The 55,497-nt window shown below is 62.4% G+C and carries 56 protein-coding genes and 1 tRNA gene (1 of these 57 cut by a window edge); 28 read left to right on the top strand and 29 right to left on the bottom strand.

The window, feature by feature from the left end; genetic code table 11:
* Positions 1-139: 139 nt before the first annotated feature.
* The 8 genes from H0W47_RS00590 to kynB form a co-directional block, all read right to left on the bottom strand.
* A tRNA-Thr gene (locus H0W47_RS00590) sits at positions 140-215 on the bottom strand.
* 25 nt (positions 216-240) lie between these two features.
* A complete protein-coding gene (locus H0W47_RS00585; protein ID WP_296919373.1) occupies positions 241-1,260 on the bottom strand; it encodes a class 1 fructose-bisphosphatase in 1,020 nt (339 codons plus the stop codon).
* Between the two features lie 15 nt (positions 1,261-1,275).
* Entirely contained in the window at positions 1,276-3,990 is a 2,715-nt protein-coding gene (gene pepN, locus H0W47_RS00580) for an aminopeptidase N (protein WP_296919372.1), read from the bottom strand.
* Between the two features lie 116 nt (positions 3,991-4,106).
* Positions 4,107-5,211, bottom strand: a protein-coding gene (prfB, locus tag H0W47_RS00575) for a peptide chain release factor 2 (protein WP_296919371.1) whose coding sequence is annotated in 2 segments (ribosomal slippage) — positions 4,107-5,129 and positions 5,131-5,211 — 1,104 coding nt in all. Because the reading frame shifts where the segments join, the coding sequence is not laid out codon by codon here.
* A 56-nt stretch (positions 5,212-5,267) separates the two neighbouring features.
* Positions 5,268-6,212: a glycerophosphodiester phosphodiesterase gene (locus H0W47_RS00570; RefSeq protein WP_296919369.1), complete on the bottom strand. Its 945-nt coding sequence runs from the start codon at positions 6,210-6,212 to the stop codon at positions 5,268-5,270.
* A gap of 343 nt (positions 6,213-6,555) precedes the next feature.
* Positions 6,556-7,395 carry a tryptophan 2,3-dioxygenase gene (gene kynA, locus H0W47_RS00565; RefSeq protein ID WP_296919367.1) on the bottom strand — a complete coding sequence of 280 codons (840 nt, stop codon included), beginning with the start codon at positions 7,393-7,395 and terminating at the stop codon, positions 6,556-6,558.
* Positions 7,396-7,397: 2 nt separating this feature from the next.
* Entirely contained in the window at positions 7,398-8,675 is a 1,278-nt protein-coding gene (kynU, locus tag H0W47_RS00560; RefSeq protein WP_296919366.1) for a kynureninase, read from the bottom strand.
* Complete coding sequence (gene kynB, locus H0W47_RS00555) at positions 8,672-9,304, bottom strand: arylformamidase (protein ID WP_296919364.1); 633 nt, start codon at positions 9,302-9,304, stop codon at positions 8,672-8,674. The genes kynU and kynB overlap by 4 nt, the downstream gene beginning before the upstream one ends.
* Positions 9,305-9,464: 160 nt before the next feature.
* On the opposite strand from kynB, the gene H0W47_RS00550 reads away from it, so the two are divergent.
* Complete coding sequence (locus H0W47_RS00550) at positions 9,465-10,226, top strand: SDR family oxidoreductase (RefSeq protein ID WP_296919363.1); 762 nt, start codon at positions 9,465-9,467, stop codon at positions 10,224-10,226.
* A gap of 831 nt (positions 10,227-11,057) precedes the next feature.
* On the opposite strand, the gene argF is transcribed toward H0W47_RS00550, so the two are convergent.
* Both argF and H0W47_RS00540 read right to left on the bottom strand, forming a co-directional pair.
* Entirely contained in the window at positions 11,058-11,969 is a 912-nt protein-coding gene (gene argF, locus H0W47_RS00545; protein ID WP_296919386.1) for an ornithine carbamoyltransferase, read from the bottom strand.
* 20 nt (positions 11,970-11,989) lie between these two features.
* Entirely contained in the window at positions 11,990-13,213 is a 1,224-nt protein-coding gene (locus H0W47_RS00540; protein WP_296919361.1) for an aspartate aminotransferase family protein, read from the bottom strand.
* A 226-nt stretch (positions 13,214-13,439) separates the two neighbouring features.
* Between H0W47_RS00540 and H0W47_RS00535 the strand changes: the two genes are divergently transcribed.
* The gene (locus tag H0W47_RS00535) at positions 13,440-13,757 is read left to right on the top strand and encodes a DUF3579 domain-containing protein (RefSeq protein ID WP_296919359.1); all 318 of its coding nucleotides are present in this window, start codon (positions 13,440-13,442) and stop codon (positions 13,755-13,757) included.
* Between the two features lie 120 nt (positions 13,758-13,877).
* Here H0W47_RS00535 and rpsT read toward each other — a convergent pair whose 3' ends face one another.
* Positions 13,878-14,189 carry a 30S ribosomal protein S20 gene (gene rpsT, locus H0W47_RS00530; protein ID WP_296919356.1) on the bottom strand — a complete coding sequence of 104 codons (312 nt, stop codon included), beginning with the start codon at positions 14,187-14,189 and terminating at the stop codon, positions 13,878-13,880.
* 311 nt (positions 14,190-14,500) lie between these two features.
* On the opposite strand from rpsT, the gene murJ reads away from it, so the two are divergent.
* Positions 14,501-16,066, top strand: coding sequence for a murein biosynthesis integral membrane protein MurJ (gene murJ / locus H0W47_RS00525; RefSeq protein WP_296919355.1), 1,566 nt, complete (start codon positions 14,501-14,503; stop codon positions 16,064-16,066).
* Between the two features lie 77 nt (positions 16,067-16,143).
* Positions 16,144-16,995, top strand: coding sequence for a SirB1 family protein (locus tag H0W47_RS00520; protein WP_296919354.1), 852 nt, complete (start codon positions 16,144-16,146; stop codon positions 16,993-16,995).
* 155 nt (positions 16,996-17,150) lie between these two features.
* Here the strand turns inward: H0W47_RS00520 and H0W47_RS00515 are convergent, their stop codons facing one another.
* Together H0W47_RS00515 and purM are read right to left on the bottom strand one after the other, a co-directional pair.
* Entirely contained in the window at positions 17,151-18,071 is a 921-nt protein-coding gene (locus H0W47_RS00515; RefSeq protein WP_296919353.1) for a ParA family protein, read from the bottom strand.
* A 155-nt stretch (positions 18,072-18,226) separates the two neighbouring features.
* Positions 18,227-19,267: a phosphoribosylformylglycinamidine cyclo-ligase gene (gene purM / locus H0W47_RS00510; protein ID WP_296919351.1), complete on the bottom strand. Its 1,041-nt coding sequence runs from the start codon at positions 19,265-19,267 to the stop codon at positions 18,227-18,229.
* A 166-nt stretch (positions 19,268-19,433) separates the two neighbouring features.
* Here purM and hda point away from each other — a divergent pair, with 166 nt between their 5' ends.
* Genes hda through folK form a run of 4 tightly spaced genes read left to right on the top strand, consistent with a single transcriptional unit; the run spans position 19,434 to position 22,997 of the window.
* A complete protein-coding gene (gene hda / locus H0W47_RS00505; protein ID WP_296919349.1) occupies positions 19,434-20,120 on the top strand; it encodes a DnaA regulatory inactivator Hda in 687 nt (228 codons plus the stop codon).
* On the top strand, positions 20,117-20,812 hold the full coding sequence (locus H0W47_RS00500; RefSeq protein WP_296919348.1) for an HAD family phosphatase: 696 nt from the start codon (positions 20,117-20,119) through the stop codon (positions 20,810-20,812). Before hda ends, H0W47_RS00500 begins: the two co-directional genes overlap by 4 nt.
* Positions 20,813-20,869: 57 nt before the next feature.
* On the top strand, positions 20,870-22,468 hold the full coding sequence (gene pcnB / locus H0W47_RS00495) for a polynucleotide adenylyltransferase PcnB (RefSeq protein ID WP_296919346.1): 1,599 nt from the start codon (positions 20,870-20,872) through the stop codon (positions 22,466-22,468).
* A 7-nt stretch (positions 22,469-22,475) separates the two neighbouring features.
* The gene (folK, locus tag H0W47_RS00490; RefSeq protein ID WP_296919344.1) at positions 22,476-22,997 is read left to right on the top strand and encodes a 2-amino-4-hydroxy-6-hydroxymethyldihydropteridine diphosphokinase; all 522 of its coding nucleotides are present in this window, start codon (positions 22,476-22,478) and stop codon (positions 22,995-22,997) included.
* Here the strand turns inward: folK and pdxH are convergent.
* Positions 22,994-23,644 (bottom strand): pyridoxamine 5'-phosphate oxidase, encoded by a 651-nt coding sequence (pdxH, locus tag H0W47_RS00485; RefSeq protein ID WP_296919342.1) that lies wholly within the window; start codon positions 23,642-23,644, stop codon positions 22,994-22,996. The genes folK and pdxH overlap by 4 nt on opposite strands.
* Before the next feature lie 33 nt (positions 23,645-23,677).
* Between pdxH and H0W47_RS00480 the strand changes: the two genes are divergently transcribed.
* A complete protein-coding gene (locus tag H0W47_RS00480; RefSeq protein ID WP_296919341.1) occupies positions 23,678-24,259 on the top strand; it encodes a nucleotidyltransferase family protein in 582 nt (193 codons plus the stop codon).
* Positions 24,260-24,264: 5 nt separating this feature from the next.
* Here the strand turns inward: H0W47_RS00480 and H0W47_RS00475 are convergent, their stop codons facing one another.
* Together H0W47_RS00475 and H0W47_RS00470 are read right to left on the bottom strand one after the other, a co-directional pair.
* Complete coding sequence (locus tag H0W47_RS00475) at positions 24,265-24,786, bottom strand: superoxide dismutase family protein (protein ID WP_296919340.1); 522 nt, start codon at positions 24,784-24,786, stop codon at positions 24,265-24,267.
* 38 nt (positions 24,787-24,824) lie between these two features.
* Complete coding sequence (locus H0W47_RS00470) at positions 24,825-25,403, bottom strand: gamma-glutamylcyclotransferase (protein ID WP_296919339.1); 579 nt, start codon at positions 25,401-25,403, stop codon at positions 24,825-24,827.
* 137 nt (positions 25,404-25,540) lie between these two features.
* Here H0W47_RS00470 and H0W47_RS00465 point away from each other — a divergent pair, with 137 nt between their 5' ends.
* From H0W47_RS00465 to eda, 3 genes are all read left to right on the top strand, one after another.
* The gene (locus tag H0W47_RS00465) at positions 25,541-26,095 is read left to right on the top strand and encodes an OmpA family protein (protein WP_296919338.1); all 555 of its coding nucleotides are present in this window, start codon (positions 25,541-25,543) and stop codon (positions 26,093-26,095) included.
* A 103-nt stretch (positions 26,096-26,198) separates the two neighbouring features.
* Entirely contained in the window at positions 26,199-28,019 is a 1,821-nt protein-coding gene (gene edd, locus H0W47_RS00460) for a phosphogluconate dehydratase (RefSeq protein ID WP_296919336.1), read from the top strand.
* 38 nt (positions 28,020-28,057) lie between these two features.
* Positions 28,058-28,663 (top strand): bifunctional 4-hydroxy-2-oxoglutarate aldolase/2-dehydro-3-deoxy-phosphogluconate aldolase, encoded by a 606-nt coding sequence (gene eda / locus H0W47_RS00455; RefSeq protein WP_296919384.1) that lies wholly within the window; start codon positions 28,058-28,060, stop codon positions 28,661-28,663.
* A gap of 589 nt (positions 28,664-29,252) precedes the next feature.
* Here eda and gloA read toward each other — a convergent pair.
* Positions 29,253-29,663 (bottom strand): lactoylglutathione lyase, encoded by a 411-nt coding sequence (gloA, locus tag H0W47_RS00450; protein WP_296919335.1) that lies wholly within the window; start codon positions 29,661-29,663, stop codon positions 29,253-29,255.
* A 141-nt stretch (positions 29,664-29,804) separates the two neighbouring features.
* Between gloA and H0W47_RS00445 the strand changes: the two genes are divergently transcribed.
* Positions 29,805-30,551, top strand: a complete 747-nt coding sequence (locus H0W47_RS00445; protein WP_296919327.1) for a transglutaminase family protein — start codon at positions 29,805-29,807, stop codon at positions 30,549-30,551.
* Positions 30,552-30,590: 39 nt separating this feature from the next.
* Here the strand turns inward: H0W47_RS00445 and H0W47_RS00440 are convergent, their stop codons facing one another.
* The gene (locus H0W47_RS00440) at positions 30,591-31,145 is read right to left on the bottom strand and encodes a PaaI family thioesterase (protein WP_296919325.1); all 555 of its coding nucleotides are present in this window, start codon (positions 31,143-31,145) and stop codon (positions 30,591-30,593) included.
* Positions 31,146-31,195: 50 nt separating this feature from the next.
* On the opposite strand from H0W47_RS00440, the gene H0W47_RS00435 reads away from it, so the two are divergent.
* The 3 genes from H0W47_RS00435 (at position 31,196) to H0W47_RS00425 (ending at position 34,438) form a co-directional block, all read left to right on the top strand.
* Positions 31,196-31,672 (top strand): MarR family winged helix-turn-helix transcriptional regulator, encoded by a 477-nt coding sequence (locus H0W47_RS00435; protein ID WP_296919323.1) that lies wholly within the window; start codon positions 31,196-31,198, stop codon positions 31,670-31,672.
* A gap of 25 nt (positions 31,673-31,697) precedes the next feature.
* Positions 31,698-32,909, top strand: coding sequence for an MFS transporter (locus H0W47_RS00430; RefSeq protein ID WP_296919322.1), 1,212 nt, complete (start codon positions 31,698-31,700; stop codon positions 32,907-32,909).
* Between the two features lie 119 nt (positions 32,910-33,028).
* Positions 33,029-34,438 (top strand): MATE family efflux transporter, encoded by a 1,410-nt coding sequence (locus H0W47_RS00425; RefSeq protein WP_296919320.1) that lies wholly within the window; start codon positions 33,029-33,031, stop codon positions 34,436-34,438.
* Between the two features lie 67 nt (positions 34,439-34,505).
* Here H0W47_RS00425 and H0W47_RS00420 read toward each other — a convergent pair whose 3' ends face one another.
* From H0W47_RS00420 to H0W47_RS00400, 5 genes are all read right to left on the bottom strand, one after another.
* Positions 34,506-35,300: an SDR family NAD(P)-dependent oxidoreductase gene (locus H0W47_RS00420; RefSeq protein WP_296919318.1), complete on the bottom strand. Its 795-nt coding sequence runs from the start codon at positions 35,298-35,300 to the stop codon at positions 34,506-34,508.
* Positions 35,297-35,935, bottom strand: coding sequence for a 2-dehydro-3-deoxy-6-phosphogalactonate aldolase (locus H0W47_RS00415; protein WP_296919317.1), 639 nt, complete (start codon positions 35,933-35,935; stop codon positions 35,297-35,299). The genes H0W47_RS00420 and H0W47_RS00415 overlap by 4 nt, the downstream gene beginning before the upstream one ends.
* Positions 35,935-36,831, bottom strand: a complete 897-nt coding sequence (locus H0W47_RS00410) for a 2-dehydro-3-deoxygalactonokinase (protein WP_296919383.1) — start codon at positions 36,829-36,831, stop codon at positions 35,935-35,937. The genes H0W47_RS00415 and H0W47_RS00410 overlap by 1 nt, the downstream gene beginning before the upstream one ends.
* A 142-nt stretch (positions 36,832-36,973) precedes the next feature.
* Positions 36,974-38,002, bottom strand: coding sequence for a D-erythronate dehydrogenase (gene denD / locus H0W47_RS00405; protein WP_296919316.1), 1,029 nt, complete (start codon positions 38,000-38,002; stop codon positions 36,974-36,976).
* Positions 38,003-38,017: 15 nt separating this feature from the next.
* On the bottom strand, positions 38,018-39,760 hold the full coding sequence (locus tag H0W47_RS00400; RefSeq protein ID WP_296919314.1) for an IlvD/Edd family dehydratase: 1,743 nt from the start codon (positions 39,758-39,760) through the stop codon (positions 38,018-38,020).
* A gap of 67 nt (positions 39,761-39,827) precedes the next feature.
* Between H0W47_RS00400 and H0W47_RS00395 the strand changes: the two genes are divergently transcribed.
* The 8 genes from H0W47_RS00395 to H0W47_RS00360 all read left to right on the top strand — a co-directional run bounded on the left by H0W47_RS00395 (position 39,828) and on the right by H0W47_RS00360 (position 46,990).
* On the top strand, positions 39,828-40,571 hold the full coding sequence (locus H0W47_RS00395; protein ID WP_296919313.1) for a FadR/GntR family transcriptional regulator: 744 nt from the start codon (positions 39,828-39,830) through the stop codon (positions 40,569-40,571).
* A 30-nt stretch (positions 40,572-40,601) separates the two neighbouring features.
* On the top strand, positions 40,602-41,159 hold the full coding sequence (locus tag H0W47_RS00390; protein ID WP_296919311.1) for a TRAP transporter small permease: 558 nt from the start codon (positions 40,602-40,604) through the stop codon (positions 41,157-41,159).
* A 79-nt stretch (positions 41,160-41,238) separates the two neighbouring features.
* Positions 41,239-42,537: a TRAP transporter large permease subunit gene (locus tag H0W47_RS00385; RefSeq protein ID WP_296919309.1), complete on the top strand. Its 1,299-nt coding sequence runs from the start codon at positions 41,239-41,241 to the stop codon at positions 42,535-42,537.
* Positions 42,538-42,582: 45 nt separating this feature from the next.
* Positions 42,583-43,596 (top strand): TRAP transporter substrate-binding protein, encoded by a 1,014-nt coding sequence (locus H0W47_RS00380; RefSeq protein ID WP_296919307.1) that lies wholly within the window; start codon positions 42,583-42,585, stop codon positions 43,594-43,596.
* Positions 43,597-43,673: 77 nt separating this feature from the next.
* Positions 43,674-44,885 carry a mandelate racemase/muconate lactonizing enzyme family protein gene (locus H0W47_RS00375; RefSeq protein ID WP_296919305.1) on the top strand — a complete coding sequence of 404 codons (1,212 nt, stop codon included), beginning with the start codon at positions 43,674-43,676 and terminating at the stop codon, positions 44,883-44,885.
* A 21-nt stretch (positions 44,886-44,906) separates the two neighbouring features.
* Positions 44,907-46,019 (top strand): mandelate racemase/muconate lactonizing enzyme family protein, encoded by a 1,113-nt coding sequence (locus H0W47_RS00370; RefSeq protein WP_296919304.1) that lies wholly within the window; start codon positions 44,907-44,909, stop codon positions 46,017-46,019.
* A gap of 41 nt (positions 46,020-46,060) precedes the next feature.
* Complete coding sequence (locus tag H0W47_RS00365) at positions 46,061-46,582, top strand: gluconokinase (RefSeq protein ID WP_296919302.1); 522 nt, start codon at positions 46,061-46,063, stop codon at positions 46,580-46,582.
* A 24-nt stretch (positions 46,583-46,606) separates the two neighbouring features.
* Positions 46,607-46,990, top strand: coding sequence for a hypothetical protein (locus tag H0W47_RS00360; protein ID WP_296919300.1), 384 nt, complete (start codon positions 46,607-46,609; stop codon positions 46,988-46,990).
* A gap of 74 nt (positions 46,991-47,064) precedes the next feature.
* On the opposite strand, the gene H0W47_RS00355 is transcribed toward H0W47_RS00360, so the two are convergent.
* A complete protein-coding gene (locus H0W47_RS00355; protein ID WP_296919298.1) occupies positions 47,065-47,613 on the bottom strand; it encodes an epimerase in 549 nt (182 codons plus the stop codon).
* A gap of 22 nt (positions 47,614-47,635) precedes the next feature.
* Complete coding sequence (locus H0W47_RS00350; protein WP_296919297.1) at positions 47,636-49,381, bottom strand: DEAD/DEAH box helicase; 1,746 nt, start codon at positions 49,379-49,381, stop codon at positions 47,636-47,638.
* 287 nt (positions 49,382-49,668) lie between these two features.
* Between H0W47_RS00350 and ettA the strand changes: the two genes are divergently transcribed.
* Both ettA and H0W47_RS00340 read left to right on the top strand, forming a co-directional pair.
* Positions 49,669-51,330 (top strand): energy-dependent translational throttle protein EttA, encoded by a 1,662-nt coding sequence (ettA, locus tag H0W47_RS00345; protein WP_296919296.1) that lies wholly within the window; start codon positions 49,669-49,671, stop codon positions 51,328-51,330.
* A 127-nt stretch (positions 51,331-51,457) separates the two neighbouring features.
* Positions 51,458-51,994, top strand: a complete 537-nt coding sequence (locus H0W47_RS00340) for a DUF1415 domain-containing protein (RefSeq protein WP_296919294.1) — start codon at positions 51,458-51,460, stop codon at positions 51,992-51,994.
* Here H0W47_RS00340 and H0W47_RS00335 read toward each other — a convergent pair.
* The 3 genes from H0W47_RS00335 to gstA are packed head-to-tail and all read right to left on the bottom strand — an operon-like array spanning position 51,991 to position 53,260.
* A complete protein-coding gene (locus H0W47_RS00335; protein WP_296919292.1) occupies positions 51,991-52,392 on the bottom strand; it encodes a nuclear transport factor 2 family protein in 402 nt (133 codons plus the stop codon). The genes H0W47_RS00340 and H0W47_RS00335 overlap by 4 nt on opposite strands.
* 1 nt (position 52,393) lies before the next feature.
* Positions 52,394-52,627 carry a 4-oxalocrotonate tautomerase family protein gene (locus H0W47_RS00330; RefSeq protein WP_296919291.1) on the bottom strand — a complete coding sequence of 78 codons (234 nt, stop codon included), beginning with the start codon at positions 52,625-52,627 and terminating at the stop codon, positions 52,394-52,396.
* Between the two features lie 24 nt (positions 52,628-52,651).
* Positions 52,652-53,260: a glutathione transferase GstA gene (gene gstA, locus H0W47_RS00325; protein ID WP_296919290.1), complete on the bottom strand. Its 609-nt coding sequence runs from the start codon at positions 53,258-53,260 to the stop codon at positions 52,652-52,654.
* A gap of 107 nt (positions 53,261-53,367) precedes the next feature.
* Here gstA and H0W47_RS00320 point away from each other — a divergent pair, with 107 nt between their 5' ends.
* Positions 53,368-54,297, top strand: coding sequence for a LysR family transcriptional regulator (locus H0W47_RS00320; protein ID WP_296919289.1), 930 nt, complete (start codon positions 53,368-53,370; stop codon positions 54,295-54,297).
* Here H0W47_RS00320 and H0W47_RS00315 read toward each other — a convergent pair.
* Positions 54,294-55,157, bottom strand: a complete 864-nt coding sequence (locus H0W47_RS00315) for an AraC family transcriptional regulator (RefSeq protein ID WP_296919288.1) — start codon at positions 55,155-55,157, stop codon at positions 54,294-54,296. The genes H0W47_RS00320 and H0W47_RS00315 overlap by 4 nt on opposite strands.
* Positions 55,158-55,275: 118 nt before the next feature.
* On the opposite strand from H0W47_RS00315, the gene H0W47_RS00310 reads away from it, so the two are divergent.
* A protein-coding gene (locus H0W47_RS00310; protein WP_296919287.1) for a hypothetical protein crosses the window boundary here: on the top strand, positions 55,276-55,497 show its beginning. It continues 537 nt past the right edge of the window; the window shows 222 of its 759 coding nt (coding positions 1-222); its start codon is at positions 55,276-55,278; the stop codon falls past the right edge of the window.

The raw sequence follows: 55,497 nt of genomic DNA, 5'->3' as shown, positions 1-55,497 counted from the left end.
TCTTTTGGCTGATTTTGGGGCTGGCTACATGGTGGCTACACGGTACAAAAAACGGTACTGGTGGCTACACAGTGGCTACATGACCCCCAAAGAGAAAGGGCTTGCTACCAAGTTAATAGCAGCAAACCCTTATATCTATTGGTGCCGGAGAGATGAATCGAACACCCGACCTTCTCATTACGAATGAGCTGCTCTACCGACTGAGCTACACCGGCGTAAACTTTTACATACAGCCCACGATTATAGCTGGGCAGTTTTCCCGGCGTGGTACGCGGTGACGCGCTCGACCTCGTTCTTCGAACCCAAAATCACACTCACGCGTTCATGCAGCTTGGTGGGCTGGATGTCCAGGATGCGCTGCCGGCCGTTGGTGGCAGCGCCGCCGGCCTGCTCGATCAGCCAGCTCATGGGGTTGGCTTCGTACATCAGGCGCAGCTTGCCGGCTTTCTCTGGCTCGCGCTTGTCCCAGGGGTACATGAAGATGCCGCCGCGGCACAGGATGCGGTGCACGTCGGCCACCATGGCTGCGACCCAGCGCATGTTGAAGTCTTTGCCGCGCGGGCCGTCCTTGCCGGCGAGCAGTTCGTCCACATAACGTTTGACCGGCTCGTCCCAGTGCCGCATGTTGCTCATGTTGATGGCGAACTCTTTGGTGTCGGGCGGGATCTGCACGTTTTCCTCGATCAGCACAAACGAGCCCTGCTCGCGGTCCAGCGTGAACATGGCGACGCCGTCACCGACGGTCAGCACCAGCGTGGTCTGCGGGCCGTAGATGCAGTAGCCGGCGGCTACCTGCTGACGGCCGGCCTGCAGGAAGTCGCCCTCGTCGACGCCGCGGTCGCCTTCGGGCATTTTCAGAACGCTGAAGATGGTGCCTATGCTGACGTTGATGTCGATATTGCTGGAACCGTCGAGCGGGTCAAACAGCAGCAGGTATTCACCCTGCGGGTAACGGTTGGGCACCACGTAAATGCCTTCCATTTCCTCGCTGGCCATGCCGGCCAGGTGGCCGCCCCATTCATTGGCTTCGATCAGCACCTCGTTGGCGATGATGTCGAGTTTTTTCTGGATCTCGCCCTGAACGTTCTCACTTTCGGCGCTGCCCATGACGCTGCCCAGCGCGCCCTTGTTGACGGCCTGGCTGATGCTCTTGCAGGCGCGGGCCACCACTTCCAGCAGCAAACGCAGCTGCGAAGGAATGTGACCGTCGATGCGCTGCTGCTCGACCAGATAACGCGTCAGTGAAACTTTGGAAGACATGAAATTTCCTTTGGGCTAGTCGGCCAAGGCGCGCGAGACAACCTCGTGCGTGTCTTTACTGAGATCGGATTTCGCAGCAACACGGGCAATCGCTTCGCGCGCAGCGCTGCGGTAGGGCTCGGCCAGCTTGCTCCAGCGGTCCAGCGCACGCGCCAGCCGGGCGGCGACCTGCGGGTTGATCGCGTCGAGCTCGATCACGCGTTCGCTCCAGAACACATACCCTGCCGCATCTGCGCGGTGAAAACCTGCCGGGTTGCCCTGGCAGAAGGTGCTGACCACGCTGCGTGCGCGGTTCGGGTTGCGCAGGCTGAAGTCGGCGTGTTTCATCAATTGTTTGACGGCCGGCAGGATGTTGCCGCTGCGGTCGGGCGCGCTGGTCTGCAGGCTGAACCACTTGTCGATGACCAGCGCCTCGTCCTTGAACATGGCGTGGAAGCGGAGCAGTGCCTCAGCGGCCAGCGGGTGGCCGCTGGAGACCAGCGCCGCCAGTGCATTGAAGCGGTCGGTCATGTTGCCGGCGTCCTTGAAACGCTGGTAAGTCTTGCCGGGCCAGACCGGGTCACCATTGACGGTGGCGGCGATACACAGGTGCGAAAGCGCCATGCCAGCCAGTGCGCGGCGGCCCGACGACAGCGGGTCGGGCGTATAGGCGCCGTTGTCCTGGTTGGCTTCGTAAGCCGCCGCCCAGTCATCAACCAGCGCGGTGGCGAGCTGCGTGCGCATGGCTTCACGCACCGCATGGATACGCTGGGGGTCCACCACGTCAAGTTGCTCGGCGATATAGGTTTCGCCCGGCAGGGTCAGCACCAGCTCCTTGAAGGCGGCGTCCAGCGCGGGGTCGCGCAGCACGCTGCGCATGGCCTGGATGTATGCATCATTCAGGGGCTCAGCCCCCGCCGGATAAGCGCTGGCAGCTATGGATTTGATAGCGCTGCGAACCGCCAGACGTTGCCCGGCTTCCCAGCGGTTGAAGGGGTCGATGTCGTTGGCCAGCAGGTGCAGCAGCTGCGCGTCGCTGTAGTCGAACTCCAGCACCACCGGGGCGCTGAAACCGCGCAGGATGGACGGCACCGGTTCGGCGTCGAGGTGGGTAAAGGTCAGCGTCTGGCTGGCCTCGGTCAGTACAAAGGTACGCGGCGCAGCCACCGGCGTGGCTTCGCCCTCGAGTTGCAGCGACAGGTCCGCTCCGTCGGCACCCAGCAGGCCCAGGCCCACGGGAATGACAAAGGGCTCCTTGGCCGGCTGGCCGGGGGTTGGGGCGCAGCTTTGCGACAGCGTGAGGGTGTAGCTGCGCGCTGCGGCGTCATACACACCCGTGCCGTGCACACGCGGCGTGCCGGCCTGGCTGTACCAGCGCTTGAACTGGGGCAGCAAACGCGCCAGGTCCGAGGCCGGGTTGGCGTCAGCAATCGCCTGCGCAAAGTCGTCGCAGGTGACGGCCTGGCCGTCGTGGCGCTCGAAGTAAAGCTTCATGCCTTTGGCAAAACCGTCCCGACCGGCAGGGTCGCCGATGCTCGCCACCAGCGTCTGCATCATGCGCACGACCTCGGCGCCTTTTTCGTAGATGGTGACGGTGTAGAAGTTGCTGATCTCAATGTAGCTGTCGGGCCGCACCGGGTGCGCCATCGGGCCGGCATCTTCGGGGAACTGGGCGGTGCGCAGTACCCGCACGTCTTCAATGCGCTTGACGGCGCGGGCCGAGGCCTCACCGCACAGGTCCTGGCTGAATTCCTGGTCGCGGAAAACCGTCAGGCCTTCCTTCAGGCTCAACTGGAACCAGTCGCGGCAGGTGATGCGGTTGCCGGTCCAGTTGTGAAAGTACTCGTGGCCGACCACACTTTCGATGTTCGAATAATCGGTGTCGGTCGCGGTCGCCTGATTCGCCAGCACATACTTGGTGTTGAAGATGTTCAGGCCCTTGTTTTCCATCGCGCCCATGTTGAAGTCGCTGGTGGCGACGATCATGAAACGCTCCAGATCGAGCGAGAGGCCGAAGCGCGCTTCGTCCCACGCCACCGAATGCATCAGCGAGTTCATCGCGTGTTCGGTCTTGTCCAGGTCGCCGGGGCGCACATACACCTGCAACGTGTGCTCCTTGCCGGCACGCGAGGTGATGCGCTGCTCGCGGCACACCAGTTGCCCGGCCACCAGCGCAAACAGGTAGGCGGGTTTTTTGTGCGGGTCCACCCACTTGGCGAAGTGGCGGCCCTCGGCCAGATCGCCTTGTTCGACCAGGTTGCCGTTGGACAGCAGCACCGGATATTTCGCCTTGTCGGCGCGCAGGGTCACGCTGTAGCTGGCCATGACGTCCGGGCGGTCCAGGAAGTAGGTGATGCGCCGAAAGCCTTCGGCCTCGCACTGGGTGAAGAAGGAGTCGTTGCTGACGTACAGGCCCATCAGCTTGGTGTTTTTGGCCGGTGCGCAGGTGGTGAAAATCTCCAGCTCAAAAGGGTCGTTGCCGGCGGGCAGGTTTTCCAGCACCAATTTTTCGCCCTCCATGCGGAAGGAGGTGCCCTGGCCGTTGACCAGCACACGCGCCAGGTTCAGCTCCTCGCCGTCGAGCTTGAGCGGCTGCGCCGGCACATCGGCATTGCGCCGCAGCGTCATCTTGTTGAGCACGCGAGTCTTGGCCGGGTCCAGGTCGAAGGACAGGTCAACGGTGTCTATCCAGTAGGCGGGCGCGATGTAGTCGGCGCGGTTGATCACCGCGGATTGGCCTTCACGCATCATGGTGGGTTCCTGAAAAGTGGAGGGAGTGGGCTGAGTCGCCGCCGGGCCGCCCCAAGGCGACTGCGGCCCCCTCGGGGGGCAGAGAAGTACACGAAGTGACGAACGTGGGGGTCATGTCATACACCCTGCTTCAGCGAAGCTTCGATGAATTGATCGAGGTCACCGTCCAGCACTTTCTGGGTGGCCGAAGTCTCGTAGTTGGTGCGCAAGTCCTTGATGCGGCTGTTGTCCAGCACGTAGCTGCGGATCTGGTGGCCCCAGCCCACGTCGGTCTTGGTGTCTTCCAGCTTCTGCTGGGCTTCCTGCTGTTTGCGCAGCTCGAAGTCGTAAAGCTTGGAACGCAGGCGTTTCCACGCCACGTCGCGGTTGCTGTGCTGGCTGCGGCCGTCCTGGCACTGAACCACGATGCCGGTCGGGATGTGCGTCAGGCGCACCGCCGAGTCGGTCTTGTTGATGTGCTGGCCGCCGGCGCCGCTGGCGCGGAAGGTGTCGGTGCGCACGTCCGAGGGGTTGATGTCGATCTCGATGGAGTCGTCAATCTCGGGGTAAACAAACACCGAGGCAAACGAGGTGTGTCGCCCGCCCGAGGAGTCAAACGGCGACTTGCGCACCAGGCGGTGCACGCCGGTTTCGGTGCGCAGCAGGCCAAAGGCGTATTCACCCTCGATCTTGATGGTCGCGCCCTTGATGCCGGCGGTGTCGCCTGGCGTTTCGTCCTCGATGACGGTCTTGAAGCCCTTGCGCTCGGCGTACCGGAGGTACTGGCGCAGCAGCATGCTGGCCCAGTCGCAGGCTTCGGTGCCGCCAGCGCCGGCCTGGATGTCCAGAAAGCAGGGCAGGGGATCGGCCGGGTTGTTGAACATCCGGCGGAACTCCATCTTCTCGACCTCGGTGGCCACATTGGCAGCCTCACCTTCAATCGATGCCATGCCGGCGTCGTCGCCTTCGGCCCTGGACATTTCGAACAGCTCGGTATTGTCGGCCAGTTCAGCGCTCAGGCGGTCGATGACGTGAACCACGTCTTCCAGCGACTTTTTTTCCTTGCCCAGTTCCTGCGCGCGTTTGGGGTTGTCCCAGACTTTCGGGTCTTCGAGCGCGGCGTTGACTTCGTTTAATTTACGTTCCTTGGCAGGATAGTCAAAGATACCCCCTGAGCTCGACGACCCGGTTGCTGAGGTCGGTGAGCTGATTGACGATGGTGTTGATGCGTTCTGCTTCCATGAGAAATCCTGTGTGGTCTGGGGTCAATCCCTCATTTTCTCATGCTTGGGGAGACCTCAATTTTTCAGGGGCGCGGGCAGGGGCAGCTGGCGCTGGCGCAGCACATCGCGCAGGCGGTCCGGGTAGTCGGTGATCAGGCCGTCCACGCCCCAGCCGATCAGGCGTTCCATGTCAGCGGGCTGGTTAATGGTCCAGGGAATGACCTTCAGTCCCAGCGCCTGGGCCTGCTGCACCAGCGCCTGCGTGACAGCGCCGCCATTGGGCGCCCAGACGGCGCCGCCGGCGGCCTTGACCATGGCCGGCACGCTCGCGTGTTCGGCGATCTTGAAGCCGGCGGTCCAGCTGCCGCTGCTGATGTTGTTGGTGTTGGCGGTCTGGATGCTCAGGTAAACCGTGGGGATGGACGGTTCCAGCCGCTGCACGATCTGCAGCGTGCGCCAGTCGAAGCTCTGGATGCTGACACGCCCCAGCATGCCCGCGTCGCGCACCACCTTCAGCAGCGCTTCGGTCAGCTGCTCGGGGCTGGCGGTGTCGGCCGGTTGCTCGGGGTTGAGCTTGGTTTCGATGTTGAAACGCACGCCGGTCGCGCCCAGCTGCTTCACACGTTCGAACAGCGCAGCCAGCGTCGGGATGCGCGTGCCGTCCAGCGGCTGCTGGGTGCTGAAAGTGCTGGCGTACGGCGTGCCCGGCTGGATGCCGCCGACGTCGTAGGTCTGCAGCTGCGCGACGCTCAGCGAGCGGATCAGCGGGCCGCGGCTGCCGCTCAGCCACTGGCCAGCGGCGTCGCGGGTGATCAGCGGGTTCAAGTACGGGTCGTGCGCGATCACCACCACGCCGTCTGCGCTCAGACCGACGTCCAGCTCCAGCGTGGTGACGCCAATGGTCAGAGCCCGCTCAAACGCCGGAAGGGTGTTTTCAGGCGCCAGCCCGCGGGCGCCACGGTGGCCTTGCAGGTCAAAGGCGGATGCCACCGGGGTGGCCAGCGTGGCCAGCATCGCCATTGCAAGCCAAATTGGCCTCCAGCCCTTATGCGGCGTGCGCACGCAGCTATTAAAAAGTGAGCGAAGGGCAGACCGGTGGGACTGCGGTGTGGGATGGGTCAGGGTGGTCATCACTACATTTTGCCCCCTTCCCGTGACAAAGCATGGATGAGCGCCCGCTATCGGAATAACGAGCCGCGGTCATGCTTGCACCCGAGCGCAGCACACGCGACCAAATGAGGGTTGGGAGTGGCGAGTGTTGCTTGCTGTCCGGGGTGGGACGGGGGGCGCTTCGTCGTGCAGTATTCGCTATGAATTCAATAGCTGATGACGCACGGCTGGCGGGGCCAGGAGCATATTTGACTCATAAATCTGTCCGCAGCTTCCAGATCTCCGGAAACAACACCACATCCAGCATCTTGCGCAGATAACTCACTCCACCCGTGCCGCCGGTGCCGCGCTTGAAACCAATCACCCTCTCCACAGTCGTGACATGCCGGAAGCGCCAGAGCCGGAAGGCGTCTTCGAGGTCGGTCAGTTCTTCGCCGAGCTGGTACAGGTCAAAGTACTTCTTCGGGTCACGGTAGACCGTCAGCCAGGCCTGCTCCACCGCGCTGCTTTCCACATAGCCCTGTGTCCAGTCGCGCTGGGTGTGGCTGGCGGGGACGGCGAGGCCGCGCCGCGCCAGCAGGCGCAGCGCCTCGTCGTACAGCGACGGGGTTTCGTAAGCCGCCTGTACCTGAGCCAGCAGATCGGGGCGGTGAGCGTGGGGCTTGAGCATGGCGGCATTCTTGTTGCCCAGCGCGAATTCGATGCAGCGGTATTGCGCGCTCTGGAAGCCGCTTGAGTTGGCGAGGTAGGGCCGGATGGCGCTGTACTCGGGTGGTGTCATGGTGGCCAGCACGTCCCAGGCGTGCACCAGCTGCTCCATGATGCGGCTCACGCGCGCAAGCTTCTTGAAGGCATCGCCCAGTTCGTCGCCCGCGACGTTGGCAATCGCGGCGCGCAGCTCGTGCAGCATCAGCTTCATCCAGAGCTCGCTGGTCTGGTGCTGCACGATGAAGAGCATTTCATCGTGCGCCGGCGAGAGCGGCTTTTGCGCGCCGAGGATGGCGTCAAGCTGCAAATAGTCGCCGTAACTCATGTCGCGGCTGAAGTCGAGCTGGGCTTTTTCGTCGGCGACGATTTTTTCTGGTGTGGTCATGATCAGGTCACCGCATGTTTCTGGTTGAACTCGGGCTGTTGCCACTCTCCGGATTCCAGCACCTGCTTCAAATGCTCAACCGCGTGCCAGACGTCTTCAAAGCCGATGTACAGCGGGGTGAAGCCGAAGCGCAGGATGTCGGGCTGCGCGGCGCCATCACCTGCGCGGAAGTCGCCGATCACGCCGCGTTTGATCAGCGCCTGGATGATGGCGTAGGCGCTTTCGCTGCGAGACAGGCAAACCTGCGAGCCACGTTGCGCATGATCGCGCGGCGTGGCCAGCCCGAGGCCATGGCCCGCACAACGTTCTTCCACCAGAGCGATGAACAGGTCTGTTAATGCCAGCGACTTGGCCCGCAGCGCCTCCATGCCACCGAGGGCGTGTGCGGCGCCGAACACATCGAGCCCGCACTCGAGCGCGGCTAAGCTCAGTATGGGCTGAGTGCCGCAGAGGTAACGCGTGATGCCCGGCGCAGGCCGGTAATCGGGTGTGAATTCAAACGGTGCGGCATGGCCCCACCAGCCTGCCAGCGGCTGCCGAAAGCGGTCAGCGTGACACGGGTTCACCCACACAAAGGCCGGCGCGCCCGGGCCGCCGTTGAGGTATTTGTAGCCGCAGCCGACGGCAAAGTCAGCCTTCGCGCCCTGCAGGTCCACCGGCACGGCGCCGGCGCTGTGCGCCAGGTCCCAGACCATGAGGCTGCCAGCCGCATGCGCCGCCGCCGTCACGGCCAGCATGTCGTGCATGGCGCCGGTGCGGTAGTTGACGTGGGTCAGCATCAGCACGGCAGCATCGCCATTGAGCGCAGGCAGGATGCCGTCCGGCTCGACCAGCAGCAGCTGGTAGCCGCGTTCCCGGCACAGGCCTTCGGCAATGTAGAGGTCGGTGGGGAAGTTGCTGCGTTCGCTGACCACGGTTTTTTTTCCAGGCGCATCTTCCGCGGCGATGCTGAGTGCAGCGCTCAGCACCTTGTAAAGGTTGACCGAGGTACTGTCGGTCACCACCACCTCACCGGCCGCGGCGCCGACCAGCGGCGCGATCTTGTCGCCCAGGCGCTGCGGCAAATGAAACCAGCCGGCGCTGTTCCAGGAGCGAATCAGGTCCTGGCCCCATTCGCGGGTGACGACATCGGCGACGCGAGCCGCTGCGCTTTTGGGCAACACGCCCAGCGAGTTGCCATCAAGGTAAATCACGCCATCAGGCAGTTCAAAGTGCCCGCGCAGGGCGCGCAGGATGTCGCCGGCGTCGAGCGCGCGGCAGTGGTTCAGGGTGGTGTTCATAAGTCTCTCAGGATGGCCCTGACTGGCGAGGCATCGGCCCGCATGAGTTTCAGGGGCAGGGCGATCAGTTCGTAGTCGCCAGCGGGTACATCGTCAAGCACCAGGTTTTCCAGCACGCGCAGATCGTGCTTCAGCAGCAGGTGGTGGCTGGGCAGGTCGTGGCTGGTCGCAGGGTCCACGCTGGGGGTGTCGATCCCGATCAATGCTATGTTTTTGCTAGCTAGAAGCGCAAGCGTGGCGGGGGCCACGGCCGTAAATGATGCCCAATCCTGGCTGGCGACTGCGGCGGTGCGCAGCAACACACGGGGCGGCAGGTCCTGCAGCGCATGGGCGATGTGCTGCGGCTCCACCAGCGGCCCGCAGTCCAGGCAGTGGATGACGCGGCAGGGGCCGAGGTAAGGCTGCAGGTCGACCGCACCAATCGCCGGCGCGCCGTTGGCGTAATGCATGGGTGCGTCGGCATGTGCGCCGGTGTGCGGCGAGAACGTGAGGGTGTTGACGTTGACCGGGCAATCGGGCGACAGCGCGAAATGCAGCTTCTGCGTATAGGCAGCGTCCCCCGGGAAGACGGCGGCGTGCTCGTCCACGGGCGGCGAAATGTCCCAGATGCGGGGCTTGTCAGTTGTCATGTTTTTGAAGGTAGCACCATCAAAATGTCTGCGGTGTCGGTTATTTCCAACAGGGTGCTGAAATAGCTCACCCTCAGCGCAGAGCCGGAGCGGGCTGTACAGTCTCTGGTTGGCGCAGGGGCAGGCGCTTACCCCATTCACAACCATCACGAGGCAGAGCATGACATCAGGCGGTAGCGGGAAAGTGGCCTTGGTCACAGGCGCGGGCACAGGCATCGGCAAGGCGGTGGCGCTGGCGCTGCTACGTGCGGATTACAGCGTGGTGCTGCTGGGCCGCCGGTCCGAACCACTGTATGAGGTGGCGAAGATTTCGGGCGCCGGCAGCCGCGCACTGGCCGTGCCCTGCGACGTGAGCCAGCCCGACGCCGTGCGCGCGGCCTTCGACCTGGCGCAGCAAACCTTCGGCCGGCTCGATCTGCTGTTCAACAACGCCGGTGTGGGCACGCCGGCGGTGCCCATGGAAGAACTCACATTCGAGCAATGGCAAAACGTAGTCAATATCAACCTGACCGGCTCCTTTCTCTGCGCGCAGCAGGCGATCCGGCTCATGAAAGCCCAGTCGCCCCAAGGCGGCCGCATTATCAACAATGGCTCGATCTCGGCGCATGCGCCACGCCCCAACTCGGCGCCCTACACCGCGACCAAACACGCCATCACCGGCCTGACCAAGTCGATCTCGCTGGACTGCCGAAAGTACGACATCGCCTGCGGCCAGATCGACATCGGCAACGCCCACACCGAGCTGGCTGCGCGCATGGCCAAGGGCGTACCGCAGGCCAACGGCGAGATCGCCATTGAGCCGCTGATGGATGTGGAGCACGTCGCCGATGCGGTGGTGCACATGGCTTCGCTGCCACTGGCAACCAATGTGCAGTTCATGACGATCATGGCGACGAAGATGCCGTTTGTGGGGCGGGGCTAACAGCCCGCGACCTGCGGGTACCCGGCCCCTCGCTTGTCATCCCGGACCTGATCTGGGATCCATGTTGCGAATTGCTTCTGCGCTTCGTTGTTTTGTAGTTCGCCAGCAGGCCGGGGGTTGCCCGGCAGCAAGTCACTTTCTTTTGTCTCGCCAAAAGAAAGTCACCAAAAAAAAGGCGACCCTGCTGTCTGCGACCCCCTTCGCTGGCGCTACGGGGGCAACCTGCGGTGCTCGGTCCAGCCGGGGTCTCGCTCGAACTCGCCTTCGGCTCAAACAATCGCGATCCCTGATCCGTCTGGACCTGCGCTCCTCGGCGCATACAGAAGGGTTGAGGGCTCAGGATCGGGGCCGGATTCGGGCTCCGGCGGGGTCGCGCTCTGCGCATCCCCGCCTCCCCGCATCCGCATTCATTCCCCCACCCGTCGGGCCGGGCCGAGGAGCACAGCCGAAAACGGATCAGGGCGAGCGATTGTCTGAGCGAAGCGAGTTCGAGCTCGACCCCGTTTTCGGCGAGCACCGCAGGTTGCCCGCAGCGAAGCGAAGGGACCCGGACCATCGGGTCGCCTTTTTCTTTGCTTACTTTCTTTTTGGCGACGCAAAAAGAAAGTGAGTAGCCGCCGGGCTACCCCCGGCAAGTTGGCGTGCCCGCCCGTCGGAAATAGTGGAGGCGGTCAACCAACCTTGCCAAGCAACAAAAACTCCATCAGTGCCTTCTGCGCATGCAATCTGTTTTGGCTACGGCACGCGGCTTGATGCCGCTTCACGTGTGCTGCGCACACATGAGCCTGCGCCGAAACAGATCGCCGGCACTGGCGGGCCGCGTGTTGAATGTTATTCGACCCGTCCGAGCAGAAGGAACTCCATCAGTGCCTTCTGCGCATGCAATCTGTTTTCTGCCTCGTCCCAGACCACGGACTGCGGCCCGTCGATCACATCAGCTTCAACTTCTTCCCCGCGGTGCGCCGGCAGGCAGTGCATGAAAAGCGCGTCGGGTTTGGCGGCTTTCATCATGTCGGTGTCCACACACCAGTCGGCAAAGGCTTTTTTGCGCTCTTCGTTTTCGGCTTCATAGCCCATGCTGGTCCAGACGTCGGTGGTCACCAGGTCAGCGCCGGCGCAGGCCTGCATCGGGTCCTTGAAGACCTTGTAGCTGTCGGCTGAGCGAATGCCAGCCACCGACTGGTCCACCTCGTAGCCGGACGGCGTGCTCAGATGTACCTTGAAGCCGAGGATTTCGCTGGCCTGCAGCCAGGTGTTGGCCATGTTATTGCCGTCGCCGACCCAGGCCACGGTTTTGCCCTTGATGCTGCCGCGGTGCTCGATATAGGTGAAGATGTCGGCCAGGATCTGGCAGGGGTGGAACTCGTTGGTCAGGCCGTTGATCACGGGCACGCGTGAATGCTCGGCAAACAGCTCGATCTTGGTCTGCTCGTAGGTGCGGATCATCACCAAGTCGACCATGCGACTGATCACCTTGGCGCTGTCTTCAATTGGCTCGGCGCGGCCGAGCTGGCTGTCGCCGGTGGTCAGGTGCACCACCGAGCCGCCCAGCTGGTACATGCCGGCTTCGAAACTCACGCGGGTCCGGGTCGAAGCTTTCTCGAAAATCATCGCCAGCGTGCGGTCCACCAGCGGCTGGTGTTTGTCGTAGGCCTTGAATTTTTTCTTGATCAGCGCCGCGCGTTCAAAAACATAGGCGTATTCGGCGGCGTTGAAGTCGCTGAATTGCAAATAGTGACGGATCTTCTTGACCGCTGCGGCGCTCACGGTTTTTCTCCCAACAGCTTCTTGATCAGTGGGCACAAGATGGCGACGATTTCGTCGGCCTCGGCTTCGCTGAGGATCAGCGGCGGCACCAGCCGGATCACGCTGTCGGCAGTCACGCTCAGCAGCAGGCCCTTGTCGGCGGCGCGTTGCAGGATTTCTCCGCAGGAAACGGCCAGGTCGATGCCCAGCATCAGGCCCAGACCGCGGATTTCCTTGACGCGGCCAGACTTCAGCTCGCCGGCCAACTCGCGGCTCAGGGCTGCTTTCAGGTGCGCACCGACCTTGGCAGCATGCGCCAGCAGACCGTCTTCTTCCATGATTTTCAGGGTTTCGGTACCGGCGCGCATGGCCAGCGGGTTTCCGCCAAAGGTGGTGCCGTGGTTGCCGGGGCCAAAAATGTGGGCGGCGCGCGGGCCGGCTACGACCGCGCCAATCGGCACGCCGGACCCCAGGCCTTTGGCCAGCGGCATCACGTCGGGCTGGATGCCCGCCCACTGGTGGGCAAACCACTTGCCGGTGCGGCCCATGCCGCACTGCACTTCGTCGATCATCAGCAGCCAGTCGTTCTCGTCGCATAGCTTGCGCACCTGCTGCATGTAGCCGGCGTCCATGGGGTTGATGCCGCCTTCGCCCTGGATCGCCTCAAAAAATACCGCAACCACGTTCGGGTTGTTGGCCGTAGCGGCTTCCAGCGCTGGCACATCATTCAGTGGCACCCGGATAAAGCCTTCAACCAGCGGGCCGAAGCCGGCTTGTACCTTGGGGTTGCCAGTGGCGCTCAGGGTCGCGATGCTGCGGCCGTGAAAGGCTTTTTCATACACCACGATTTCCGGGCGGGCGATGCCCTTGTCGTGGCCGAACTTGCGGGCCAGCTTCAGTGCGGCTTCATTGGCCTCCAGCCCGGTCGAGCAGAAAAAGACGTTGCTCATGCCGGACAGCTCGACCAGCTTCGCGGCCAGCACTTCCTGGCCGGGCACATGGTAGTAATTGGAGCTGTGGATGATTTTGGCAATCTGGTCCTGCAGTGCCGGCACCAGGCGCGGGTGGTTGTGGCCCAGGGTGTTGACGGCGATGCCGCCCAAGCCGTCCAGATACTCCTTGCCATTGACGTCCCAGACCCTGCAACCCTGGCCGTGCGACATGGCTATCGGCAGGCGGCCGTAGGTGTTCATTACGTGCGGGGAAGCAGCTTCGATATGGGGGGGCAGGGCAGTGGTCATGAGGAAACTCCGGGACAGGGCGAAAAACAGGAGGCTGCAGGTGGTGCTGCAGGTCTGGATGGATTTTAGGCGCAGGCCTCGCGGCCTTCTGTGAGGATGCTGCATTACAGCAATGCGCTGGTGCGGCGTTCTGGTGCGGGCTCAAGTCTTATATAAGATAGAATCATTGTGCACTGCAGCACGAGGCCATACCCGCGCCTCTGGCAGGCGACCCACCTTCAACCCGATGGTCTCCAACACCGCCAAAGAAGTCTTTATCCAGGGCGTCACCCGCGACGGCAAGACCTTTCGCCCCAGCGACTGGGCCGACCGGCTGTGCGGTGTGATGAGCCAGTTCCGTCCGGGTGGCCCGCAGCCGGGCAGCCACCTGACCTATTCACCGTGGTGTGTGCCGACGGTGATCAATGGCGTCAAATGTGTGGTGGTCAACAGCGAACTGCGCGAGGTCGAGCCCATGGCTTGGGACTTTGCGATCAATTTTGCGAAAGACAATGACCTGCAAGTTGCCGAGGCCTGCCTGCTTCCCGATGCGCCCAAACCCTGACGGTGCATCTTGCAGCCGGAAACAAAAAAGCCGTCTTGCGACGGCTTTTTTGCTTTGCTGGCAGCGCACCCTGCGAAACGGCGGACTGATCAGGTCAGTCCGGGCGATGGACCTGAGTGATCAGGCCGCTTTGGGGGCGGCGAGGGCGAGAGCCTTCACCTTGGTGGACAGGCGGCTTTTGTCGCGCGCTGCCTTGTTCTTGTGGAAGATGCCCTTGTCGGCAATCGTGTCCACAATGCTCTGCGCCTTGGCGAAGAGTTCGGTGGCTTTGGTCTTGTCGCCGGCGAGGACAGCTTTTTCGACGTTTTTCACGGCGGTGCGGTACTTCGAGCGCAACGAGGTGTTGGCGGCGTTGAGTTTGGTGTCCTGGCGGACGCGTTTGCGGCCTGAGGCCAGGCGGGGGTTCTTTTTCTTGGGTTTGGCGGTAGCCATAATTAATTCCTTTAATCCGGGGAGGAGTCTGCGGATGATGCTAGCAAAGCCCACGATTATAGCAGCCTCCACGGTCGTTCACTGCGTGTAACTCCCTGCCCCCCCGAGGGGACCGCCCGCCTGCGGCCCGGCGAAGCTGGTTCCGCGGCTCGGACTAAACTGGGAGCCGAGGATCCTTCGAAGCATTGGTATTTCAAGCAACTCCACGGGGCTGGCGTTGCTAGCCCGCAGATGCAACAGCCCTCGGGGGCAGGGAGTTTGACGCAATGAACGACCGTGGGGGCCTGCCTTGGGGGCCTTAAACTTCCTCCGTGTCACTTTTCAAATCCGCCTCAACCGTTTCCCTGTTCACGCTGGTCTCCCGCATCACCGGCTTGGTGCGCGATTTTTCGATGACCTATATTTTCGGCGTGAGCGCCATGACGGACGCCTTTTGGGTGGCGTTTCGCATTCCCAACATGCTGCGTCGCATGTTTGGCGAGGGCGCGTTCAGCCAGGCGTTTGTGCCCGTGCTGGCAACCAGCAAAGAAAAAGATGGGGTCGAAGCAACCAAACTCCTGATTGATAAAGTGGCCACCGTGCTTGCCTGGGTGCTGGTGTTGACCAGCGTGTTAGGTGTGGCAGCCGCTCCGTGGTTTGTGTATGCCATGGCCAGCGGTTTGCAGCAAAACCCGCGCGGCTTTGAGGCCGCCGTGTGGATGACGCGATTCATGTTTCCTTATATCGCCTGCATGTCGCTGGTCGTATTGTCCGCAGGCATTTTGAACACCTGGAAAAAGTTTGTCATTCCCGCCGCCACGCCGGTGCTCTTGAACGTGGCAATGATTTCCGCCGCTTGGCTGGGAGCGCCCTGGTTCAAGGCGCATGGTATTGAGCCTATTTACGCCATGGCGTTAGGTGTCATGCTGGGTGGTTTGCTGCAGGTGGGCATTCAGATTCCAGCGCTCTACAAGATGGGGTTACTACCGCGCTTTTCGTTCAGATGGGCAGAAGTAAAAGCCGCGTGGCGTGACCCTGCTACTAAAAACGTCATTAACCTGATGCTTCCCGCCTTGCTGGGCGTGAGCGTCGCGCAAATCTCGCTGCTGATCAACACCCAGATTGCTTCTCATTTGGCAACCGGCTCGGTCAGTTGGCTCAATAGTGCGAGTTTATTAATGGAGTTCCCCACGGCCATGCTCGGTGTGGCACTGGGCGTGGTACTTATGCCGCAACTGGCAGCGGCCAGGGCGGTAGCTGACCACCAAAAATATTCGGACATGATTGATTGGGGCCTGCGCCTGGTGTTAATGCTGGCTTTACCTAGCGCCGTGGCTCTGTTGACATTTGCCAAGCCGCTTGTGGCCTCCCTGTACCACTACGGCGCGTTCAAGGACACTGACGTGACGCAGGTTGCACTGGCGTTGATGGGTTACGGCGCGGGCCTGCTGGGTCTGGTGGCAATCAAGGTGCTGGCCTCGGCCTATTTTGCGAGGCAGGACACCAAAACGCCTGTGAAAATCGCGCTCGTGGTCTTGGTGTTCACACAGCTTTTGAATGTGCTGCTCGTGCCGTATTTGCAACATGCTGCTCTGGCGCTTTCGATCGGTCTGGGCGCGCTCCTCAATGCTGGCTGGTTGCTGGCTGGGTTGCTGAAAAATAAAGCGTACACACCACAGCCGGGCTGGGGCAGGTTTGCTTTGCAAACGATAGCCGCCAGTGCTTTGATGGCCGCATTTTTGATATGGGCCAGCACAGCCGTGGACTGGGTCGGCTTGCGAAGTCACGTTTTTCAAAGGGCTGGGTTCTTGATTCTTGCCATTGGTGTCGCAGCCGCCATTTATTTTGTAGCGCTCTGGGTGTCAGGCCTAAAGCTGCGGCAACTTCTGCGCAAGTAGTAGAGCGCTTTTGCAGCTGACACTTGTTCACGCTTGCCCCTATGCGCAAGCTCTTGAAATTGTGAGAAAGTAGCGGCATGTCGCTGAATTTGGAGATTCCGTCACCCCTTCAGTACTTTGCCAGCCTGGTTCAGAGTGACGAGCATTTTCCGTTGCTGGAAGCGGCCATCAGCGTGGCCCAGGACGAATACCCCGACCTGGATGTGCAGCAGGTGCTGGGCGATGTGGACCAGCTGCTGGCCCGCGTGAAACGGCGTCTGCCGGCCGATGCTTCAGCGCTCCAGCGCTTGCGGGTACTTAACCAGTTCTTTTTTCGCGACTTAAACTTCGGCGGCAACGTCAATGACTACTATGACCCCGACAACAGCTACCTGAATGCGGTGCTGCGGACCCGCCGCGGCATCCCTATTTCGCTGGCGGTACTGTGGCTGGAACTGGCCGGCGGCATGGGACTGAACGCGCGCGGCGTGGCTTTCCCCGGTCATTTCATGGTGAAGGTCAACCTGCCCAAAGGCCAGGTGGTCATCGACCCCTTCAGCGGTCACTCGCTGAGTCGAGAGGAACTGGCTGAGCGGCTGGAGCCCTACCGGCAACGCAGCGGGCTGGCCGATGAGTTCGAGGTGCCGATCGGTCTGTACCTTCAGTCGGTGCCGGCACGCGACATTATTTGCCGCATGCTGCGCAACCTCAAGGAAATCCACAAAACCCAGCGGGACTGGGTCCGGCTGATCGCAGTGCAGGACCGGCTGATTGTGCTGTTGCCGCAGGCCTGGTCCGAGTACCGCGATCGCGGCATGGCACTGGCCGAACAGGGTGAGGCGGGTCGTGCGGTGCCCGATCTCGAAACCTATATCGAGCACGCCGAAGACGCGCTGGACCTGGACGTGGTGGCGGATCGCCTGGCCTGCTTGCGGCCCCAGAAGAGCTGATTCGCCTTCTTCTGCGCAAGTTGGGGGGCGATCCCCGGCCCCATTGCAGCAGGGGCCGCGGATCTGGCTTGCCAGTCCACAGGCGCAGCGTCCCTCTTTCCAGTGCAAGAGGGCAGGGCGCTGCCGCAGGCTCGCAGTGAGCGAACGTGGGGGCTCTATCCTCTTTTCAGAAACTGCGGAATTCCCGGTCCCTCGCCGGGCCGCGCCAAGGTCGGTTTGGCGACAGGTTTTTCGGGCGCCACTGCCGTGCGGGCTGCGCTCAGCGTGGACAGGCGACCGCCCTGGACCATGGATTCCTGGGCCGGCATCAGGCTGTTGGGTAAGGCGCCGCGCTGCCGGGACACCACCTCTTCGGCTGCCGTTTTGGGCAGGACGGCGGATCTCGGCGTCAGCGTGCGTGCCGGCGACCGCAACACCGTGCTGCCGTCATTGGCAGCTTGCGGCGGGTAAAGCTGGGGCTTGAGCCACTGCAAAATCGGCGCCCATTGCACCAGGTCGGCGGCCGCTTGATGCGGCTGCAGGTCAAAAATCGTCAATCCACGTTCCAGGCTGCGCACGTACAGCTGGGTTTCGCGCAGCGCCCCCAGGAAGGGCACACCCAGCGACTCCGACCACTTGTCCAGCGTCTGCGCGGCAGTGGTGCGTGCGTCGATGCGCATGCCGACCACCGCCAGCCGGCAGCGCCCGCTGGCCACACGCGGCATGGTCATCAGCTCGGCATGGCAGGCCTCGGCCGACTCGCGGTCAAACATTGAATTGCAGACCGGCATCACAATGGCGTCGGCGAACATCACGACCCGCGCCAGCTCGAAACCGTGCATGCCGCCGGGTGTATCCAGCACAACATGGGTGATGCCGGTGGGCACGCGCAGCATGTTTTTTTGGTCCACCGCCCAGGGCGCGATGGCCGGCAGGGCGCTGTCGCGGCGTTTCAGCCAGCCGCGCGCCGACTGCTGGCGGTCCACGTCTCCGAGCATCACGGAACTGCCGTTGCGCGCGCACCAAGCCGCGATATGGGCGGCGAGTGTGCTTTTGCCACTGCCTCCCTTGCGGTTGACGACTGCGATAACCGGCATGACTGTTCCCCAGCGAAAGAATGGAACAGTTTGATACAAATGGATCCAATTGTCCAGTATGCCCAATGGCTACATCGTCAGGACGCTAGGATTTTTGTAGCAACGGCGCCTCAGGTCGCCTGTCGGGCAGGTATTCGGGCCGCGCGAGGGAGGGATCAGCCGACGGTGACAGCCGCACCTTCGCCCCGGGGGGCAATGACGCCGATCTCATAAACCTGTTCACCCGCTGCGCGCAGGGTTGCAGCCGTTGCCTGGGCGTCGGCGGCAGCGACCACCACCACCATGCCAATGCCGTTGTTGAAGGTGCGGTTCATTTCGAAGTCGGAGATGGCAGCGGTTTTCTGCAGCCAGGCAAACAGCTCGGTCTGCGGCCAACTGCCCTTTTTCAAGTGGGCAGCCGTGCCCTCGGGCAGCACGCGCGGGATATTTTCCAGCAGGCCGCCGCCGGTGATGTGGGCCAGTGCCTTGATCGGGTTCGCTGCTAGCGCGGCGAGCACGTTCTTGACGTAAAGCCGGGTCGGCTCCATCAATGCTTCCCGGAACGGTTTGCCGTCCAGCGTGGCGGGCAGGCTGCTGCCGGCGCGCTCTATACATTTGCGGACCAGACTGAAGCCGTTGGAATGCACACCACTGCTGGCCAGGCCAAGCACCACGTCACCGGGTTTCACGTCTTTGCCGGTCAGGATTTTGGACTTTTCCACCGCACCGACAGCAAAGCCAGCCAGGTCGTATTCCCCCTCGGGGTACATGCCGGGCATTTCGGCGGTCTCGCCGCCGATCAGCGCGCAGCCGCTCAGCTCACAACCCTTGGCGATGCCGCCGACCACGGCCGCTGCGGTGTCCACATCGAGCTTGCCGCAGGCAAAGTAATCGAGGAAAAACAGCGGCTCGGCGCCCTGAACCAGCACGTCGTTGACACTCATGGCGACCAGGTCGATGCCGACGGTGTCGTGCATATTCCACTCGAAGGCCAGGCGCAGCTTGGTGCCCACGCCATCGGTGCCGCTGACCAGCACCGGCTCCTTGTAACGCTTGGGCACCTCGAACAGGGCCCCGAAACCGCCAATACCTGCCAGTACCCCTTCGCGCATGGTTTTTTTGGCCAGCGGCTTGATACGTTCGACCAGGGCGTCACCAGCGTCAATGTCAACGCCGGCGTCTTTGTAGCTGAGGGGGGAGGAAGAGGAGGTGGTCATTGCGGCTTGGTGGGTAGACGGCTTCGGACGGGCACCAAGCCCGATAGAATCAAAGCCAAGATTCTAAGGGTTCACCCCAGACCGGCTGTATGCAATTTACTCCCCCCTCTTCATGCAGGTCTGCCCGCTGCCGGCTTGCGGCCCAGGCAGTCGGGCGGCGGCGGCCATGAAGCAGATCGCGCTCGACATCGGGCTGGCCTCGCCGCCCTCGCTGGCCAATTTTTTTGCAGGGCCCAACGAAGCGGCGCTCAAACATCTGGAGCTCTGGACCAGCAACAGCCTGCGCTCGCCGGTGCCGACTTATCTTTGGGGCGAGCCTGGCTGCGGCAAGACCCATCTGCTCAAGGCGGTCAGTGAAGCACTGCGCGAACAGGGTGCGGCCGTCGGCTGGATGGATGCGGCGGTGCTGGAGCCGACTGAGTTCAATGAAAACTGGGCCGCCGTCATCCTCGATGACTGCCATCTCTATACCGCCGTGCAGCAGCAGGCCGCCTTCAATTGGTTCGTCAACGCGCTCAATGCCTCCGACGGCCATCCGCGCTGGGTGCTGGCGGCCGGGGCCGCGCCGCCGGCCGACCTGGCCTTGCGCGAGGACTTGCGCTCCCGCCTAGGCTGGGGCCATGTGTTCGCCCTGCAGGCCCTGACCGATACCGACCGCCGCTCGGTGCTGCGCCAGGAGGCCGACGCGCGGGGTGTGTTCCTCAGTGACGAGGCCATGGATTTCATCCTGAGCCGCTTTTCGCGCGACCTCGGCAACCTGATGCAGCTGCTGGACCAGCTTGACGCTTATGCGCTGCAGACCCAGCGCGCCATCACCATCCCCTTGATCAAGTCCATGCTGGAGAACTCGTGAGCCTTTCCCCGGATGCCACCGCCAAGCCCCGCATTGCATTTTTTGATCTCGACCACACCCTGATCCCCTTCGATTCGGACTACGAATGGGGCGAGTTCACGATCGCGCTGGGCTGGTGCGATGACCAGGAATTCAAGCGCCGCAACGCCGAATTTTTCGCCCAGTACCAGGCCGGCACCCTCGATATCCATGACTATGTGTCTTTTGCCACCCAGGCAATCCGCGAGCAGGGCGCTACTAATTCGATAGCTGCTCACGCCCGTTTCATGCGGGAAATCGTGCAAAAAGGCATTAAAGAACAGGCCTTGGCGCTGGTCCGTCAGCACCAGCAGGCCGGCGATCATGTGCTGATCGTGACCGCCACCAACGAATTCGTGACACGACCGATTGCGGCGGCTTTTGGGGTGACTGAGCTGATCGCTGTGGAGCTTGAACGCGACGCGGCCGGCCAACTGACCGGCGCGATTCGGGGTACGCCGTCCTTTCGCGAGGGCAAGGTGGCCCGGGTGCAGCAGTGGCTGACCGGGCGCGGCTGGGACTGGGACGCGGTGGACACCACCTTTTATTCCGATTCCCTCAACGATCTGGCCCTGCTGGAAAAAGTCACCCACCCCGTGGCGACTAACCCGGACGAGCGTCTGCGCGCCATCGCCGTGGCACGCGGATGGCGCATACTTGAGCTGTTCCAATGACCGGTGACGCCCCCTGGCCCAGCCAGCACGGCCCTTCCGGCAAAATCTCGTGATTCAATGATCAAAAAATTTATCGACAAGCTGTTCGGCAAGACAAGCAGCCCCGCCGCCGGCGCCGTCCGCAGCAAAAAATCAGTTTTCGGCGAACGCCGCGAAGTCGGCCCCCAGGACCATGCGATTGATCCCAAGCTGGTCGATGACCGCGCCATGGACGTGGTGCGCACGCTGCAGCAGGCCGGTTACGAAGCCTACATCGTCGGCGGCGCGGTGCGTGACTTGCTGGTCGGCCTGCGTCCGAAAGACTTCGATGTGGCCACCGATGCCACGCCCGAACAGGTCAAATCGCTGTTTCGCCGCGCCTTCATCATCGGCCGGCGTTTCCGCATCGTGCATGTGATCTATGGCCGCGGCCGCGAGCACGAAGTCATCGAGGTCTCCACCTTCCGCGCGCATCTGGACAGCAGCCTGGCCGAGCAGGTCGGCGGCAACGAACGCACAAGCAAGAGCGAACTCGCCGGCATGAAACACGCGGTCGATGCCTCCGGCCGGGTGCTGCGTGACAACGTCTGGGGCCCGATGGAGGAAGACGCCGCGCGGCGCGACTTCACCATCAACGCGATGTACTACGACCCGCAGACGCAGATCGTGGTCGACTATCACAACGGCATCCGCGACGCGAAGAAAAAAATCATCCGCATGATCGGCGACCCGGCCACGCGTTACCGCGAAGACCCGGTGCGCATCATCCGTGCCGTGCGTTTTTCGGCCAAGCTCAGCGCGCTGGGCTTCAAGTTCGAGGACAAGACGGCCGCGCCGCTGAAGTCCATGAAAGGCCTGCTGGCCGATGTGCCGCAGTCGCGCCTGTTCGACGAAATGCTCAAGCTGCTGCAGACCGGCCACTCGCTGGCCAGCATTGCGCAGCTTAAGTTCCTCGGCCTGAACACCGGCATCTACCCGCTGCTTGATGTGGTGGTGGACACCGCCGAAGAGCCGTTTTTGCAGCTCGCGCTGATGGACACCGATCGCCGCGTCGGTGAAGGCAAACCGGTGGCGCCCAGCTTTTTGCTGTCCTGCGTGCTCTGGGCCGATGTGCGCCAGGGCTGGGAGCAGCGCCTCAAGCGCGGCGAGCACACCATGCCCGCTCTGCAGGATGCCATCGACGACGCTTTCAACGCCAAGATTGGCGATGTGTCGGGCCGCGGCAAGCTGGGCACCGACATGCGCGAGATCTGGACCATGCAGCCGCGTTTTGAAAAGCGCACCGGCAGCTCACCTTATTCCCTGCTGGACCAGCCGCGTTTCCGCGCCGGTTTCGACTTTTTGCGCCTGCGCGCACAGACCGGCGAGATCGAGATGGAGCTGGCCGAGTGGTGGGAAAAATTCAGCACCGCCTACGATGACGAGCGCCACGAGATGATCGAGCAGGCCCGCGTGGCGCAATCGCAGAAACCGCAGGTGCCGCGGACCCGCGTCAAACGCGTGGAGCCCGAAGCGCGACGTGGCGCGGACGGCAGCCAGCCTGCGGCGCCGTTTCCCGAGTTTGGCGAGTCCGGCGAAGCGGTGCCCGCCAAAAAACGCAGACGCCGCCGCAAGCCGGCCAACCGCGACGGCGGCGCGCCGTCTGCCAGCCCCCCGTCCGACACCGCAGGACACTGAGGTTTTCATGTCGGCTGGTTCATCGGCGAACGAGCCTGCCCCGCTGGTCACTGCTTATGTGGCGCTGGGCGCCAACCTCGGTGATGCGCAAGCCACCGTGCGGCAGGCGATGGACGCACTGGACCGGCTGCCCTTGAGTCGCGTGGCGCGTCGCTCCAGCCTGTACCGCTCCGCGCCGATAGCCCGTGATTCCGCCGGGAGGGCCGATGGACCGGACTACATCAATGCCGTGGTGGCACTGGACACGCGCCTGCCGGCGCTCGATTTGCTTGACCAATTGCAGGCGCTGGAGCGGGCAGCCGGCCGAGAGCGTTCCTCCCCCGATGCGCCGCGCACCCTGGATCTGGATATCTTGTTGTATGGCGATGCCCATATCAATTCACCGCGGTTGAGCGTGCCGCATCCGCGCATGGCGCAGCGCGCTTTTGTGCTGGTGCCGCTGGCGGAGATTGCGCCGGAACTGGCCAGCGCTGCGCAACTGGCAGTCGTCGCCGATCAGGCGATCCAGCGCCTGCAAACAGGGGTTTAAGGCGCGAGCCGCTCGCGCAGCCAGCCGCCGCCGTCCTGCAGCGTGTAGCGCAAGCGGTCATGCAGACGGCTTCTGCGTCCCTGCCAGAACTGCCAGTTGTCCGGCTTGAGCCGGTAGCCGCCCCAGTGCGGCGGGCGTGGCGGCTGCAGCAAAAACTTCGCGCCGTATTTGGCGGCGTTGGCCACCAGCACGCTGCGGCCAGAGATCACTTCGCTTTGCGGGCTGGCCCAGGCGCCTATGCGCGAGTCCAGCGGGCGGCTGTGGAAGTAGGCATCGCTTTCTTCGGCAGAGACCTTCTCGACCACGCCTTCGATACGCACCACACGTTCAAGCTCGACCCAGTGAAACTGCAGGGCGGCAAAAGAATTGCCAGTCAGTTCGCGGCCCTTGCGGCTGTCGTAGTTGGTGTACCAGACGATGCCGCGCGCGTCGTAGCCCTTGACCAGCACGATGCGCGTGGAAGGCCGGCCATCGGCGGCCACGGTGGCCAGGGTCATGGCATTCGCCTCGGGCACCTTGGCCGCGATGGCTTCCTTCAGCCACTGATCGAACTGCTGCAGGGGGTCGGCCTGCGAGGCTTCTTCATTGAGTTCGGCGCGCTCATAACTTTTGCGCAGGTCGGCGATGGCGGCGGTGGGTTCTGACATGCTGAAAGTATAGTGATGGAAGCACAATTACCCATGTCCCCGTTCTCACCTTCCCCACCCTCCACGGGTTTATTGCCCGTCGTCATCGTGCTGGGCGCCGGCCGGGGTGAGCGGTTTGCCGCCTCCGGGGGGGAGACCCACAAACTCGCAGCGCTGCTGGCCGGCCAAACCGTCCTGGATCATGTGTTGGCGGCGGTGCAGGCCAGTGGCCTGCCGCATCACCTGGTGCGAGCCGACCCCTCGCGGCCAGGCATGGGTGACTCGATTGCCGCCGGCATCCGGGCCACGCCAGCTGCGGCAGGCTGGCTGATCCTGCCGGCCGACCTGCCGCTGGTTCGCGGTGACACCTTGCGCGCCGTGGCTGCGGCGCTGCAACAGCATCCGGTGGCGGTCCCGGTGTACCAGGGCGAGCGCGGCCACCCGGTCGGGTTTTCGGCGGCGTGCCGCGACGCCTTGCTGGATTTGAAAGGAAATCAGGGTGCAGCCCCCGTCGTGCGTGCCTGCCAAGCTATCAATTCAGTAGCGCTTGTGGAAGTCGACGATATCGGCAGCGTGACCGACATCGATACCGTTGAAGACCTGGCGCGCGCCGAAGCGCTGCTCGCTGCGCGTTAGCCGGCTCAGCTTCTTGAAATGACCGCGCAGGCCAGCCGCGGCCCGGCGTTGCCGGTGGGCTGGGTTTTGTAGTCGTCGGGGTCGCGATGCACGATCAGGCCCTTGCCAACGATGTCGGTGATGCCGCTGCCGACGGCGATGGTGGACGACTCGAAGCTGAAGCGTGCCACACCGCCGGCATCGGCCTTCAGGCTGGGCAGGTCGCCGGTGTGGTGCATGCCCATGGCGTGGCTACCATGCGGCGCGCCTGTCGGATTGAAGTGGCCGCCGGTGCTCATGCCGTCGCCGCTGGAACAGTCGCCCTTTTCATGCACATGAAAGCCGTGCTCCGCGTTGGGCTTGAGGTCGCGCACCTCGCCGCTGACATGCACCTTGCTGCCCCTCTGGACAAAGCTGACCGTGCCGCTGGTGGTGTTTCCGGTGGTGGGCTGCAGCTGGGCGGTAGCGCGCGGGTCGCCGGACGGGCTGGCGCAGGCGGCCAGCACTGCAGTGGCGGTAATCAAAAGCAAAAGCAGTTTTGAGGCCATGGTGATTTTTCCTGGTTAAAAATGGGTGAAAAAGCCCTTTATAGCCCTGTTTCTCGAGGCTGCGAAGCGGGAAGCGCGGTCAGGTTCAGCAGGCGGGCCAGGGCGTCGTCGGAAATTCCGTGATGGCGCAGGCTTTCCAGTGTCTGCCGGGCGTAGTCATGGGTGCTGCCATAACGCCCGCAGGCGGCAGAAAAGATTTCACGGTAGCGTGCTTCGCTGAGTTCGCCGGTGAAATTCGGGCTGCGGCGCGACAGGGTGAAAGCCAGCGCCTGGACAGGCCCCTTGTCGGTCGTGCAGCGCAAGAGGCGCGGGTCGTACACGCCGGTCACCATCTCGCGCAGCCAAAGCCGGGCCACCACTTCGGGGACCTCGTGGCGCTGCACGCGGTAGACCACGCCGTGGCAACTGCCGCCCGAGAGGAGTGCGAACACCAGACCCGGGCATTCGGGCGTGCCGCGGTTGATGCGGCTCCACATTTTGAGCGCCCGGTGCCAGCCATGCACTTTGGCGCGTCTGTGCTCGGCAAACTCGAAATCGGGCCGCCAGATCAACGAGGCGTAGCCAAAAATCCAGAGGTCGTCGCGGCCGCCCCAATGGTGCAGAAAACGCTCCAACATGGGGGCAGGATCGCGAAGGGCTTGCAGACCATTTGGCAGGTGAGTGTTCACACGCACACTTTACAATGCCGCTGCTGTTTGCGCATGCGGGTGTGCGCGGCGCCCCCCAACCCCTACGTCGCGGAGATTTTTTTTGCATGGTTTCACAATCGGACGATGAGCAGCAGGGCTGGCTGCTGGGCCTGGTGCTTGGCCTCATCGTGCTGGTACTGGCCCTCGTGCTGGGTCTTGCCATCGGCCGCGTGTCGGCCGAACAAGTGGACCTGCCACCTGCGCCCGCAGCTGCAGTTGTGCCTGCACCCGTACTTGCCGCGCCTGCCGCCGCGCCGGCTTCTGCAGCCATGGCGGCCCAGGCGGTGTCCGACGCCGCCAGCATCACGGCTGAATACGGCGTGGTCAGGTTCTATTTTGCTTCCGGTGACGCCGAACTCGCGGCCGGCGCTGCCGAAGCCCTGGTCGATGTGGTCAGGGGCGCACGCGGCGGCAAAAAGGTGCTGATCTCAGGCTTTCACGATGACAAGGGCAACGCCGCGCGCAATGCCGAACTGGCCAGGCAGCGGGCGCTGGCGGTGCGTGACGCCTTGATCGCCTCAGGTGTGCCCGACAGCCAGATCCATCTTGACAAGCCGGCTCGGACCGCAGGAACGGGCAGCGACGCCGAAGCACGCCGGGTAGAGATCGCACTGCAATAAGCCTTCGCGGTAACCGCTCTGTACCCGTGGCTTTGCAGGGGCCTAGTAACGCAGTAGGATAGGTGACGTAATAAAGTTACCAACCGTCCACCAAAAAGCCCCCATGAGCCTTCATCCCGTGGTGACCCAGGTCACCGAAAAAATACGCGAGCGCAGCCGCGACACCCGCACTGACTACCTGCAGCGGCTTGACGCCACGGCGACCCGCGCCATCAGCGTGGACCGCATGGGCTGCGGCAACATTGCGCATGCGGTGGCCGGCATGCCGCTGGACGACCGCTTCAAGGTGGTCACCGAGCGCGCGCCCAACATCGGCATCGTCACGGCCTACAACGACATGTTGTCGGCGCACACGCCAATGCAGCCCTACCCGGACCTGATCAAGTGGGAAGCGCGCCTGCACGGCGCCACCGCGCAGGTGGCCGGCGGTGTACCCGCCATGTGCGACGGCGTGACCCAGGGAACCACCGGCATGGAGCTGAGCCTGTTCAGCCGCGATGTGATTGCGATGGCCACGGCGGTGTCGCTGAGCCATGACATGTTCGATGGGGCCCTGATGCTGGGCGTCTGCGACAAGATCGTGCCAGGACTCCTCATCGGCGCGCTGCATTTCGGCCACCTGCCCATGGTGTTTGTGCCGGCTGGTCCGATGCCTTCGGGCCTGCCGAACAAGGAAAAAGCCCGTGTGCGCGAACTCGCGGCGCAGGGCCTGGTTGGCCGAGACGGCTTGCTCGAGGCCGAACTCAAGAGCTACCACAGTCCCGGCACCTGCACCTTTTACGGCACGGCCAACAGCAACCAGATGCTGCTCGAAGCCATGGGCCTGCATGTACCCGGCACGGCCTTTGTCCAGCCCGGCGGCGACCTGCGCGACGAACTCACGCGGGAAGCGGCGCGCACGGTGCTGGGCATCGTGAAGTCGTCGAAACGTTTCTCTCCCATCGGCCGGATCGTCGACGAAAAGGCCATCGTCAACGCCATGGTGGCGCTGCTGGCCACCGGCGGCTCCACCAACCACCTGATCCACTGGGTGGCCGTCGCGCAATCGGCCGGCATCCTGATCGACTGGAACGATTTTTCCGACCTGTCCGATGTTGTGCCCCTGCTGACCCATGTGTACCCGAACGGCAGCGCCGATGTGAACCAGTTCCAGGCGGCGGGCGGCACCGGCTTTGTGATTCGCGAGCTGCTGGACGCCGGCTTCATGCATGGGGACGTGCTGACGGTGCGCGAAGGCGGCATCCGCGAATACACACGCGAGCCGGAGATGCGTGACGGCAAGCTGGCCTGGCACGAGATGGGACCGTCAAAAGACGAAGCCATCGTGCGACCTGCCAACGCGCCTTTCAGCGCCAGCGGTGGCCTCAAGCTGCTGCAGGGCAATTTGGGCCGAAGTGTGATCAAGGTCTCGGCCGTGCCCGACGACCGCCACGTGATTGAAGCGCCTGCGCGTGTTTTCGATTCGCAGGAGGCGCTGCACGCGGCTTTCCAGGCGGGTGAGCTGGACTGCGATGTGATCTGCGTGGTGCGCTGGCAGGGTCCGCAGGCCAACGGCATGCCCGAGCTGCACAAACTCACGCCGCCGCTGGCGGTGTTGCAGGGCAAAGGCTTTCGTGTGGCGCTGGTCACCGACGGCCGCATGAGCGGCGCTTCCGGCAAGGTGCCGGCGGCCATCCATGTGTCACCCGAAGCTGCTGCCGGTGGCCCGCTGGCGAAAGTGCGCGACGGCGACGTGATCCTGCTGGATTCCGTCAACGGCATACTCGACATCAGGGTGCCGGCTGGTGATTGGGCTGAACGCGAGCCGGCTGTGATGCCCGAGACGCTGCGCGTGGCCAATGGCCTGGGCATGGGGCGCGAGTTGTTTGCGGGCATGCGGCGCCATGCGCTGACCGCTGAAGAAGGAGCTTTGTCGTGGATGTAGAACTCGATGTCAACCGGCCGCTGACGGCCTTGCAGGTGATGCAGGACGCGGCCGTCATTCCGGTGATTGTGCTGACCGATGTGACGCACGCCGTGCCGCTGGCGCGCGCGCTGGTGGCCGGCGGCATCCGCATGCTGGAAGTGACCCTGCGCACGCCGCAGGCGCTGGCCTGCATCGAGGCCATCGCACGGGATGTGCCCGAAGCCGTGGTCGGCGCGGGCACCGCGCGCAGCGCCGCCGATGTGCAGGCCTGCGCGATGGCCGGTGCACGTTTCATCGTGAGCCCGGGTTACACCCACGCGGTCGGCTCAGCCTGCCGCGACGCCCACCTGCCGCTGTTGCCCGGCGTGGCAACGGGTAGCGAAATCATGGCGGCGCAGGAGGACGGCTACACCGAGCTGAAGTTTTTTCCGGCGCTGCAGGCCGGTGGTCTGGCCATGCTCAAGGCCTGGGGCGGACCGTTTGGTGATGTGACTTTCTGCCCCACCGGCGGCATCACGGCGGCCAACGCGGCGGAGTTTCTGGCGCTGGCCAACGTCGCCTGCGTCGGCGGCTCGTGGCTGGTGCCGGCCGATGCCATGGCCAGTGGGCACTGGGCACGGATCACCGACCTGGCCCGGCACGCGGCGGGCTTGCCGAGGTAGATTGAGGTCGAATTGGCCTCTAGCCCTTTGGTGACGCGCGTAAGCAGCTATTGAATTTATAGCGTTGAGTGCCCTCATCAACCCGAGGTAGGCCAACAAGCCGGGGGTTGCCGGGCGGCAACTCACTTTCTTTTTGCGTCGCCAAAAAAAAGTAAGCAAAGAAAAAGGCGACCCGATGGTCTGGGTCCCCTATGCTGCGCTCCGGGGCAACCTCCGGTGCTCCCCGAAAACGGGGTCGAGCTCGAACTCGCCTTCGGCTCAGACAATCGCGATCCTTTTTTTTGCGCTCCTCGGCCCAGCCCGACGGGTGGGGGGCGAAGAGAGAAGACAAATACCAAACCCCGAACTCCAATCACGAGTGCAGGAAGCGCGCAGCGCTTCCTGCACGGGAATCCCAACAGACCGTCATGTTTGCACGCGAGCGCAGCACACGCGGCCACATGAGGCTCCCTTCCATCGCCCAGCGGGGCGAGGGAAGGGCGGGGGGTTGGGAGTGGGGAGTTGCGCCTACTGTCCAGAACAAACCGGGAGCGCATTGTGGAGCCTGCAATCGGGCTCCGGGATCAGTCGCGATTCGAGCCTGCGAATCTCAACGCAGGCCAGCACCACCCACATCACCCTTGCGCTCAATCAGCTCAATCTTGTACCCGTCCGGATCAGTGACAAACGCGATCACGGTGGTGCCGCCCTTGACCGGCCCCGCTTCACGCGTGACATTGCCGCCGGCCGCCTTGATCTTTTCGCAGGCTGCCCGGGCATCGGGCACGCCGAGTGCAATGTGCCCGAAGGCGGTGCCCATGTCGTAGCTGTCGGTGCCCCAGTTGTAAGTCAGTTCGATCTCCGCATGCTCCGGGTTGTTGCCGTAGCCGACAAAAGCCAGGCTGTATTTGTACTCGGGGTTTTCTGATGTGCGCAGCAGTGTCATGCCCAGAATCTGGGTGTAAAAATCAATGGCGCGCTGGAGGTTTCCAACACGCAGCATGGTGTGCAGCAGTCTCATCAGCTTGTCCTTGGTCTATGGTGATTTGATCGCATACCAATGCCGTATACCCAGACCACTGTATTGGCATGGCAGACCGCGCTTGCCGATGCGGGCGGCCTGCATAATCGGTGACAGTCCAACAAACTGGTTTCCTTCTTCATGCCCTTGTTTTCCCAGAACGACCGTCCCGAAGACTGGATGGTGGCCACGCGCTTGCTTGACCTCGATGACCCCAAGCTCAGAATCCAGGCCATGCGCATCACCCAGCTGGCCAGCACAGAAACACAAAAAGCGGTCTTCATCCATGACTTCGTCAAGTCGCTGCCCTTTGGTTGTGTTGCAGGGTTTGACCACGTACCGGCTGCGGCGGTGCTCAAAGCCGGTCGTGGTGACTGCCACACCAAGGGCACCCTGTTTGTAGCGATGTTGCGATCGGTCGGTGTTCCGGCACGTCTGCGCTTTGTCACGCTGTCGAGTGCTTTCCTCAAGGGAATTATTGACGTGTCGCAGGGCACCATTACGCATGCCGTGGCGGAGGTGTATCTTGACGGGCGCTGGATACAGACCGACACCTATGTGACCGACAGCCTGCTTGAAACACGTTCGGTGCAACTGCTTGGTCAGCACGATGCTCTGGTGGGTTATGGCATTCACCTGCGCGGCCTTCACTTCTGGGATGGCCGGCATGCCGCCCATGCCCTGTACAACGAGTCGGACCCCGACAGCCTCCCCCGCCAGGACTGGGGCGTAGCGCACGACCCTGAGCATTTTTACGGCAGCAAGGATCACGCGGAGTTGGCGCTGGGCCGGCTGACGCGCACCAAGTGGATGCTTGCGGCAGCGCTGATCAACCGGCGCGTCGAGCAGGTCAGAACACAATCGGGACCCGCAGGCCATCCTGCCTGAGGTCCCGCCTGAGGTCCTGGGTTAAGTCGCGCCGTCCCGTCAGGCCGCCGGCGCCTGCGGTACTTCAAATACCGGGCAGGTGGTCGTTGCGTGGGCGTACAGCTTGCCGTCCGGCCCCACAATGCGGGCCTCTGCAGTGGCCAGTTGCCGACCGCAATGAATGACCGTGCCAATGGCGCGCAAGGGGCCGGTCTTGTGTGATGCGGCCCGCACAATGTTGACGCTGAGCTCGGCCGTTGTGTAGGCGCGTCCTGCAGGCATCAGGGTATGGACGGCGCAGCCCAGCGCCGAGTCCAGCAAGGTGGCGTACCAGCCGCCGTGCACAGTCCCCAGCGGGTTGTAGTGTTTGAGTTGCGGGGTGCCCTGAAACACCGCCTTGCCCGGTGCGACTTCAAGCAGCGAAAAATCCAGCGTGTCGGCAATGTGCGGAAAGGGAATGGCACCAGCCAGCATGGCCTGCATGACCTCGAGTCCGGTTTTTCCAGCCACCATTCCGGGCTGCGCCAGACCGGGCTTGCCGCCGCCTGCCAGCATGCGCTCAACCACTTCAGCGCGTTCGGTGTTCCACTGTTCCAGGATTTGCTCAGGGCCCATGGTTGCTCCAATTTAATTGCATCTACAACAATTGTAGCTACAATTGAAAAATGAAAGTCGCGACCACCCCGGCAAGCCTCGCCAGCCTCAAACCCCAGGGTTGTACCAACCTCAAGCTGCGCCAGCTGATGCGCCGCGTGGCCCAGCATTACGACGCCGAAGTCGGCAAAACCGGTTTGAAGGGTACGCAGTATTCGCTGCTGTCCTATGTGGTCAAGCTTGGTCCCATCCGCCCCGGCGATTTGGCCCAGGCCATGAAACTGGATGCATCAACCCTGACGCGCAACCTCAAACCGATGGTGGCCGCAGGCTGGCTGGATCTGACCCCCGGCAGTGACGGACGCAGCCGCCTCGTTATCGTCACCGATGCGGGCCGCGAAAAACGCACCGAAGCCCAGCGCCGCTGGCGCGTTGCGCAGGAGGGCATCAACCAGCTGCTGGGCGTAGAGCAGGTGCTGGCCCTGCATGCGCTGATCGACCAATCCCTGGAAAACCTCTCGCCCTTGCCTGACACTGATGATGAATAAATCCCCGCCTTCTTCCCCCAGAAACATGACACTCTGGCTGGTGCTGTTGGCCGCTGCCGGCACTTTTGCCCTGACCATGGGGGTGCGCCAGACCATGGGCCTTTTCCTGTCGGCGCTCAATACCTCGACCGCGCTGGGCATTGGCAGCATCAGCCTGGCTTTTGCCTTCGGCCAGCTCTGGTGGGGCCTGACACAGCCGTTTGCTGGCGCGGTGGCCGATCGCATCGGCACTGGCCGCGTGATTTTTGTGGGCGTGTTGCTGGTAGCCATCGGCACCATCATTACGCCGCTGATGACCACCACCGCCGGTCTGATTTTTGCCATAGGTGTGCTCGCCGCCGGCGGCGCCGGCATGGCGGGGCCATCTGTGTTGATGGCAGCTACCACCCGCCTGGTACCGCAGGAAAAACGCGGGTTGGCCAGCGGCATCGTCAATGCGGGTGGCTCCTTTGGTCAGTTTGCCATGGCGCCGATTGCTATCGGCCTGACTGCTTCAATCGGCTGGGCCAGTGCCATGCAGTGGCTGGGCGTGTTTTTGCTGCTGGCATTGCCCGCCGTGTGGGTACTCAAGGGCAACTTGCAGGCAATCGCAGCGCAAGCGGCCGCGGCCTCCGGGACCAAGGCGCTGAGCGCGCGTGAGGCCATCAGTCAGGCGCTGGCGACGCCGAGCTACCGTTATCTCAGCCTGGGCTTTCTGGTTTGCGGTTTTCACGTGGCCTTCCTGGCTACTCATCTGCCAGGCGTGGTCGCCGCCTGCGGGCTGCCGCCCGAGATCGGTGGCTGGGCGCTGGCCATGATCGGGCTGTTCAACATTGTCGGCAGCCTTGCCATGGGCTGGGCCGTGGGACGCTGGCGCATGAAGTCGCTGCTGGCGCTTCTTTATGCAACGCGCGGCCTGGCCGTGTTGGCTTTTCTGCTGGCTCCCAAGACCCCGGCAGTGATGCTGGTGTTCGCTGCCGTCATGGGAGTCACTTTTCTGTCGACGGTGCCGCCCACGGCGGGGCTGGTTGCCAAGATGTTTGGCACGGCCAACATGGCCATGCTTTTTGGCATCGTGATGCTGGCCCACCAGATCGGCGGCTTCTTCGGCGCTTTCCTGGGCGGTTATGTGTTCCAGGCGACAGGAAGCTACGACTGGGTCTGGTACATCGACATCGTGCTGGCCGCAGGCGCCGCGCTGGTGAACCTGCCAATTCGCGAAACGCTGCTGCTGCGTTCCCCGAAAGCGGCAACATGAACAGCGCCGATGCGCCGAGTACCGGCTCTCCAAGTCAAGCAGGGGCCGCGGATCCGGCTCTGCCGGTCCGCAGGCGCAGCGCCCCCTCGGGGGGCAGTGAACCACACGCAGTGGGGAGCGTGGGGGCCAACAACCTCGATCCCCGTACGCGTCTTCTTCTGGAGGCGCCGATTGCACGCACGCTGCTGCGCCTGGCCGCGCCGAATGTGCTGGTGATGCTGGCGCAGGCCGGTGTCGGCCTGATCGAAACCTACTTTGTGGGCAAGCTCGGAACCGACGCGCTGGCCGGCATGGCGCTGGTATTCCCGGTCGTGATGCTGATGCAGATGACCTCGGCCGGTGCCATGGGCGGCGGCATCGCTTCTGCGATTGCGCGCGCGCTCGGCGCGCGGCGCCGGGACGACGCCGATGCCCTGGTGCTGCATTCCATCGTGATTGCCGCCGTGTTTGCGCTGGTGTTCACCGTGGCCGTATTGGGCGGCGGGCGCTGGCTGTACGGGCGCATGGGCGGCACCGGTGGCGCGCTGGAAGCGGCCATGTTGTATTCCAACTGGGTGTTCGCCGGGGCTGTGCTGGTGTGGCTGTTCAACACCCTGTCGGCCGTTATTCGGGGCACCGGCAACATGGCTGTGCCGGCCAATGTGACGGTGCTCGGCGCGCTGGTGTTGCTGCCGCTGTCGCCGCTCTTGATCTTTGGCTGGGGACCTTTGCCGGGCCTGGGCATTGCCGGCGGGGCCATTGCCTTGCTGGCGTATTACCTGGTCGGCAGCATCGTGCTGGCGGCCTACCTGTGGTCGCCGAAAAGCCTGTTGCGTCCCTCGCTCACGAACATCCGCTTTCGCTGGCCGCTGTTCAAGGACATCTTGCGCGTCGGCCTGGTGGGTACGGTGTCCACAGTCGCCACCAACCTGGCCATTGGCGTTACGACTGCGCTGGTGGGTGGTTTCGGCACGGCGGCAATTGCCGGTTACGGCACGGCCTCACGGTTGGAGTACCTGCTGGTGCCGCTGGTGTTCGGCTTAGGCGCACCACTGGTGGCCATGGTGGGCACCTGCATGGGCGCGGGCCAGCGGGAGCGCGCCTTGCGTGCAACCTGGATAGGCGCGGGCATGGCCTTCGCGATGACCGAAGCGATTGGCTTGTGGGCGGCATTTTTTCCGGAGGCTTGGCTTTCGCTTTTCAACAGCGACCCGGCGATGATTGAGGCCGGCAGCCAGTACCTGCGCGCCATGGGGCCGGTGTATGGATTTTTTGGCGTGGGCTTGGCCCTGTACTTTGCGTCCCAAGGGGCAGGGCGCCTGCTCTGGCCGGTGATTGGCAACATCGCGCGGCTGGTCGTTGCCGTTACGGGAGGCTTGCTGGCTTTGCGCTGGGGCAGCGGATTGACCGGCGTTTTCATTGCGCAGGCCGTGGCGCTGGTGATTTACGGGCTGATCAATGCCTGGGCGATTGCCGGTGGCGCCTGGTTTGGCCGCGTGGGTTGGCCGCGCGGTACGACGAGCTTGCTTGAGCGCGTGCCGCAGTCATGATTGGCTAACAAAATCGGTCTGTAGCCCATATATATTGGGCCTCATCAGCTATCTATTCAATAGCTGATTAAACCGGCACCGTGTAATTGAGCGTCATGCGACCACCATCAACCGTGACAATTTCACCGGTGACGTAGCTGGCCGCATCGCTGACCAGCCAGGCCACCACATCGGCGATCTCCGAGGGCTCACCCAGGCGTTTCATCGGCGTGCGGCTCATGATTTTTGCCTTCGCCTCGTCGCTGGTCAGCACGGCTTTGGTCGCAAGTTCGGTGGCGATGGTGCCGGGCGCAACCGCATTGACGCGAATGCCTTTGTCGGCCAGCGCCAGGGCCATCACGCGGGTGAGCTGGTTAATGCCGCCCTTACTCACGTTGTAGCTGGCAATGGTCGGAATGGCGAGCACGCCGTTGACCGAGCTCATGTTGACGATGTTGCCGCTGCCCTGTGCGGCCATGACACGGGCCACCGCCTGGCCCATCAGGAAAGAGCCCTTGATATTGACGCGTATCACAGCGTCGAAGTCCGCCTCAGTGATGTCCAGAAAATCAGCCGCCTTGAAGATGCCAGCGTTGTTGACCAGGACGTCGATGCGGCCATGTTTCAGCAATGCGGCCGCAACCACGGCGTCCACCTGCGTCTTGTCCGCAACATCGCAATGCAGGTAAAGCGCACCAAGCTCATCAGCCAGTGCCTGTCCGGGAAGGTCTGCCATATCAGCGATAAAGACATGGGCACCTTCGCGGGCAAAGCGTCGGGCACAGGCCTCGCCGATGCCTTGCGCACCGCCCGTGACGATGCAGACCTTGCCACCGAGGCCGAAGGAGATGAGGGGTGAAGTCTGGGGTTTTTGAGGGCTCATGCCCGGATGGTACCAGCGCAGGCAGCTATGAATTTCATAGCGTTATCGGATACTTGTGCGGCCGTCATGCCCGGTTTGTACAGCGCAGAGCCAATGCCAAAACCACAGGCCCCCGCGCTGCGGAAGGCGCCCATGTTCTCGAAGGTGATGCCGCCAACCGGAAGCAGCCGCGTGTCGGCGGGCAATACGGCGCACAGGGCTTTCACCACGGCTGGGGTGATCATCTCAGCCGGAAAGATCTTGAGTCCGCTCGCCCCGGCGTCCAGTGCTGCAAAGGCTTCAGTGGCCGTCATGACGCCGGGCAGGCAGACCATTCCAAGGCGCCGTGCTTCGCGCACCACTTCTGGATTGAAGTTGGGCGAAACCACGAGCTGGCCGCCAGCCGCGTGCACATTGCGCACGTCGTCCGCGCTGAGGACGGTGCCCGCGCCAACCAGTGCGTCAGGCAGTGCCGCCGCAATGGCCTCTATGCTTTGGAGAGGTTGGGGCGAGTTCAGCGGCACCTCCATCAGGGACCAGCCCGTAGCGGCCAGCGCGCGGCAAATGGGCAGCGCTTCATCGGGGCGCAGACCGCGCAAAATGCCAACAAGGGGAATGCCCTGCAGCGCGGCTGAAAATTTGTCTTGAGGACTCATCACTTTTCCTTGGAGGGTATGGGCAGGGCAAGGGCCAAAAGACCACGCCAGGTGACTTCCGAACCTGCGCGGCGCACGGACACGCCACGCTGGGCCAGCGCGTATTCATAGCGCTGGGTCAGCGCATCTGAGCCGATCACGACCACTGCCTCGCCCGGCTCCAGCGATTGAGTTCGTATCTCTTCTCCAATCACCAGGCCCGACAGGTAGCTTGGCAAGGATGTCTTGGCCCTGCGCTCAAAGAGTGCGAGGGTGCGGACACTGAAAGCAGATTGCAGCAGGCTGTTGCTGCGCAGCGCAAAAGCCACGCCGTCATCGAAGGCACTGCGGTCGAGTTCTCCATCCACTTCGGGCAAGGTGCGGGCAAGAATGGAATGCTGACGCAGCAGTGCATAAAACTCGCCGGTCATGAAGGTCGAAAAAGTTTCGATCTTGCCGCCCCGCACCTGAACCCACTTGCTGTGGGTGCCGGGCAGGACGATCAGTCCCTCGTGCAAGTTCAGCAGTTGGAGCGCACCCAGCACTTGAGTCTCTTCACCCCGCATCACGTCCGGAACGCCATCATGGGTACAGCTCAGTCCTGGAACGATGGCGATACGCCCCGGCATGATCCAGCTCAGCTGCGAAGCCACTTCGTCAAAACCCGCTGGGCACGCACAGTAGGGCGCCTGCATCCAGCCTTGTTGGCTGCCTGCCATCCCGGCAATCAGGCACAAGGCCTTGTCCGCCTGCATCCAGTCACCGAAACAGGTTTGAAAAACCGCTGGAAATTCGCCGGGCGCGACGGTCAGGATGCCGCGCGCAAATGCCCGTTCTTCCAGCACAGCGCCAACGCTGTCCAGCCTCGCCCCGCGCAGCGACGAGGTGCCCCAGTCCACGGCCACCAGTGTCTGCATGGGTGTCAGGCTAGTGCAGTGTTGCATGCTTGATGGAACAAATAATAAGGATGGATTTTGGGTCAGGGCAAGGCGCAAACCACAGCCATAGCCCAGCTATGGCGCGGATTTGCAACGCAGCCATGGCGCAAAAGACGCATTTTTATGTTCCAGATAGCGTGCAACACTGCACTACCAAGCCCCGCAAAGCGTCGGGCGGGTAGGTGGGTTGGCGGCAGTCGGCGATGTACTGTTCGATGATGGCCTTGAAAGAGGCGTCGGGCCGCAAACCCAGAGCCTGAGCCCGTTCGGCAGTCGCGCCGCGCGACCAGTTGGCAACGATTCCGGCAATGCGTTCGTCGCGTTCAAAACGCACGCGTTTTCGCACATCGCTTCCTGCTACTTCTTCCAAGGCTTGCAGCATGTCACCCACACGCACATTGAGACCGGGCAGATTCAACGCCAGCCGTCCACCCATGGCCTGCCGGCTGGCCTCAAACACAGTGATCAGTCCGCGTACGGTGTTGGAGGGCGATGACATGGGGTGGGTCACTTCCGGGTCAACCGGGCAGATGGTTTCTACCCCGGCCAAAGGCTCGCGGATGATGCCGCTGAAAAACGAGGACGCCGCGCCATTGGGTTTGCCGGGGCGCACTGTCACCGTCATCAAGCGCGCAGACCTGCCGTCTATGAAACCTTTGCGCGTGTAGTCTGCAATCAGGTACTCACACATCAGTTTGTGCGTGCCGTAAGAAGTTTGGGGCGAGGGCAGGGTAGTGTCGGTTACCAGATCGGGTAGGGGGTTGCTGTCGTCAGGCCCGAAGACGGCCACCGAGCTGGCAAACACAAGCCGCGGCACATTGCCAGCCTGGCGCAGCCCTTCCAGCAATATGCGGGTGCTGTCGAGGTTGGAGCGCAGACCCAACTCAAAGTCCAGTTCGCACTCGCCAGAGACTGCAGAAGCCAGATGAAAAACGGCGTCAAACCCGCTTGCAAACAGTGCGGACTGATTGAGCAACGGCCCGGTATGAACCCGAACCCTCGGGTCTGCGCTCAGATCTGCTGGAGGCGCATAGAGATCGGCAATGTGAAGTTCGGAAATGGTTTGACCATTGAGCTGGCCGCTTTTGAGCAGTTCACGTGACAGCCGGGCGCCCACGAATCCGGCGCCGCCGGTGACAAGTAATTTCATGACAGTCCTTGATGGTCAGTGATTGTCGCGTGGCACAAAAGAGCCGCGCTTGCCGACCAGAAAGTCGAGGTCCACGCCTTCGTCGGCTTGCAACACATGATCGACATACAGCTTCCAGTAGCCAGACGACAGAGGTGGCGGTGGGGCGGTCCACAGGCTCAGGCGCCGCGCCATCTCTTCGTCGCTGATCAGCAATTGCAGCTTGCGCTCGGGCACATTGAGTTCAATCATGTCGCCGTTTTGCACAATTGCCAGTGGTCCACCGGCAGCCGCTTCAGGCGCAGTGTGGAGGATCACGGTGCCGTAGGCGGTGCCGCTCATGCGGGCATCGCTGATGCGGACCATGTCGGTAATGCCCTTACGCAGAACTTTGGGCGGCAGCGGCATGTTGCCTACCTCGGCCATACCGGGGTAGCCCTTGGGTCCGCAGTTTTTCAGCACCATGACGCAGGTTTCGTCGATGTCCAGATCTTCGTTGTCGATGCGAGCGTGAAAGTCCTCGATGTTTTCAAACACCACGGCGCGGCCGGTGTGCACCATCAGCGCGGGTGTCGCCGCACTCGGCTTGATGACGGCACCACGCGGCGACAGGTTGCCGCGTAAAACCGCGATACCGGCCTTGTCCTTGAAGGGTGTGGTCAGCGGCTTGATCACCTCGGTGTTGTAGTTCTGCGCATCGGCAATGTTCTCGCCTATGGTTTTTCCGTTGGCAGTGATGGCACCGGTGTGCAGGTGCTGCGCAATTTCCTTCATGACCACCGGCAGGCCGCCGGCGTAACAGAAGTCCTCCATCAGGAATTTGCCTGAAGGCTGAAGGTTGACCAGGCAGGGCAGCTCGCTCGCCAGGCGGTCAAAGTCGTCCACCGTGAGCTTGACGCCGATGCGACCGGCCATCGCGATCAAATGAATCACGGCATTGGTGGATCCACCAATGGCCGCCAGTGTCTTGATGGCGTTTTCAAACGCTTCGAGCGTGAGAATTTTCGACAGCGTCAGGTCTTCGTGCACCATCTCGACCGCACGGCGACCGGCCATGCGGGCCAATACATTGCGGCGGCCGTCGACTGCGGGATAGGCCGCATTGCCCGGAAGGCCGATGCCCAGCGCCTCGACCATGCTGGCCATGGTGGAAGCCGTGCCCATGGTCATGCAGTGGCCGTGGCTCCTGTGCATGCAGCTTTCGGCCTCAAAAAAATCGGCGAGCTTGAGCGTGCCGGCGCGCACCTGCTCACTCATGCTCCAGACGCCTGTGCCTGAGCCCAGTTCCTGGCCGCGCCACTTGCCACTGAGCATGGGGCCGCCGCTCACGCCGACCGTCGGCAGGTCCACGCTGGCAGCGCCCATGACCAGCGAAGGCGTGGTCTTGTCGCAGCCCATCAGCAGCACCACGCCGTCGATCGGGTTGCCGCGGATGCTTTCTTCCACGTCCATGCTGGCCAGGTTGCGGTACAGCATGGCGGTCGGTCGCAGCAGGGTTTCGCCCAGCGACATGACCGGGAACTCCAGCGGGAAGCCACCGGCTTCGTACACACCGATCTTGACCTGTTCGGCAAGCGTGCGGAAATGGCTGTTGCAGGGCGTCAGTTCACTGAAGGTGTTGCAGATGCCGATGACCGGGCGGCCGTCAAACTGGTCGTGCGGCACGCCCTTGCCCTTGACCCAGCTGCGGTAGGCGAAGCCGTCGCGGTCCTGGCGGCCGAACCATTGCTGGCTGCGTAGTTCTGAAGGTTTCTTTTTCGGGCGGGTGGGTTCGGTCATAGGGTAAATCCGGAAGATGTAAACGTATTATCGTCATACCATTGCGCCGCGAACCCTAGTGAAAACCATGATCAAGAACGTCCACGGAAACACAGTCGACCATCTCGGCGAAGCCATCGTCGCGGGGCGTTACGCCGTGGGCGCTTCGATTCCGCCCGAGCCCGTGCTCTGCCTGGAGCTCGGCGTCAGCCGCACCGTGGTGCGCGAGGCGGTGAAGTCCTTGATCGCCAAGGGTTTGATGACCACCGGCCCCAAGGTGGGCACACGTGTCTTGTCCGAAGACCACTGGAACTGGTTCGACCCCGATGTCATCATCTGGCAATCCAAAGCGGGGTTGACGGCCGAGTTTTTGCGCGACCTGCAGGATTTGCGCCGCGTCGTGGAGCCTGCGGCCATGCGGCTGGCCGCCGAACGTGCCACACCGCAGGACATTGCCGAAGTCGAGGCCGCCTACGCCGGCATGAAACACGCGGTAGAGCATGGTGGTGACTATGTCACCCACGACCTGCGCTTCCACCAGGGCCTGCTGCGGGCCAGCCGCAATCGCATGCTGGTGCAGATGAGCAAGGCGCTGGGCGCGTTGCTGCGTACCAGCTTCGAAATTTCAACGCGGCGCAAGGATGGACCAGTGCAGTCGCTGCCGCTACACCGCGCGGTGCTGGATGCGGTGATTGCACACCAGCCCGACGAGGCCGAAATAGCCATCCGGGTGTTGATCGACGGCGCGAAGCAAGACATCGAGGAAGTACTGGCCTCGCGCCGCCGGCTTCCGGTGCTGAGTAGCCCCGCGCGGCAGCTCAGGGCTGCCTGAACCTGACGCCGACAAGAGAGGACCCACCACGTGCAAAAGTCCGTCGACACATCGATTTACTGGTTCTTCAAGCTGCTGGAGTTGCTAGTGGTGGTCTGCATGGTGGCCATGGTGATCATGGTCTTTGGCAATGTGGTGCTGCGTTATGGCTTCAATTCCGGCATCTCAGTGTCGGACGAGATGTCGCGCTACTTCTTTATCTGGCTGACCTACATCGGCGCCATGCTGGCGATGCACGAGGGCGGGCACCTTGGGGTGGACACGCTGATCAAGCACCTGCCGATTCTCGGCAAGAAGGTGTGCCTGTTCCTCAGTGAAGTTCTGATGCTGTTTTGTAATGTGCTTTTCTTCATGGGCACTTTCAAGATGCATGAGTTGCAGGTGACCAATGTCTCGCCCGTAGTCGGCATCTCGATGATCTGGATCTACGGCGTCGGCTACATCGTCAGCGTGGTGATGGCCATCATCAATCTCAACGTTTTGTTCAGGCTGGTCACAGGCCGCATCACTGAAGAAGAGCTGGTACAGGTGATAGAAACCGAAGGCCTGGCCGACGTGGAGAAACAGATGCAAGGGGCCAAGGCATGAGGGCAGTGCACTCACCTTTTAAAGTGCGACGCGCGAGGCCGAGCGCAGGCGCAACAATGAGCGTGGAGGTCAAGCCAGCATGACGGTTACTGTTTTCATCCTGAGCCTGCTGGCCGCCATGGCCATCGGAATGCCGATTGCCTATGCACTGCTGGTCTGCGGCGTAACGCTGATGGCCTTTCTGGCGGCGACCAGCGGCCTCGTCACCTTCGATAGCCAGATCCTGGCGCAACGCTTTGTGGACGGTGCGGACAACTTTCCGCTCCTGGCCGTGCCCTTTTTCCTGTTGGCGGGCGAGTTCATGAATGCCGGGGGCATCAGCCGCCGCATTGTCAACATGGCGATGGCCTGGGTCGGGCATTTCCGCGGCGGCCTCGGCTACGTCACGGTCATCGCTGCAGTAATCATGGCCTCCCTGTCTGGGTCGGCGATTGCCGACACGGCTGCGCTGGCCGCATTGCTGATTCCCATGATGCGGGCCGCCGGCTACAACGTGGGGCGTGCCTCCGGCCTGATCGCTTCTGGCGGCATCATTGCGCCGGTGATTCCACCTTCGATTGGCCTGATCATCTTCGGCGTGGCCGGCAATGTATCGATCACCAAACTTTTTCTCGCAGGCATTGTTCCGGGTCTGCTCATGGGCCTGGCCATCGGCCTGACCTGGTGGTGGCTGGCCAGGAAAGAAAACGTGCAACCCGCGCCCAAGTTGTCCATGTCCGCCCGACTACAAATCACGGCCGAGGGAGGTTTCGCGCTGACCCTGCCCGTCGTCATCATCGGCGGAATGAAGTTTGGCATCTTCACGCCGACCGAGGCCGCCGTGGTGGCTGCGGTCTACAGCTTCGTGGTGGGCATGTTCATCTATCGTGAACTCAAATGGTCAGAGCTCTATGGCTTGATTCTGTCCGCTGGCAAGACGACGGCCGTAGTGATGTTTCTTGTGGCTGCGGCCATGGTCAGCGCCTGGCTGATCACGGTGGCCAACATTCCGACGGAAGTTGCCGCCTTGATGTCGCCCTTCATGGACAACAAGATGCTGCTGATGATGGTGATGATGGTGCTTGTGGTGATCGTCGGTACCGCGCTCGACTTCACGCCGACGGTGTTGATCCTCACGCCGGTGTTGATGCCGGTGGTGCTTAAAGCCGGTATCGATCCGGTGTACTTCGGCATCATGTTCATCATGAACAACGCCATTGGCCTGATCACGCCGCCTGTGGGTACCGTGCTCAACGTGGTGTGTGGCGTGGCAAAAATCAGCATGGACACCGCGTTCAAGGGCGTGCTGCCATTCCTGTTGGCGCAGCTTGCGGTGCTGTTCCTGCTGGTACTTTTCCCCGAAATCGTTACCGAGCCGCTCAAGTGGTGGATGCGGTAGTCACCTTTCCCAACCCCTGTCCTGACCATTAATAAGGAGACAACCATGTTTTTCAAATGCAGAACCCTCGCCTCGGCCCTGGCCGCGGCCGCCTTGCTGGTGGCAACCTCAAGCTTCGCGCAATATGCCGACCGCACCATCAAATTCACCAATGGTGTCAACGAGGACCATCCGGTCGGCGTCGGCGTCAAGAAAATGCAGGAAGTGCTGGCGGCCAAAACCGGCGGCAAGATGAAGATCAATGCGTTCTGGGGGGGCTCAGCGGGCGGCGACCTGCCAGCCACGCAGGCGCTGAGAGCTGGCACGCAAGAGATGGTTTGCACTTCCAGCTCGCCGCTGGTTGGCATTGTCAAAGAACTCGGCGCCTTTGATCTGCCTTTCCTGTTTGGCAATGAGAAGGAAGCCGACGCGGTGCTCGACGGCCCGGCCGGTGCCTATTTCAACAAGAAGCTGGAAGAAGCCGGCCTGATCAACCTGGCCTACTGGGAAAACGGTTTCCGCAACCTGACCAACAGCAAGCGGCCGGTCGCCAAGGCAGAAGATTTTGACGGTGTCAAGGTCCGTGTGATGCAGAACAACATCTTCATCGACACCTTCAAGACCCTGGGCACCAACGCCGTCCCCATGGCTTTTGGCGAAGTGTTCACCGCGCTGGAAACCAAGACCATCGACGGTCAAGAGAACCCCTTCGTGACCATTGAAACCTCCAAGTTCAATGAAGTTCAGAAGTACCTCAGCGTCACCCGCCACGCCTACACCCCCTTCCTGATTCTTTACAGCAAAAAGCTGTGGGACCAGTTGAATCCTCAGGAGCAGGCAGTACTGCGTGAGGCGGCGATGGAAGGCCAGAAGGTCCAGCGCGCTGCCAATCGTGCGCTGAACGAAAAGTCCCTGACCAGCTTGAAGGCCAAGGGCATGCAGGTCAATGAAGTGAGCGTGGCCGAGCAGCGCCGCATGTTTGACAAGGTCAAACCCGTGTATGAGCGCAATGTGCCGACCATTGGCGGTGAGGCTGTGACCACCGTGCTTGAAGCCCTGAAGAAGGCGCGCGGTGGCTGATCTGCGGTAGACCGCAGCGATCGCCACATGGCCGCAAGGGTTCACTCTTGCGGCCATTTTTTTCGAACGGAGTCATCTTGAAGATCACCAAAGTAGAGACCCTGAGGCTGGGCGAGTTTCCCAACATCATCTGGGTTCGCATTTACACGGACGACGGCCTGGTCGGCCTGGGCGAAACTTTCATGGGCGCGCAGGCGGTCGAAGCCTATATACATGAGTGGGCCGGCCCCAAACTGCTGGGCAAAGACCCGCTGGCGATAGAGGCGCGCAACAAGGACATCACCGGTTACCTGGGCTGGCGCGGCTCGGGTGTGGAAACGCGCGGCAACTCGGCTGTCGATATCGCCTTGTGGGACATCTTCGGCAAGGCAGCCAGCATGCCGCTGTACACCGCGCTGGGCGGCAAGAGCCGCGACAGCATACGCATCTACAACACCTGCGCCGGCTACCAGTACGTGCGCAGCACCGTCAACCAGTCCAGCGCCAACTGGGGAATAGGCGGGGCGAAGAAGAACAATGCCGGGCCTTACGAGGATCTGGAAGGCTTTTTGCGCCGGGCCGACGAGTTGGCCGAATCCCTGCTGTCCGAGGGCGTGACGGCGATGAAGATCTGGCCCTTCGATCCGGCCGCCGAAAAAAGCGACGGCCAGTACATCAGCAATGCCGATCTGGACCTGGCGCTGGAGCCCTTCCGCAAGATACGCAGCGCTGTCGGCGAGCAGATGGACATCATGGTCGAGTTTCACAGCCTGTGGCGCCTGCCCATGGCGCAGAAGATCGCACGGGCGCTCAAGCCCTTCAACACCTTCTGGCACGAGGACGCGATCCGCATGGATTCGCTGGACCTGCTCAAGCAGTATGCGAAAGATTGCGACGCGCTGATCTGCGCCAGCGAAACCCTGAGCTACAAATGGGGCTTCAAGGACTACCTGCAGACCGGCGTTGCCGGTGTGGCCATGCTGGACCTCAGCTGGTGTGGCGGCCTGACTGAGGCGCGCAAGATTGCCGCCATGGCCGACGCCTGGCAACTGCCCGTGGCGCCGCACGACTGCACCGGGCCGGTGGTCTGGGCGGCGTCCAGTCACCTGTCCCTGCATGCGCCGAATGCGCTGATCCAGGAAAGTGTGCGCGCCTTCTACACCGGCTGGTACAAGGAGTTGGTCACCGAGCTGCCGATCGTGACGAAAGGCATGCTGAGCCTCAGTGGCAAGCCCGGGCTGGGCCTGGAACTGCTGCCGGACCTGCACAAACGCGCCGATGCCACCTTGCGCGTTAGCCTGCCCGATTGACTCCCGAACAATGGAAACCTCATGAAAATCACATCTGTCACGCCTTTCATCCTGCATGTACCCGTCACCGGCTCGCAAATCGCCGACAGCACCCACAGCATCACGCACTGGGGCGTGGTGGGTGCCCAGGTCGACACTGAAGATGGGCTGAGTGGTTACGGTTTCACCGGCACCCACGCGCACCTGCCTAGCGACCAGCTGATCGCGCGCTGCATTGAGACTTGCCACGCGCCCATGCTGATTGGCGAGGATGCAGGAGACATCCACCGCCTGTGGCAAAAACTGGCGCGAAACCCGGCGTTGCAGTGGGTTGGGCGCGCCGGCATCACCACGCTCTCGCATGCAGCCATTGACTTGGCCCTGTGGGACCTCAAAGCCAAGGCCGCTGGGCAGCCGTTGTGGAAACTGCTGGGTGGCCAGGTGCGTGACAAGGTGCGCGCCTACAACACCGACATCGGCTGGCTTAGCATCGCCGACGACAAACTGGTGGAGGGTGCGCAGCGTGCGGTTGCCCAGGGCTTTACCGGCGTCAAGATCAAGGTCGGCTCCATGGTCGAGCGCGACCTGCGGCGGCTGGCGGCGGTACGACAAGCCATTGGCCCGGATGTCACACTGGCGATCGACGGCAACGGCAAGTGGGACCTGCCGACCTGTCAGCGTTTTTGCCGTGCGGCGCAGGACGCCGATGTGTTCTGGTTTGAGGAGCCGCTGTGGCACGACGACGTCAAGGGACATGCGCAGCTGGCGCGGTCCACATCCATCCCGGTTGCGCTGGGCGAGCAGCTCTACACGGTCGATGCGTTTGCAGAGTTTTTTGCGCAGCAGGCGATTCACTGGGTGCAGCCTGATGCGACGCGTTTGGCCGGCCTGACCGAGGTGTTGCGCGTGTGTGAGACCGCACACGCCTTCCGCCTGCCAGTGGCGCCGCACGCGGGCGACATGAGCCAGGTGCATGTGCACCTGTCGTACGCGCACCCGGCCTGCGAGGTACTCGAATTCATTCCCTGGATCAAGGATTGCTTCACCGACCCGGCCGAGGTGGTGGACGGTTATTTCCGTCGTCCCGAGTTGCCCGGTGCCGGCACCACGCCGACGGCCGGCGCCTGGCGGCAGTTCAGGCAGGCGACCGCCTGAGTCCGACCGGTCCTGTCCACGCAAAGGCAAAATAGGCGCCGATGAATTCCGATATTTTTGTGGTCATGGGGGTCAGCGGCTGCGGCAAAAGCACCGTGGGTGCGCAACTGGCCCAAGCCTTGAAGCTACCCTTTCTGGAGGGGGATGTGCTGCACCCCGAACGCAATGTGGCGCGCATGGCCGCTGGCGTGCCTCTCAGTGATGAGGACCGCGAAGGCTGGCTGCAGGCGCTGGCCGAACGCCTGCGGCAGGCGCACGCCGCAAACCGGGGCCTGGTGCTGTCGTGTTCGGCGCTCAAGCGTGCTTACCGCGACATCCTGCGCAGCGGCGCGCCCGGCCTGCGTTTTATCTACCTGCACGGTGAACATGCACTGCTGGCGGCGCGCATGGCCGCGCGCACCGGCCATTACATGCCCCTGTCGCTGCTGGACAGTCAGCTTGCCACGCTGGAGCCGCCCGGCGTGGACGAGAATACGCAGCGCTTTCATGTAGCTGAGCGGGCTGAAGACATTGTTGCCACCGTGCTGGCGGACCGGATTTCAGGCGCCAGCAGCCTTATCTGACGAATTTTCTAACTCGGGGACTCCATGACCGATTTCACCAAAGTCATCCTCTACACCGACACCGATGGCCGTGCCAAGTTCCGCGAGGAGCATGTCGCGCTCAGCGAAGGCTCGCCGCAGGCCATGCTGTCGCCGCTGGCGCCGTCCACCGGCTACCAGTTGCGCCACAGCCCGGTGGGTTTTTGCAGCCAGTTTCATTGCACGCCGAAGCCGCAGTGGGTATTTATCCTCAGTGGGCAGATGGAAATCGGCCTGCAGGGCGGGGTGTCGCGGGTGTTCGGCCCAAGTGAACATTTCTACTCAGCCGATGTGTTGCCAGACGGCGCCACCTTCGATGCCACAGTGCACGGCCACTGGAGCCGCCAAGTCGGGCCGGAGCCGCTGGTCACGCTGTTTTTGCAGGGCTGAGTACTGATTGCTATCGAAATGGTAGCTGCTTGTTCAATCTGGACAAGGGCTGGATGGCTAAAAGACTTGAAACCTCAGCGGGGCTGCATGTCGCTCGACAGCAGCACGGTGTGGCCTGGGGAAGCTGCCAGCACACTGCTCACCAGCGCGGCGGCCACATCCGCAGCGTCGATTGCGCGGTAGTTGGCGGGCGTCAGGGGCCTCAGCAGGCGCATGGCCGTCGCTGCGAATTTTTCTGCCGCGCGATGGGGCTGGCCGAGGGAACTGCGGTCACCGCTGAGCAGCGAGGGGCGGGCCAACACCACCGTTTCATAGCCGAGTTGACCGACGGCATCTTCCATGTCGCCCTTGACGCGGTTGTAAAAGACGGACGATTTGGCGTTGGCACCCATGGCGCTGACGATGCCCAGCCTGCGTGCGCCAGCGGCCCGCGCCGAACGGGCCACGGCCAGCACGGCGTCAAAGTCGACGGCGCGGAAAGCCTGCTGGCTGCCGGCGACCTTGATTGTGGTGCCGAGGGCGATGAACACATCGTCCACCGCAGGCGCCTCGAAAGTTGCGAAGTCCGGGCTGAGGTGGCTCACCAGTTTGGCGTGCACCACCTCCGGTTTGCGCCGGCCCATGCAGTGGACCGCCGAATACCGTTTATCGGCCAGTAAACGAGCCAGAATTCCCCGACCGACCAGACCCGTTGCCCCGGCCACCAGCGCCACCCGAGCGTCCGCCACCACCGCCGCCGCCCGATGGGCGTCCGCCGCCACCGCCGCCGCCCGATGGGCGTCCGCCGCCACGGTAGTTGCCGCGGTTGCCGCCTGTGGGCTGGCCGGAAGAAGGGAAGCCGGAAGAGACGTGGCTGGTGGGTTGGGCGTCATCGTCGCGCTCCTGCGTGTTGCGTGGGCGTGGGGGCTGCGCGTTCTGGTTGCGTACCTGGTGATGCGCTGGCTGGCCACCTTGCGAATAGCCGGAATTCTGGCGTGGCTGGCCGCCCTGAGGCTGGCTGCGGCCACCACCATTGCCGCCACCGCCACCGCCGTTGCGGCCTCGTCCGCCACCGCCACCGCCGCTGCCGTTGTTGCCGCCAGCGTTGCCACCACGGCCACCTTGTGGTTTGGTTTCACGGATGCGCGTCATCATTTCGGATCTAGCCGCCTTGGCAGCGGCCTGCATCACGTCGCGGCTAGGGGGCTTGCCGAGGCCGCCCCAGATGGTCTGGCGGCCCATGGCCAGCGGCTCGGCCTTTTCGCCGGGCTCGGCTTCAAAGCCGGCGACAGCCACCACTTCGATGTTCTGCTTGGTGAAGCGTTCGATGTCCTGCATGAAGCCTTCTTCATCCAGACACACCAGGCTCACCGCCGCGCCGTCGTTGCCGGCGCGGCCGGTACGGCCGATGCGGTGCACGTAGTCTTCGCTGACGTTGGGGATTTCATAGTTCACGACGTGCGGCAGTTCGTCAATGTCGATGCCGCGCGCGGCGATGTCGGTGGCCACTAGCGCGCGTATGCTGCCGCTCTTGAAGTCGGCCAGCGCCTGAGTGCGGGCGGTCTGGCTCTTGTTGCCATGCAGCGCCATCGCCGGAATGCCGTTTTTGGTCAGGTGTTCGGCCACATTGTTGGCGCCGAATTTGGTGCGAGTGAACACCAGCACCTGGCTCCAGTTGTGCTCGTTGATGATGTGGGTGAGCAGCGCTTTTTTCTTGCCGCGGCCGACCGGGTGAATGGTTTGCGTGATGCGCTGCACCGTGGTGTTGCGCGGTGTCACCTGAATGCTTTGCGGATTCTTCAGCAGGCCGTTGGCCAGCTCGCGGATCTCGTCGCTGAAGGTGGCGGAAAACAGCAGCGACTGCTTCTGCTTGGGCACCAGCGCCAGCACCTTTTTGATGTCGTGGATAAAACCCATGTCCAGCATGCGGTCGGCTTCGTCAAGCACCAGGATTTGCACCTGGCCCAGGTCCAGTGTGCCCTGGCTGGCGTGGTCGAGCAGGCGGCCGGGGGTGGCCACGAGAATATCGACGCCGCGGCGCAGCTTCTCAATCTGCGCGCCCATGCCGACACCGCCGAACATCACCATGGAGGAGAGATCGAGGTATTTGCCGTAAAGGCGCACGCTTTCCTCGACCTGGGCGGCGAGTTCGCGTGTCGGCGTCATGATCAGGCAGCGCACGGCGCTGACGCCGCGCTTGTTTTTCAGCGAGGGCTCGCTCGACAGGCGCTGCAACATGGGCAGCACGAAAGCTGCTGTCTTGCCGGTACCGGTCTGGGCGCCGCCCAGCAGGTCGCCGCCTGCAAGCACGGCGGGAATCGCCTGGGCCTGGATAGGGGTGGGGGTGTCGTAGCCCTGCTCAAGCACGGCTTTAAGAATGGCCGGGGCCAGATTCAGATTTTCAAAGGTCATTTTTTTGCACCGCTGGGGTGCTCAGGATCGGCCTGTGGGAGCTTGTGGGCGTCCCGCCAGTCAAAGGCAGATTGGGGTCAGGAGTTGGGCCAAAAACACCTTGAATCGTTGCCGATACTGTCACAGAGGTGTGCCCGAATGTCGCAGGCAACTGGAGCGAGCAACGTGGGTATTGTCGCACGGAACGATAATCAGGAGATTGCCGCAAAAAATCCCCGAGAATCCTGGGCTGGCTTGCGCTCTTCGTCTTCCTTTTGTTATCTCCCTTTTTTTAGAAGTTGATCCTGATGGCCCAGTACGTCTTTACCATGAACAAGGTCGGCAAAGTTGTGCCGCCCAAGCGCCAGATCCTCAAGGATGTGTCGCTCAGCTTTTTTCCCGGCGCCAAGATTGGCGTGCTGGGCACCAACGGTTCCGGCAAGTCCACGCTGCTCAAGATCATGGCTGGCCTGGACAAGGAAATCGAGGGTGAAGCCACCCCGATGCCGAATCTGAACATCGGCTACCTGCCGCAGGAGCCCAAGCTCGACCCGACACACACGGTGCGCGAAAGTGTCGAAGCTGGCATGGGCGCGGTGTTTGCCGCCAAGGCCCAGCTCGAGGCGGTGTACACCGCCTACGCCGAGCCGGACGCCGACTTTGACGCACTGGCCGCAGAGCAGGCGCGTCTTGAGGCCATCATTGCCACCTCCGGCTCTGACTCCGAGCACCAGCTCGAGATCGCCGCCGACGCGCTCCGCCTGCCGCCTTGGGATGCCGTGATCGGCGTGCTGTCTGGTGGTGAAAAGCGCCGCGTCGCGCTGTGCAGCCTGCTGCTGTCCAAGCCCGACATGTTACTGCTCGACGAGCCGACCAATCACCTGGACGCCGAATCGGTGGACTGGCTGGAGCAGTTCCTGCAGCGTTACCCCGGCACCGTGGTGGCCATCACCCATGATCGTTATTTCCTCGACAATGCGGCCGAGTGGATCCTGGAGCTGGACCGCGGTCGCGGCATCCCCTGGAAAGGCAATTACAGCACTTGGCTGGAGCAAAAGGGCGAACGCCTGGCGCAGGAGCAAAAGGGCGAAGAAGCCCGTGCCAAGGCACTGAAGAAAGAACTCGAATGGTCGCGCCAGAACCCGAAAGCGCGCCAGGCCAAGAGCAAGTCGCGTCTGGCACGTTTTGAGGAACTTTCGGATTTTGAATACCAGCAGCGCAACGAAACCCAGGAGATTTTCATTCCGGTGGCCGAGCGCCTGGGCAATGAAGTCATCGAATTCAAGAACGTCAGCAAGTCCTTCGGCGACCGCCTGCTGATCGACAACCTGAGCTTCAAGATTCCGGCTGGCGCCATCGTCGGCATCATCGGCCCCAACGGCGCCGGTAAATCGACGCTGTTCAAGCTGATCGCCGGCAAGGAGCAGCCGGACAGCGGCGAGGTGGTGATCGGCAAGACTGCGCGCATGGCTTTTGTGGACCAGCACCGCGACGACCTCGCCAACGAAAAAACCGTCTGGGAAGACATTTCCGGCGGGCTCGACATGCTGACGGTCGGCAAGTTCACCATGCCCAGCCGCGCGTATGCCGGCCGCTTCAACTTCAACGGGGCCGACCAGCAAAAACGCGTGGGCACGCTGTCGGGTGGTGAGCGTGGGCGCCTGCACCTGGCCAAAACATTGATTGCCGGCGGCAACGTGTTGATGCTCGATGAGCCGTCCAATGACCTGGACGTGGAAACCCTGCGCTCGCTGGAAGACGCGCTGCTCGAATTCGCCGGCTCCATCATGGTCATCAGCCATGACCGCTGGTTCCTTGACCGAATTGCCACCCACATCCTGGCGGCCGAAGGCGACAGCCAGTGGACCTTCTTTGACGGCAACTATCAGGAATACGAAGCCGACAAGAAAAAGCGTTTGGGTGAAGAGGGGGCCAAACCCAAGCGGATGCGCTTCAAGGCATTGAAATAATGCCCCCACGCTTGTCACTTTCGTGTACTGCACTGCCCTCCGGGGGGGCGCTGCGCCTGCGGCCCGGCAAAGCCGGTTCCGCGGCCCCTGCTGGAAGGGGACTACATCGCGGGTTCCGGTGGCGCCGATGACTGACGAGGCGGTACTCACCGCAACGCGGCTGTGGCTGGAGAAAGCCGTGATCGGCCTGAACCTGTGCCCGTTTGCAAAAGCGGTGTACGTCAAAAATCAGGTGCGTCTGGTGGTCAGCCATGCGCGCCACGCCGATGATTTGCTGGAAGAGTTGGACAAAGAACTTGACCTGCTTGTGGCCACGCCATCGGAGGAAGTCGACACCACGCTGTTGATTCACCCCACGCTGTTCGATGATTTTCTGGACTTCAATGATTTCCTGGAAATCGCTGAGGGGGTGGTTGATGAACATGAGCTTGAAGGCGTGATTCAACTCGCCAGCTTTCACCCGCAGTTCCAGTTTGACGGAACCGAGCCGGACGACATCAGCAACTACAGCAACCGCGCGCCGTTTGCCATATTGCATTTGCTGCGCGAGGAAAGTGTGGAGCGGGCGGTAGAAGCCTTCCCGGAAGCCGAAGCCATTTTTGAAGAGAACATCAAAACTCTGGAGCAGCTGGGCCACAGCGGCTGGAAAAAACTCGGGCTTTAGCTGTTGCCCGGCCCGGGTTGAAGTTCATAGTGAAAAACCTTGGCAATGATTTGCCAGCGGTTTTCAACAAACACCATGCTCAGCAGGTCCGTGAAATGTTTGGGCAGGATTGAGCACTGCACCTTTGCAAGCGCTGTGACCGGGCCTGCGAAGTCAATGGACACGATGCGGTCTGTCCGCGCGTCCCCCCGGCTTGCTGGCGAGACGCGTTTATCCACGATGGGAAAGTACTCAGCCATGCCCAAGGTGAGCAGTTCCTTGTCCGTGGCGCAGGCGTAAATTGCGGAGGGGTGAAAGACCTGCCTGAGCAGCTGGGTGTCGCAGTGGTACAAGCCCTCGAAATAATTCTTGAGCACGCGGCTCACCTCCTCGTGCGCATTGCTGTGGTTAGGGTTCATGTCATGCGCCCGGAGTTAATTGAACCGATGCCGCGCTTTGTTGCCTGCGCAGTGCTGTCACACTTTGACCAGCCACACCCCAGTTATCAGTATCTATCTCTTCGATTACCACAAAGGTAGTGGCCGGGTCTTTGCCCAGAACGCGCACCACCAGGTCCGTGGCGCCGGCAATGAGTTCGGCCTTCTGTGTCGGGCTGACCCCCTCGCGGGTCACCTGGATAAGGATGTAGGGCACGGTGTCTCCAGTTGGAAGCTTGGCTTACGCGGGCAGGCTTTCGGCTTTCAGCGCGTCGCGCACTGCCGGCCGGGTGGCTACACGGGCGAGATAGTGCTGAAGATTGCCAAGATCCGAAAGGTCCAGCGCCACATATTTGCTCCAGCCGGCGACGGTGAACAGGTAGGCGTCGGCGACGGTGAATTCCTCGCCAGTCAGATAGCTGCTACCGGCCAGTTTGCTGTCCACCCATTCAAACTTTTTGCGAAGCAGCGCCGTGTGTATTTTTTTTGCCCCTGCGTCAAAGGCCGCGTTGAACAAGGGGCTGAACGATTTGTGCAACTCGGAGGTGATGTAGTTTTGCCACTCCATCACGCGGTAACGCGCCAGGCTTCCGGCGGCCGGCAAAAGCTTGGTGTTGCCAGCCTGATCGGCGATGTACTGGCAGATGACCGGGCCTTCGCTGAGCGTAGAGCCATCGTCCAGGATCAGAAGGGGAACCTGCCCTTTGGGATTGATGCTGTAGTAGTCCACTCCAGAGGCGGTCAGGTGGCGCGCCGTGTCGACCTTTTCCAGGGTGAAGGTGCTGCCGCTCTCAAGCAAGGCGATGTGGGGCGCCAGTGAACACGCGCCGGGCGAGAAATACAGTTTCATGGAAAAAACTCCTTGGTGTTGGTTGAAACAGATAAAGGCAGTGTATTGATTACTTCAGCATTGATAAATATGAGATGATTCATTTCAATCATTACATGAAGGAATAAATGCCCCGCCATTTTGATGATCTGATGCTGGGCAGTCTGGAGCTGTTTTGCCTCTCAGCGGAGCTTGAAAGCTTTACCGCTGCGGCAGCTTCCGCAGGCCTTACTGCGGCCGCAGTAAGCCGGTCTATCTCCCGGCTGGAGGCACGGCTGGGTGTGCAGCTTTTTGCACGCACAACGCGGCGTGTGCGCCTGACCGACAGCGGACAAAATTACTTTGAGCAGTGCCGCCTGACGCTCAATCAATTGGTGGAAGCGGAGCGGGAAATATCGGGCAAGCAAAAGTCGCCCACGGGTATTGTGCGAATGAGCTTGCCTACATCATTCGGCCACTTTCGCATTCTTCCGCTGCTGCCCGAATTTCGTCAGCTATACCCCGCGGTCCAACTGGACCTGCACTTGAGCAACCGCAATATTGACTTCGCCGAGGGGTTTGATCTGGCGGTGCGCGGCCGCATTCCCCCCGACTCGGGTTTGATTGCGCGCAAGCTGGAAGACGCCAGGCTCGTCGTCGTGGCCGCGCCAGATTATTTGCGCAGGCGGGGTACACCTCTTGTACCCGGGGACTTGGCTGCGCATGATTGCATTCAGTTTCTGCTGCCGCGCACAGGCCAGCCGGTGCCATGGGTGCTGCACCAGCTGGGACGCGAGGTGGAATGGGTCACGCATGGCGGCATACAGTGCTCCGAGGATATCCTGGGTCCCGTAACCCTGGCGCGCCATGGCGGCGGCTTGCTGCAAACAGCCCATTTCCTGGTGGAACCGGACCTGAAGCAGGGTAGCCTGGTGGAAGTGATGCAGGACTTTGGCGGCGCAGCGCGCGCGTTTTCGCTGCTCTACCCGGCCAATCGCCATATGCCCCAGAGTGTGCGCGTGCTGATCGATTTTTTGGTGCAGCGCCTGGCAGTGCGTGTGGAAGTCGCCGCTTCCTAAACTTGCACCTTCATCCAGTCACGGGGCGGCATGCCCGTGGTTTGCGCGAAGGCCCGCGAAAATGATGAGGCGCTGGCGTAACCCAGGGTTTCGGCCACGGCCTTGATGGACTGCCCGCTGCGCAGCAGGGTATGCGCAATCGACACCCGCCAGCGGAGCAAATAGTCGGCAGGCGTTTCTCCCACTTGGTCCTTGAAGCTTGCGGCGAAAGTGCTGCGTGACATGCCCGCTTGCTCTGCCATGGACTCCAGTGTCCACGCGTCGCCGGGGCGCTCGTGCAGTGCCACCAGTGCTCGTGCCAGCCGGGGGTGCGCCAGACCCATCAGCAAGCCTTTGGGAAAGCCTGCCTCTTCGGGGTGATCGAGCAGCCAGCGCAGCAATTGCAGCAGGAGGATTTCAAACAGGCGGTCTGCCAGCAGCCGCTGCCCACAACGCAAGCGTTCTGTTTCAGCAAAGAGCAAAGCCAGCGTGTGATGCAGTCCCTGCACTTCGCGCAAGGGCAATACGACCAGGGCGGGCAGGGCGGAGGCCAGGGGGTGTTTGACGCCGCCTTCGAAATCAAGCGTTGCACAAACAAAGTCCGAGCCCTCGCGCGGTGCATTGTGAAAGTTGTGCGCCAGCGGCCGGGGATAGAACAGCAGCGTGGGCTCATCCACCACCAGCCTGGTTGGCGCGCCGTGCCTGGGCTTGTGTGTCACCGCCATGCTGCCGCTCCGCAGCACATGCAAAAAGCCGCGGCCTGGCTCTGCCGCGAAATGACTCACGCCGCACAAAGGCCCTGTGTGAAACAGATGTGCCCGCACCCTGAAGCGCTCCAGCAGTGAGGAAAGGCGGTCGACGGGCGCGCTTGAGTCTGTCATGGCTCTGGACGAATTGGATGTTTATGCGGATGAAATGGGTTAATTGGTATGAATTCTCCCACGACACTGCCTGGGTGCGCAACGAAGCGCGCTTTGTTTAAACCCTAAGGACACCACCATGACATTTCATCCCTCCCGCCTTTCCATCGCATTGGCTCTCGCCATTTCGGCATTTTCAGCTCCCGCTTTTCCACACGGTCACGCACACAAGGGCGGTATTCAAAGCCAACCCGCCAAGGCGGTGACAGCCGCGTTTGACATCGTGCACACCAAAATCAGCACGGAGGGAAACAACGCCGTATTCCATATTGCTGTGTCGGGCAAAGCGGGCGCGAGCAAA

It is taken from the genome of Polaromonas sp., assembly GCF_013817205.1.
In the GTDB taxonomy this organism is placed as follows: domain Bacteria; phylum Pseudomonadota; class Gammaproteobacteria; order Burkholderiales; family Burkholderiaceae_C; genus Polaromonas.
This window is presented reverse-complemented; position numbering and strand designations above follow the sequence as displayed.

Coding starts and splice junctions, on each gene's coding strand:
- H0W47_RS00335 (WP_296919292.1), bottom strand. CDS start 52,392: ATGAACCCTAACCACAGCAATGCGCACGAGGAGGTGAGCCGCGTGCTC.
- pdxH (WP_296919342.1), bottom strand. CDS start 23,644: ATGTCAGAACCCACCGCCGCCATCGCCGACCTGCGCAAAAGTTATGAG.
- edd (WP_296919336.1), top strand. CDS start 26,199: ATGAGCCTTCATCCCGTGGTGACCCAGGTCACCGAAAAAATACGCGAG.
- H0W47_RS00320 (WP_296919289.1), top strand. CDS start 53,368: ATGCCCCGCCATTTTGATGATCTGATGCTGGGCAGTCTGGAGCTGTTT.
- ettA (WP_296919296.1), top strand. CDS start 49,669: ATGGCCCAGTACGTCTTTACCATGAACAAGGTCGGCAAAGTTGTGCCG.
- kynA (WP_296919367.1), bottom strand. CDS start 7,395: ATGACCACACCAGAAAAAATCGTCGCCGACGAAAAAGCCCAGCTCGAC.
- H0W47_RS00540 (WP_296919361.1), bottom strand. CDS start 13,213: ATGACCACTGCCCTGCCCCCCCATATCGAAGCTGCTTCCCCGCACGTA.
- H0W47_RS00515 (WP_296919353.1), bottom strand. CDS start 18,071: ATGCCGGTTATCGCAGTCGTCAACCGCAAGGGAGGCAGTGGCAAAAGC.
- H0W47_RS00535 (WP_296919359.1), top strand. CDS start 13,440: ATGGTCTCCAACACCGCCAAAGAAGTCTTTATCCAGGGCGTCACCCGC.
- pepN (WP_296919372.1), bottom strand. CDS start 3,990: ATGATGCGTGAAGGCCAATCCGCGGTGATCAACCGCGCCGACTACATC.
- H0W47_RS00365 (WP_296919302.1), top strand. CDS start 46,061: ATGAATTCCGATATTTTTGTGGTCATGGGGGTCAGCGGCTGCGGCAAA.
- H0W47_RS00520 (WP_296919354.1), top strand. CDS start 16,144: ATGTCGCTGAATTTGGAGATTCCGTCACCCCTTCAGTACTTTGCCAGC.
- H0W47_RS00445 (WP_296919327.1), top strand. CDS start 29,805: ATGCCCTTGTTTTCCCAGAACGACCGTCCCGAAGACTGGATGGTGGCC.
- gloA (WP_296919335.1), bottom strand. CDS start 29,663: ATGAGACTGCTGCACACCATGCTGCGTGTTGGAAACCTCCAGCGCGCC.
- rpsT (WP_296919356.1), bottom strand. CDS start 14,189: ATGGCTACCGCCAAACCCAAGAAAAAGAACCCCCGCCTGGCCTCAGGC.
- H0W47_RS00475 (WP_296919340.1), bottom strand. CDS start 24,786: ATGGCCTCAAAACTGCTTTTGCTTTTGATTACCGCCACTGCAGTGCTG.
- H0W47_RS00440 (WP_296919325.1), bottom strand. CDS start 31,145: ATGGGCCCTGAGCAAATCCTGGAACAGTGGAACACCGAACGCGCTGAA.
- pcnB (WP_296919346.1), top strand. CDS start 20,870: ATGATCAAAAAATTTATCGACAAGCTGTTCGGCAAGACAAGCAGCCCC.
- H0W47_RS00570 (WP_296919369.1), bottom strand. CDS start 6,212: ATGGCGATGCTGGCCACGCTGGCCACCCCGGTGGCATCCGCCTTTGAC.
- H0W47_RS00410 (WP_296919383.1), bottom strand. CDS start 36,831: ATGCAGACACTGGTGGCCGTGGACTGGGGCACCTCGTCGCTGCGCGGG.
- H0W47_RS00340 (WP_296919294.1), top strand. CDS start 51,458: ATGACTGACGAGGCGGTACTCACCGCAACGCGGCTGTGGCTGGAGAAA.
- H0W47_RS00355 (WP_296919298.1), bottom strand. CDS start 47,613: ATGGGCCGGCGCAAACCGGAGGTGGTGCACGCCAAACTGGTGAGCCAC.
- H0W47_RS00350 (WP_296919297.1), bottom strand. CDS start 49,381: ATGACCTTTGAAAATCTGAATCTGGCCCCGGCCATTCTTAAAGCCGTG.
- purM (WP_296919351.1), bottom strand. CDS start 19,267: ATGACCACCTCCTCTTCCTCCCCCCTCAGCTACAAAGACGCCGGCGTT.
- folK (WP_296919344.1), top strand. CDS start 22,476: ATGTCGGCTGGTTCATCGGCGAACGAGCCTGCCCCGCTGGTCACTGCT.
- eda (WP_296919384.1), top strand. CDS start 28,058: ATGCAGGACGCGGCCGTCATTCCGGTGATTGTGCTGACCGATGTGACG.
- H0W47_RS00370 (WP_296919304.1), top strand. CDS start 44,907: ATGAAAATCACATCTGTCACGCCTTTCATCCTGCATGTACCCGTCACC.
- H0W47_RS00385 (WP_296919309.1), top strand. CDS start 41,239: ATGACGGTTACTGTTTTCATCCTGAGCCTGCTGGCCGCCATGGCCATC.
- H0W47_RS00465 (WP_296919338.1), top strand. CDS start 25,541: ATGGTTTCACAATCGGACGATGAGCAGCAGGGCTGGCTGCTGGGCCTG.
- H0W47_RS00415 (WP_296919317.1), bottom strand. CDS start 35,935: ATGAGTCCTCAAGACAAATTTTCAGCCGCGCTGCAGGGCATTCCCCTT.
- kynB (WP_296919364.1), bottom strand. CDS start 9,304: ATGACAACTGACAAGCCCCGCATCTGGGACATTTCGCCGCCCGTGGAC.
- H0W47_RS00315 (WP_296919288.1), bottom strand. CDS start 55,157: ATGACAGACTCAAGCGCGCCCGTCGACCGCCTTTCCTCACTGCTGGAG.
- H0W47_RS00585 (WP_296919373.1), bottom strand. CDS start 1,260: ATGTCTTCCAAAGTTTCACTGACGCGTTATCTGGTCGAGCAGCAGCGC.
- gstA (WP_296919290.1), bottom strand. CDS start 53,260: ATGAAACTGTATTTCTCGCCCGGCGCGTGTTCACTGGCGCCCCACATC.
- H0W47_RS00400 (WP_296919314.1), bottom strand. CDS start 39,760: ATGACCGAACCCACCCGCCCGAAAAAGAAACCTTCAGAACTACGCAGC.
- H0W47_RS00480 (WP_296919341.1), top strand. CDS start 23,678: ATGTCCCCGTTCTCACCTTCCCCACCCTCCACGGGTTTATTGCCCGTC.
- H0W47_RS00380 (WP_296919307.1), top strand. CDS start 42,583: ATGTTTTTCAAATGCAGAACCCTCGCCTCGGCCCTGGCCGCGGCCGCC.
- H0W47_RS00395 (WP_296919313.1), top strand. CDS start 39,828: ATGATCAAGAACGTCCACGGAAACACAGTCGACCATCTCGGCGAAGCC.
- hda (WP_296919349.1), top strand. CDS start 19,434: ATGAAGCAGATCGCGCTCGACATCGGGCTGGCCTCGCCGCCCTCGCTG.
- H0W47_RS00550 (WP_296919363.1), top strand. CDS start 9,465: ATGACATCAGGCGGTAGCGGGAAAGTGGCCTTGGTCACAGGCGCGGGC.
- H0W47_RS00420 (WP_296919318.1), bottom strand. CDS start 35,300: ATGAGCCCTCAAAAACCCCAGACTTCACCCCTCATCTCCTTCGGCCTC.
- H0W47_RS00435 (WP_296919323.1), top strand. CDS start 31,196: ATGAAAGTCGCGACCACCCCGGCAAGCCTCGCCAGCCTCAAACCCCAG.
- H0W47_RS00430 (WP_296919322.1), top strand. CDS start 31,698: ATGACACTCTGGCTGGTGCTGTTGGCCGCTGCCGGCACTTTTGCCCTG.
- H0W47_RS00470 (WP_296919339.1), bottom strand. CDS start 25,403: ATGTTGGAGCGTTTTCTGCACCATTGGGGCGGCCGCGACGACCTCTGG.
- H0W47_RS00360 (WP_296919300.1), top strand. CDS start 46,607: ATGACCGATTTCACCAAAGTCATCCTCTACACCGACACCGATGGCCGT.
- kynU (WP_296919366.1), bottom strand. CDS start 8,675: ATGAACACCACCCTGAACCACTGCCGCGCGCTCGACGCCGGCGACATC.
- denD (WP_296919316.1), bottom strand. CDS start 38,002: ATGAAATTACTTGTCACCGGCGGCGCCGGATTCGTGGGCGCCCGGCTG.